We start from the raw sequence: 42,097 nt of genomic DNA, 5'->3' as shown, positions 1-42,097 counted from the left end.
CACGACGTGCACACGCCCCGCAAAACACCGACGACGAAGCAGCGAACGAAGAAGTCAACGACCCCACGACCCCGCCGCACAGGTTAAAGATCAAGCTAGGGCAGGCGGGTGCCGAAACCGCCTTCTCCTGGCACAACCACGCTCGCGCAACCTACCGGTGGCAACGTCTTCCCTCTGCGAAGCAACGGAAGGAATCCGATCCCCTGGCGCACCCCTTCCTGGCCACCGAGCCGATCCTTCGCGACATGGTCCGTACGTTGGTGGACGGCACTGTGGGGCAAGCCTCCGCAGTCGTCGAGTCGGCCAAGGACTTCGGATTCACTCCGGAGTTGGCGGCCAAGGTACAGCAGCAGGGGTTCAATCTAGGCGGCGAATTCCGTCGGCACACCACCAGTCGACTGCTCGTACGCATCGCACGCGACCCCGGCGGATTCGCCCAGGACGGATAGACGGGGAACTGGGGCCGCGTGGGCCGACCGAGCCAGCCGGAAGAACGTACGCAAGCGGTGTCTGTGCAGTGAGGGCTCTTTCGGGAGCAGGCGCAGCAGATAGTCGACCTCTCGTGTGCCGCCATGAGCGGCGGATTTCCGTTTGAGGCCTTTCTGTACGCCCGCTTGGCCCTGGGGGCGTCGGCCGCGCGACGGGCACGCACCAGACCGAGCCCGGCGGCGGGCACAAGCGGAGAGCACGACTTACTGGCGGATCTCCTGCCTCTCCCCGTCGGCCAACTGCCAGCCCGCTACGGCAACCAGGACAGCTTGTCGGCGGTTAGCTTGGCCCGCCTGCCCCGTCGCCCTGCACCAGGTGCTGCGGACGGCTGACTGCGCTGTCAGCGCCGACTTCCAGGCCGTCCGTCGCTTTCGGCCTCATGTGTTCATCCCTGCCAGCTTGGGTCAGCGGACGAAGGAGATCTCGGGGTAGTCTCCGCTGGGCCCGTCCAGCACAGGACGACGCTGGTGAAGCAGCGTCCGGTCGAAGAAAGCGGCAAGGTAGACGCGCTGGATCCTGATCGCACGGGTGGGGTCGATCGTGCCGAACAACTGCTGGAGCGTGGTCTGGGACCAGCCGACCAGGGGCGCGTACTGCGGGGCCAGCACCGCGTTGTCGTAGAAAGTCAGGTGGGTGGCACCGTGGAGCTGGAGGTCGACCCGGTATCCCTTCAGGTGCGACCACAACGTGCGCCACGACCCGTCATTGTTGCGGTTGTGGGTGCCCGAGCTGAACAGCATGAAAGGGCGGCCAAGATCCTTGCTCGGCGCCGAGCCGAAGAACTGGCCGTCCAGGTCGGCGCCAGCGTCGATCCGGTGGTCGAGTTGCATGGCGGTGTCGACCGCGCCGCCGCCCAGCGAGAAGCCGAACATCCCGATGCGGGATGTGTCCACGGCGTGCGACAGCCCGGTGGGAAGCTTGGCGTGGCCGGCGTCCGGGTCGCCTCCCTTGGCGATGGTGCCGAGCTGGTTGATGACGAAGCGGATGTCGGCGGCGCGCACCTTGAGCGTATCCGAGGAGTGCGCGCCCGCCGGCATGGTGTTGACCTCGAGCCGGCCGCCGGGGAACTGCACCTCGTTGGCGTCATGCGTGTGATCGACGGTGACGACGAGGTAACCCCGGCTGGCAAGATCCTGGACGAGAGCAGTGCCCATCGCACGGTCCGAGTGCAGCCCGGTCGAGTACAGCAGCACGGGCAGCTTGCCGTGCCTGGTGTCGACCGGGGCAAGCACATGGCCAGCGGTTCGCGGCACGGTTACCTGCTGCGGCGTCAGGCCAAGCGATGTGCTGAGGAAGTGGGCCCCCGCCACCGACGACATCCACGGCGCCTGATAGTGCCCGGACGGGGAGGAGGTCGGGTACCACAACGACACCATCAACTCGCGTACACGATTGCCTGGAACGTACGGGTCCGTACGAGACTTGTCGACGAGGTGCAGGCCGACCATGCCCACCGCGGAACGCCCGGTCGGCGCGGGAAGATTGAGCTGCAGGGGCGAAGGATCAGCCTTGCTGCGCGGAACGGCCTGGGGGACGGCCTTGCGGTGGACACGGACATCATCGTTCTCAGGCGCCCAGGGCGCGTACCCGTTGGACTCGGCTGTTGTCGCGGTTACGGAAGGCTTCTCGGCGGCTGTTGCCGGCGCCACCCCTGCGCCCAACACGATGGCCAGCGCGCCCGCCGCACCGATCGCTCTGGCTATCGCTCTATGGCGGTCGCGGGGTCGACGTTGCTGCATGGGATCCCCCTGAGAAGGTCAGCGTTCGTGGAACCGTAGATCATTTTTCGGCACACCGTACACGGCTTCTGCCTTGCTCGACCCTCCAGAGGCACCGCAAGCACCGAAGTGCATTCAGGCGATCACCACACCACGCCATCGGTGAACTGCTGATGCAAACGACTTCGTCACCAAGAGCGTGTCCTGCGTGGTGAGGAGGACAGGTAGTTGCGGGGATCACGGTCGTGGCGGTGGGGTGGCCGGCGGCAACCGACGAGCCACCAGGTTGGGGACGTCGTAGGCCTTGTGTGCGTGGAGCCGCGTGGGCCTGGAGAGGGGGTGTACGCGTGCGGTGTTTGATGTGGATGTGGGCCGGCATCGGCTTCAGTGCGAGGCTGTCGTGGATGTTGGCGGCCGAGAGGGCGACACCGAGGGGCAGCCCGGCTGCATCGGACAAGATGTGCTTGTTGGAGCCTGGCTTACCTCGGTCCACGATGCTCGGACTTGCAAGTTCGCGAGGGTCAGGCCGGTGCTGGAGGCGCTTGAGTCGGGTGTGTATGGGGGCTTCGAGTCGGTCGAGGGTGACCACGGCGAGGTCGGCCAGACCGTGTTTACCGGATAGATCACGAAGTCGCACTGGAGTACTGGCAGGTCCGACGGCGGGTGGGTCGCTCTTGGTTGCGACGGGCTGCAGCAGGGCGGTCATGACGGCCGCGTTGCCCTGTGCGCCGGAGTGAGGCTCGAGCTTGCGCGCTGGTCAGGTGCATGGGTCACCAGAAGTGGCAGCCAGATCCGGTGGTTGTCCCGCTGGGTGCCCAGCGTGGCCCTGACGTCGGAGAACGCGCCGTGGTTCCGGTTCCCCCTGGCGGGGGACTGCGACCACGGCGTCCATGCTCTCGTCTGGCCGCACGGGCGGCCGGTTCGGTCCCGGACCCTGAGGTCAGGCCGTGGCCTCGACCAGTCGCTTCATGCCGGGCTGGTCGGTCACGCAGCCCACCAGGCCGAGCGCCCGGGCCAGCGCCAGGTCTCGCTCGTCGTTGACGGTCCAGGCCATGACGTCGATGCCGGCGGCGCCGCACTTGTCCACGATGGCCTGGTTCAGCTGGCACAGCTCCACGCTGACCAGGGTGGAACCGACCTTCTGAGCGCGGCCGACGAAGGTGTCGCGGTGCGCGCTGGGGCCTGCCACCAGCACGGTGCGGGCCTGCGGCAGCAGTCGGTGGATCTCGATCAGGGCCACGTCGTGGAACGACAGCACCGAGACCCGGTCCAGCAGGTCGCGGTCGGCGAGCACCTTGGCCAGCAACCGGGCGGCGGCCACGTCCTTGATCTCCGCCTGGATCGGCAGCGTCGGCCCGACAGCGTCCAGTACCTCCCCGAACGTGGGGATCCGCTCGCCGAGGCCGGCGTCGAGCTTCTTGAGCTCCCGCAACTCCTGGTCGGCGATCGGACCGGAGCCGTCCGTCGTGCGGTCCAGGGTCTCGTCGTGCATGACGACCAGCTCCCCGTCCTTGCTCAGGTGCAGGTCCAGTTCGATGCCGTCCAGCCCCTCGCGTTCGGCCCGCAGGAAGGAGCGCAGGGTGTTCTCGGGCTCGGCGGCCATGACACCGCGGTGGCCGATGGTGAAGAAAGACACTTGGTTGCCGTCCTAAGGTGGTGTGCTGGTCCGGGGCAGCCACACGAGCACCGTACCCCCGCCAGCCGGCCGGCGGGCGACCGACCGTCGGAGCACCCGAGCCCAATGGGTCCATCCGGCCGCGCACTCGGCCCACCTGGACCGCGCCGAAGCGCGCCCCAAGGGGGACGGGTGCATTGGGCCTCGCTCGAAAGGAGCAGTGGCCATACGCAGACGGTGCAGTTGTGACTGAGCACCGTTGATGGTTCTGACCGGTCTTCTGTGATGAGTACGCCCGGCAGGGGACCCGATCGATGCCGATGTGGAGCGGCATATCGTGTGCAGGAAAGGGGCATCTCAATCACGGGGACGGACATGACAACAGGTGACCAAGAGGCGGAGATGCGGGTTGCGGCCGATCCCGATCCGGCGTCGCCTGCGGATCTGGTGCGGCGCATCGAGCACATCGCACTGGCTCAAGGTTTCGACTTGGGCGAGGTGCGGACTCGCTCGGGATGGGACGCCGGCGCCGAGGTGAGCACCGATCGGGGAACGGTCGTTGTGTCCCCTTGCGCGGAGGATTCCTTCTGCATACGGATCCTCCGCCACCGTGGCTTCGCGTCCTCGGAGGGGTGGACGAACGACCTTGTCGCTGCGGTGGGGGCCGCGAATCTGTGGCACCAGGGTGGCAGTCTGCGGGAGCTGCGCGACCGCTTTCCGTTCATGAGCTGGAGCGAGCTGGCGCAAGCGTTCGAGGATGGTGACCCTGCTCCGGCGAAGTGGCGTGAGCTGCTTTCCAGCGAGTGGCACCTGCGTGATCGACCGTTCCTTGTGGCGGCCCACGCACACTCTCAACTGCGGAGGTTCTGGCCAGACATCAGCCACAGGAGTCTGATGCTGTGCCGGACGCCATTCGACTTGGAATCGGGCCTTGTGAAGATCTGGCCTCTGGAGGTCGGCCGCTATCGAGTGACCATGTATCCGGGTGAGTTCTGGCGTGAGGTGTCCTCGCTGAGTGAGGCACTTGAGGTCGCCGCTGCCTGTTTCGCTTCCGTTCCGGATTCCTAGCCACCCGACGCGCAGGCGGAGTATGCAGGCCGAAACGTTCGAAGAGTTCTCTTCCCTGGGCTGAAGCTCGCTGTGCGGCAGCTGACGGTGGTTGAAGGAGCCTTGATAGTCGATGCCGCCGCTTGCGCGCCGGCCGGGACGTGTCCGCAGTGCGACCACCCTGGCGTGCGCGTTCACAGCCGTCACTGGCGGCACATAGCCGGGTCGCCCCTCGCCGGCCGGAAGATGGTTGTGCGTCTCCGCGTGCGTCGCTGCTTCTGCGATCAGGGTCGGTGCAGGCGTCGTACATTCGTCGAACAGGCGGCGGGTCTGACCAAGCCACGACTCCGTTCTTCGACCGCGGCGCGGTCAGCCATGAGGACAGTCGCGGTGGAGCTTGGAGGACCGTCCGGGTCAACGCCTCTGCACGAAGTTGCGACTCCATGGCCGACGCACTGCACTGCTGGGCAGCTCAAAGCACCACCTGTGTCAGCCAGGGCACCGCGGATACTCGGCATCGACGAGTTCGCCTTCCGCAAGGGCCGGACCTACGGCAGCGTCCTCGTCGACATTGAGACCTTCAGGCAGGAGCACCCGGCGCCGAAATCGTCTGCCGAGACCGCCTGATGGCATTCACCAAGGCCACTAGGCAGGCCGCCCCGGACGCGCTGGAGCTGGCAGATCGCTGGCCACCTTCTCCAGAACCTCTCGACGGCTGTGGAGAAGACTTGCCGTGCGGAGGTCAACGAACTCGCCGCCACCGGCCTGTCGCTGAACGCCATCGGCCGCCGCCTGCAGTTGGACCGCAAGACGGTCCGACGCTACCGGAACAAGGAACTGGCAGGGCTTCTCGCCTCGGCGCAGGACCGCGGGCACGGTGTCCTCGACCCGTTCACCGAGCACATGCAGCACCGCTTCCGGGCTGGCTGCACCAGCTCGATGCAGCTCTGTCGCGAGTTGCTCGCCCTCGGCTACACCGGCGGATACCACGTAGTGAATCGCTACGTGATGGCCATCCGGAAGGGCATCGCGGTCCCTGCCCGCTCGGTGACTCCGCGTCTTCGCGACATCACCTCATGGATCATGCGCCCCCAGGAGATACTCAACCCCGCCGACGTTGCCCAGCTCGACGCTGTGCGGAATGCCTGCCCGGAGATTGCCCTGGCCTGTGACCTCGCGCGGGAGTTCACCGACATGCTTCGCCATCGCCGCGGCCACCTACTCCGGGGCTGGATTCAGAAGGCCGAGCTGGGCGGCCCGGAGGCCATCGACACCTTCGCCGACTCCATCCGCCAAGACCTCCACGCCGTCACCGCCGGTCTCACCCTCCCCTACAGCTCCGGCATAGTCGAAGGCCACGTCAACAGAATTAGAACGATCAAGCGGCAAATGTACGGTCGAGCCTCATTCGCTCTGCTCAGAGCCCGCGTCCTCCTTCAGCCGTAGGCATCACGGAAGACCGGTCAGACCCCCGTAGATGGCCCGGCTGGCCAACTGAACGCTCAGTTCCGTGTGGGAGGGAACGCCCGTCGCAGCGCCGCCCGTCAGCCTTCCCGGTGCGGCGATGGGAAAGGCGGTGGAGTCGTCCTGGCGCTCACCGTCCAGGGTGACGACGGCCGTGTCCGGGGTCAGGTAGCCGCCGCTCCATTCCACAAGGTCTCTTCCGGGTCGTACACGAAAGCCTCGACGGGAAGAGTGAAGAGCACCTCCGCGCCGGGGTGGCGGTGGAAGGCGACGTCCCCCTGCCCATGGTCGACGGTCATGAACTGTTGGTCCTTCGGCACTTTCGTGAACGATCACGGAGGTGGGTAGCCCTTCACGGTGGGGGATCGTACGCCTGAACCGCTGAAACTCCGGTTTCCGTCTCTGACCGGTGTCGTGATCGAGAAGGTCGCACGGCAGGGCCGTGTGGTGCGGTCTTTGTGACATCGCAGCGGTCTCGGCGCACCTTGCCGAGTCTCACGGCCTCGCACGACCTGGTGTGTAGTACTGGCAGGGCCAGCTATGCCCTTGGTGATCGACTGGGTGACGAGCAGACTTAGGGCATGGGTAAAAACGACTTGGGCGACTTCCTGCGGGCCCGCCGTGCTGGACTCACGCCGGATGAGGTCGGTCTGCCGGTCGAGTTCGGCGCCGGTCGCCGGGTCGCCGGTCTGCGGCGCGGGGAGGTCGCGCAGCTGGCCGGGGTGAGTATCGAGTACTACACCCGTCTGGAACAAGGCCGCGCCCGGCAGCCGTCCGAACAGGTACTGCATGCCCTCTGCGACGCGCTGCGGTTCGATGACATCGAGCGGCGGCACCTGTTCGCCCTCGCGGGCACCACAGCCGGGCACAAGGACCGGGCCGAGCACTCGTCACGGCTACGACCGGCGCTGCGACAGGTGCTGGAGGCGATGGATCTGGCTCTGACTTCTGCTTTTGTCACCGACCGGAACCTCACTGTCGTCGGCGGGAACACGTTGTGGTCGTTGCTGTTTCCCGATGTGGCCGAGCTGCCGCGCCGGGAACGCAGCATGGCGCGCTGGACGCTGCTGGATCCCCGTGCTCGCCTGGTGTGGTGCGACTGGGAACGTGTCGCCCGCGACTACGTGCACGGGTTGCGGCTGGCCGCCGCCGCCCAGCCGCGAAACCAGCGCATCGCCAACCTGATCGGTGAGCTGATGATGCGCTCACCCGAGTTCCCGGCGTGGTGGTCGGAACACCGCGTCCAGGAACGCAGCACCGGCCTCAAACGCCTCCACCACCCTGTCGCCGGTGACCTGGAACTGCAGTACGAGATCTTCACCTCGGTCGCCGACCCGGGCCAATCGCTCGTCGTCTACTGCGCGCCGTCCGGCTCGCCATCTCAGGAGCGCCTGCGACTGCTGGCCAGCTGGGGCAGCGAAGCCGCCACCGCGACTCCCCGGGACACCGCCGCCGAGTCCTGACCACCGCCCGAACCGGGCCGATCCAGCACCAACACCACCCAGACACGACGCCGCCGTCCCCGCGGGGTCGATGCCGCCGTGCCCACGCACGTCCCGCGGCCTGGCACTCATCCACGAAAGGACACCCGTAGTGAGCAAGACATTCCTGATCACCGGCGTCAGCACCGGCCTCGGACTGGCCATCGCCCGGCGAGCCCTGGCGGCCGGGCACCGGGTCGCGGGCACCGTACGCACCGAGCAGCACGCGGCCGCCTTCCAGGCACTGGACCCCGACCGCGCCCGGGCCTTCATCCTCGACCTGTCCGACGCGGACCGGATCGACCCCACGGTGCGGGCCGCTGAAGCGGAACTTGGCCCGATCGAAGTGCTCGTGGCCAACGCCGGCTACGGGCTCGAAGGCACCTTCGAAGAGTCATCGATGGCCGATCTGCGCCGCCAGTTCGAGGTCAACGTATTCGGTACGGTAGCGACCGTGAAAGCGGTCCTGCCCGGCATGCGGGAACGGCGCGGCGGCCACATCTTCGTCATCACCTCGATGGGCGGGCACACCACCTTCCCCGGACTGGCGTTCTACGAAGGCAGCAAACACGCCCTGGAAGGCATCACCGACACCCTCGCCCAAGAGGTCACCCAGTTCGGCGTGCGGGTCACCGCCGTAGCTCCCGGCGCCTTCAAAACCGACTGGGCAGGTAGGTCACTGGTCCGCGCACCACGCAGCATCGCCGACTACGACGCACTGTTCGACCCGATCCGGACCCGCCGCCAGGCCCTCGCGGGTCAGGGCATCGGTGACCCCGATCGCGCGGGCGACGCCATCCTCACCCTCCTGGACGTGGAGAAGCCTCCCGTGCATATCCTGCTCGGCTCGGACGCGCTGCGCCTGGTCGCCGCCGGGCGCCAGCGCGTCCAGGACGACTTCGACGCCTGGGAGGAACTCAGCCGCTCCACCGACTCCACCGAAGGCGGAGTAACAGTCGCCTGACACTGGACAATTCATCAGGACAGCGGCCGGTAACGGCGCTGTGGCTACCGACCCATCCGGAGACAGCGACAGCGCCACATCCGACACATGACGCCATCCGTAGCCATTCGCCAAGTCGATGTCCCTCAGGACGTCGGAGGATTCGGGGATGAGGCAGAAGTCCCCGGCCAGGCGGGTGGGTTCGGCGATGTGCGTGCACCGCTCGCATAGGTGCTTGAGCCGGTCCCGGGCTTACTCGCTGCGGCCGTCCAGGGAAAGCGCACAGCCAGGCCGGTGGCCGTGGCGCACGTCGGAGTGCGACTCGAAGGCAGCACGGGCATCGCCCCGGCCGGTACGTCGCACAACGCCGGCGCGAGCTCGACACCCAGCGCGCCGGCCGGACGGGCACCGGGTGGTCGCCGGCTGAGTGTTCACCAGTAGGCGCGGTCGTCCCAGGACCGGAAGTCCGCGAACTCGACGGGGTCGTCGTCCTCGTCCAGGGTGGCGAACCCATGGCTGACCAGCGTTCCGCGCTGCCAGTCGAGGAGGGTGTCGATCAGGCCGCCCTCCAGCGGCGGCCCCTGGTCCGCGTGGCGGGGCCAGACGATCAGCGGCCAGGTGTCGGGATCCCCGCCCTCGGTGAGCCAGCCGAGGTAGTCGCCGTCGATGGAGTTGGCGAAGGGGAGGAAGCCGCCGGGCTCTGGCCAGACGGCCAGCGGGTACCACTCCGCGTGGCCGTCCTTGAGCTGCCGGTAGGCGTCTACGGTGTCCTCGACGTGCGTGAGGAAACGCCGTTCGCCGGTCCGGAGCGGGGTGTGGAAACGCAGCCAACCGCTCCAGATGCCGGCGCCGTACTCGTCCATCAGCCGCACGTATTCACCGGGCAGCCGTGTGCCCAGCTCGGCGAACAGCCCCTCCCAGGAGCCGTCGCCGAGGTACGGCCGCCCTGGTCGCGGCGACAGCAGCCGCAGCGCGTCCAGCCCGGTGCCCGTCTCCAGCGCGACCCGGCGCTCGGCCTCGGTGAGCCGGGGCGGGACCGGCGCGGGCGGGGTCCACGGCTCGGCGTCGGGAAGGAAGGCGGTCCGTGCGACGGTGCCCGGCAGCGGGCCCAGCAGCGGGCCGGGAGGGGAAGGGAGCTCCCAGGTGTCGCGGACGGTGTGCCGCAGATAGTCGGTGAGCGTCAGGTCGTACCGGTGCCAGCGGAGCAGGCCACTGCCCGGCACCGTCCCCGAGTGCCGCACCACCACGGTCCACTCGTCCGGGTCGTCGGAGGCCGAGGTGTCCCAGAACAGTACGTCGCTGCCCCGTGTGCAGCCCCAGGCCAACAGGCCGCCGGGCTCGGGGTGGAGCACGGGCCGCTCGGCCTCGGGCAGCTCCCGTGCCTCGATCCGCGCCTCCCGGTGCGTCGCGCGCAGCCACTCGCCGTAGTCGAAGCGGTCCCGCTGGACGCACGGCACGTGGATCCACAAGTACTCACCGAAGTCCAGCGGCCCGTACCGGTCGGCGAGCCGCTTGTAGTCGGCCGGCAGCCGCAGTCCGAGCCAGTCCTCGACGGCCGCCCAGCCGATGGGGACGGGGGAGGGCGGGCGCTCCGCGGAGGGGGTGAACGTGGTTATGTCCGATGTCAATTGACGTCCTTCCAGGGTGCGCCATGTACTCGGCTGATTCTTCCGTCTTGTGACTGAGCATTCCACTTGGCGCATGGAGCGCTTGGGTTGGCGCAGTCCTTGGGCATGGTCCGCGCAGCACGTTAGCCTGCGAGGAGTGGAGAGCATTCCCGGAGCGGTTTCATGGACATCACATGGCGTCGGATCGAGGAGCAGGACTTCCCTCTGCTGCGCATGTGGCTCCAGCAACCCCATGTGAGGCGTTGGTGGAATCACGAGACCACAGCGGAAGCGGTGGCACGCGACTTCGGTCCCGCTGCCCGAGGCGAGGAGCCCTCGGAGGACCTCCTCGTCTTCCTCGAAGGTCGACCGGTCGGTCTCGTACAGCGTTCACGCCTGCACGACTACCCCGAGTACCTGGCCGAGCTGGCGGCCATCGTCCCTGTACCTGAAGGCACGGTGACCATCGACTACCTGATCGGCGATCCCCGCCAGACCGGCCAGGGCATCGGGACGGCGATGATCCACTCCGTCATCGCGCGAACCTGGGCCGAACACCCGACCGTCCCGTGCGTTCTCGTCCCGGTGGTGGCAGCCAATCGCCCTTCGTGGCGGGCGCTCGAGCGAGCAGGGCTCAGCCGGGTCGGGACCGGAAACCTGGAGCCGGACAACCCGGTCGATGACCAGACCCACTACCTCTACCGCGTCGACCGGCCGCGGACCGGCGACTGACGGTCTCGCCCGCCTCAACGACCAGAACGCTCAGCCTCGCAAATCGAGCGCCCGGCCGCCAAGTTGAACGCTCAGTCACAACATCTGTGGCTGGGCGCTCCGGCCGGCATCTCTCGCCAAGTACGGTGCTCAGTTCGGCGAATAGACGGGCGGCGTACCTCGTCACCACGGGCGTTGCGGTGATCCGCCCCGTGAACGGTTCGATGCGAGGCAGGAGAAGCGGTCAGCCAGCGCCGAGCCAGGTCACGACAGCCAGAACGAGTGGGGCAGGACACGCAACCGCAGTCAGCAACAGCCGCCGTCCGGCCGGCGTCGTGCGACGCACCCCGGGCACGAAGGCGAGCGCGGCGAGCAGCGCGGCACCGCCGGCCACGCCCGCCGCGTACTCCGCGAGAAAACCACCGACGGCCGCCCCTTCCGCCGCACCCCACAGTGCGATCATGCCTACCAGGAAAGTCAGCCATGCCATCGACAGGACCGTGGCAGCGCCGAGCAGAGCCGTCAGCAACGTGACCCCTGGACGGGCTGTAGCCGACGGAGTCGGCTTCCACGGGCCGTAGAGCCTCGCGTAGGTCTGAGGATTCATGAGCCGATGGTCGTCGCCAGCCCTCGTGCACTTCATGAGGCGCTCTACTCAACCAAGCGCGTAGACGTACTCACTCTCGGCTGCTGAACTTGGGCTGGCGTGCCAGGAGCAGGACGGGCAGGTCGGGGTCGGCGCCGTTCAGGGCTCCGGCGAGGTGGGCGCGGTGGCCTGCCAGGCCGGAGGACTCGGCGGTGACGTCGTCCACGCCGGCGACCAAGAGGGTGTCGCCTGCGCGTTCGAGCAAAAGCCCCGGACTTCCCTGCCCGGGGCTCCTGCGTGCTTCGTGGAGTCTGGCCGTTGCAATGAGCCTTTTTCAGCATGGCCAGTTATCTGGCGAGGGCGGCGGTGCCCGCAAAGGACAAGGGCCCCGTGCCGCTGAGGGAGGTGTTCGAAGCCTCAACTCATCGGCGAAACAGTCCTGTTGACGTCCGGCCCTGCCGGACTCGACCTGCCTCGTTCTCACTGGTCATCGATGCATCTTCCATGATCGGGAATTGCACCGAACCCCCTGGTATCCGTGCTGGCCGGTGATGGGCTCCGGCAGCATGCTGGTGGGCACGGCAGACTGTGCAGCCGACGCTGACCACGCTCCAGTCGATCCGGCCCTGCACGTCGGCATCAGCTTGCACGGCCCACAGGATTTTCTGCCAAGTGCCGTCCGCCGACCAACGTCGGTGGCGGAAGAGGACGCCGCTGGTGACGGTGCGGTGGTTCTTCCAACGCCTGTACCGCCCCACGCTCTTCGGAAGGTCAGGCTCTGGCCGAGCCCGAGCCCGCTCGGTATCCGAATGATCACCCCGCCCCACAACCGCCAAAACGATGAGCGTCCGGCGCTGGTCACGCGACCCATCGGACAGTGCCTAGGAGTCGCAGCTTCCCGGGACGTAGCTGTAGCCGTCGAGGTAGAGGAGGTTGTCGCCGAGAGCTTGCTCGTAGCCCACTGACCACGTCGATTGGAAGGGACGGGTCCCCTTCACGTAGAAGGTCATGATGTCCCCTTCGGTAACGACATGACCGGAGAAGCCGGTCCTCTCGTTCCGCGCCGCGAACTCGCCTTCGTCGCTGAAGGCATACGTCCAGTGACCGTCCGGTGCGTCGTTCGCGCCACCGCACCAGACGCCCACCACGTCGTCGGGGACGGACCACTGCACCTCGGGCTCGGGCTCGGGCGGTGTGGGGTCGGGTTCCGGTGTGGTCTCTGTCGGCGTGGAGATCACCGGGTCCGGATGCTGGCCCGGGGAATTCGTATCGTTCGATGAGCAGCCACTCATGGTCACAAGGGTCAAGCCCAGCATCAGGGTGCAGAAGAACCGAGAGGCTGGGGCCGGCGCGCAAGGCCGCATGGTCCCCCCTACAGATCGGAAACGCTTGGCGACGAGGCCTTCCGCCGCACGTGGGTGCGGCTCCGTTGCTGAACAACGGTTGTTCGGCAGCGGTCCTCCGTCGCTCTGTACGCTACGAAGAGACGATCGCGAGCACCCCAGTGATTTCCCTGGGTTCAGCCCTGGGCTACGGGGTCGGTCGGCCCCGTGATGCGAGGCGGTACAGGGGGCCGGCCACCGACGCGCCGGGCGTCAGATCTCCCTGCCCAGCTTGCCGATCAGTCCCATGCGGGTGGTGATGCCGAGTTTCACGTAGGCATTGGCCAGGTGGTACTCGATCGTTCTGACACTGAGGACCAGTTCCTGTGCGATCTCGCGGTTCGACATCCCCTGCATGGCGAGTCGGGCAACGGTCAGCTCCTGTGTGGTGAGCCCGGCAGGACGGATACCGCTCTGGGCCGCCGCCGAGCCGCCACAGGCCGTCAATTCGCCTGTGCACCGCTTGAGATACGGCGTGGCCTGCAATTGAAGGAACGTCTTGTGAGCGGTTTGAAGTTCGGCCACCGCCTTCGTGCGTTGGCGGGCGCGGCGCAGAAAGGTGCCGTAGGAGAGACGGAGCAGGGCTTCCTCCCAGCACGGCTCTCCTCCCTCGCAGTACTGCAACCCTTTCCGGAACGCCTGGTCCGCCGCTTCCCGGTTGCCGTGCGCCTCCTCCACCAGGCCCCGGCATCGCGCGGCTGATGCCTGTTCGAGCCATCGGTGTCGCTCGGCCGCACGGTCCTCGTACGGCATCAGCACGGCGAGGGCTTCGTCCTTGCGGCCCAGGCGTGTCAGGGCCTCGCAGAGCAGGGGGCGCCAGGCGACGATCCCGGCCTCTTCGAGACCGTTGCGGTGGACGATCTCCTCGCTCAGAAACGGCATCAGCTCGGCCACCACGCGCTCGTCGTCACCGCGGGCAGCGTGTGCCAGTGCGAGTGCTGTCGCGGCGAACGCACCGTCGTTGACGTCGCCGAGTACCCGCGCGTGGCGCGCGGCGGTCCTGGCGTGTTCCTCGGCGGCCTCGAAGTAGCCCCGGCCGGCGAGAGGGAACGCGGTGACGGCGTGGACGACGGCCAGAATGGAGATCTGGTCGGTGTCCTCGGCCAGGGACACAGCCAGGGTGCCGTGGGCGATGGCCTCGTCCCACAGTCCCGCCCGGTATTCGGCGTCGGTGAGGAAGCCGAGTGCCACGAGAGCCGCATACGGCAGTCCGCCGCGCCGGTGCGAGTCGGAGGCGTCCTTCAGATCCTGGCGGGCCTCCCGCAGTTGACCGTTCCACAACCGCAGCATGCCCCGCGCCAGCAGACCGTCCAGTTGCTCCGGGGTGTCGCGGGGCCCCGCGGGCCGGAGGTGGGCAAGGGAGCGGATGCCCGCGTCGTAGTCGCCGGAGATCGCCAATCCGATGGCGAGCGAGTCACGCAGGAAGGACGACCGCTTCCCCGGTGGGAGGTCGAGCCCGCGACGTGCCCATGCGACGATGCCGGGCGCGTCGCCCTGGATGAGGCACAGCCAGGCCATCTGCTCGGCGGCACTCCGCAGGGTTTCGCATCCCGTGGCCGCGGTGCAGCGCTCCCAACAGGCGGCGAGCCGTATGCGTGCTTCCTCCAGACGGCCCATGGTGAGGGCAAGGTGCCCTAGTACGTACTGCTGTTCCGAATCCGGCGCCATCTCATGGATCATCGGCTCGAGTTCGGCTGCTTGGCTGACGTCGCCGGCGAGCAGGCGGTATTCGGCGGTCCGCATCAACCACCGCTCCCGAAGGTTTCCTTGAGTGGACAGCCGGGCGGCGGAAGCGGAAGCGGATGCGGCTGCCGCCCAGGCGCCCTTCTCCGCCTGCTGTGTGGCGAAGTCGATGAGTTCGTCCGCGAGACCTCCGTCCGGTGCGATGGCGGCGTGTACTCGATGCTGCAGCGCGACATGCTGATCGTCCGAGTGGGCGGCGACCAGGTGGTGCAGGCGGGAGCGTTCGGCCGGGTCGAGCCCGCGATAGACGGCCGCCCGCAGCAACGGATGCGGAAAGGCGACCCCGGGCATGGCACCGGCGGGATCCTCGTCCAGGAGTTCGTGGGTCAGAGCCTCCGCCAGCGCGTCCAGCGGGTCCCCTACCGCACCTACTTGTACGGCGAGGTGCAGGGGGCTGGACATACCGAGGACACTGGCGGCTTCGACCAGGTGGCGTGCGGCGTCGCTGCACCGTGCGAGCCGCGCGGTGACAAGCTGTTCGTATCGGCGTGGAGCCGGCAGGAGAGTGTTGCCACTGAGGACGTCGGTGGGAAACTGCGTCAGAAGTGCCTTGGTGTGCAGCGGGTTTCCGCGTGTGTGATCCTGCAGCCGGGCAATGGCCCAGCGGGGCATGACCGATGGTCCCACAGCGGCGTTGAGCGCGACGACGTCCGCGAGGCCGAGGCCTTCCAGCGTCAACGCGAGCGTGGTGTCTTCGTGGAAGATGCGGTGCAGCCCATGGGGCAGCCGTGGATCATTGGCGTCCCGTGTCACCAGCACGGCCAGAACCCGGTCCATGCGCAGCCGCCGTAGCGCGAAAGTGAGTGCGTGCAGTGAGGGGGTGTCCGCCCAGTGGACGTCGTCGATCAGCAGCACCACCGGGGCCTGGTTCTGGAGCTGTCCCAGGGCGTCGAGGAACAGGGCGCCGACCGCGATCGGGTCCTGCGTGGCGGCGCTGCCCGGCATGCTGAGGTCCGGCGCCCGCAGTGCTTCCGGTGCGTCGGGCAGCTGCGGTACCAGTTGCGCGATGAGTCCATAGGTGAGCTCCATCTCGAGTTCCTCGCCGCTGGCCTTCACCACGCAGCAGCCCGAGGCGACGCCGGCCAGGAAGCGCCGGGCCAGTGAGGTCTTGCCGATCCCGGCGGGCCCGTCGATGAGGACGACCTGGGGCGCGTTACGGGCCGCTGCGTCCAGCCGGTCCTTCAGGCTGCTCAGTTCCCTTTCCCTGCCCAGGAACAGGGACCCAGGTGTCTGCGGCGACAAATCGGCATCTCCTCGCTGGTTCAGCGTGCTGGTGGGCCCCGGCGTCGGCCACCCTCACCCCATCACGCACGGGTCCCGGCGGGAGGTTCTTCACCGCTGGGTGCCTTCACCCGTCCGAGCGACCTTCTCTTGCCTTCATGGCAGATGAGCTGAGAAATCCCTGCCCGCTGCGGGGCGTGATGGGATCAGGCGGTCGGTGCTGTGTGTGGGATGCAGTGCCGGTGATCTCTCCGGCCCCGGCCCGGATGAGGGGCCGGTCAAAAGAAGCCCCGTCGACTTCCTGTTCCTGAACCGGCGTGCCGAGTGCGGACGGTGCCGGGCTTGTCCGCGTGGACGGCCCTGCCCCCGTGTGGACCGGGCCGCGTCGCCGTCCGCCGCGGGACTGCTGGGCTGCGGGTGGCCTGCGCGGGGTGTCAGGGGCGGCAACTATGCTCCCGTCCATGAGCGATGCGGGCAGCGACAACAGCGGCAGACGGGTTGTCGACGGGCGGTTCGAGCTGGAGAAACGGCTCGGCGGTGGCGGTATGGGCTTGGTCTGGCTGGCACGGGATCTGGTGCTGCAGCGGAGCGTGGCCATCAAAGAGGTCCGGCCGCCCGATCCGGACCTCGCCGAGTATGACCCGGAAGCCGCGCGGATGCTTCGAGAGCGGGTACTGCGGGAGGCTCGCGCCCTGGCTCGGGTCGACCATCCCAACGTGGTGACGATCCACCACATCGTGGACGGCGGCGCGGGGGCTTACCCCTGGATCGTCATGGAACTCGTCACCGGAGGTTCCCTGGCCGACCGTCTCACCCGCGGACCGATGGAACCCCGGGAAGCAGCGCTGATCGGACGCGAGGTGCTGGCCGCCCTGCGAGCGGCGCACGAGGTCGGCATCGAGCACCGCGACGTGAAACCGGCCAACGTTCTCCTGCGTCCCGACGGCCGTCCGGTGCTCACTGACTTCGGTATCGCGGCGATCCGCGAGTCGACCGCCCTCACGGTCACCGGGTCGATCATCGGCACCCCCGACTACATGGCACCGGAACGCGTCTCGGGCCACGACGGCGGGCCTTCTTCGGACCTGTGGTCGCTGGGAATGATGCTCTACACCGCTGTGGAGGGTCATCACCCGCTGCGCCGGAACACGACGCTCGCGACGCTCGCCGCCGTCCTGAGCGAAGAGATCCTGCCACCGGTCCGGGCAGGCGCGCTGAAAGACGTCCTGGCCCGGGTCCTCGTCCGCGACCCTGCGGCACGGCCCGGCGCCGCAGAGCTCGAGCGGATGCTGGACGCCGCGTCCCGTGAGGCCCTGACACCCACCTCGTACCCACTGCACCCCCCGCTCGGCGGACCGGCTCCCGTATGCGAGCCGGAGAGGCCTGTCATGCCGGCTCCCGGCCCCGCGCCGGCGATGCCTGCCGCACCGGCCCCCGGCAAAGCGACGGTGGCAAACGGTTTCGGTCCGGCACCCGTGATGTCCCCGGGGCCTTACGACAGCCGCCCCGGTCACACCATGTCACCGGGCCCCGAGGACGCGCGGCCCGGATCCACGACCACAGCGGTACGCCAGAGCCGCCGGCGCTGGATACGGGTGGGCCTGCCCGTGGCGGGAGTGGCGCTCGCCGGAACTCTCATATGGACCCTGCGGCCGGACGGTGGCACCCATGCCTCCGGCTCGTCCGGCCCCTCGCGGTCCGCCGATTCCACCACTCCGGCAGATCCAACGGGTGGATCGGCCCCCGTCTCGGCCTCGCCGGCGGGGACGGAACGGACCGGCAAGACCGACCTGTTGACACCGGCCGGTATCCGCACCGCCGTTGAGGCGCTCAAGACGGAGACCGGCAGGGACCGCTTCGGAGGCCTCACGGTCTACCAGGACTACGTCAGCGCCGATCTGATGGTGAAGGGCAGCGACACCAAGTACGACACGTACACGTACCGTCCCGGGCAGGCCGTCGAGAAGGGCATCATCAGCTCGACGCTGTTCGACGGCGACAAACCCGTCACCCTCGACGGGTTCGACTGGGACGCGGTGCCGGCACTGCTGCGCGAGGGCGAGAAGAAGCTGAACGTCGATCATGTGACCACGCGCTATCTCGTCCTGGAACTGGCGGACAACGACTTCGGCACGCCCGTCGGAATGGCCGTGTACCTCAGCAATGCCTACAACCAGCTCGGCTACCTCCAGGCGGATTCCAAGGGCAAGGTGGTGAGGGTCATGCCCAATGACAAGTGAGGGGCCTTTGCCGCGCACACCGCGGAGGCGCCTCAACGGGACGCGGACGAATCGGTCTGTCTTCTGGAAAGGGCTCGCTGCGCATGCGCTGGAGCAAGGCGGGATTGTCGACGGTGGTGATGACGCTGACGGTGGTGCGCAGGTGGCGGTCGAGGCGAGGGCAGCCCACCATCCCTTGCTGCCACCCGCTGTCGTGACCGCTTCCTCGCCGGAGACCCGGCCACCTCGGCCGAGTCCGGAGCGCCGGCCCATGCGGCCGTGACCGGCAGTGGGTTTCGCCGAGCGAGCAGGCCGGGTCAGCCGAGTTTGAGGAGGCCGGCTTCGAGCACGGCGCGGCCGAAGGGGCTCGCGAGATCGGCGAGACGCTCACAGCCGGCGTCACCCAGGGCGGCGTAGGCCGGCAGGGCCAGACGGTCGGTGCGGTCCTCGATGTGCCGCCGCAGGAGGGCGCCTTCCGAGCTGAGGGAGTCGCCGTCGAGCAGGCCTCGCTCGTGCAGGCGCTCCCGGGTGCCGGCCCACTCGTCCTCGGACCAAGCGCGGCTCGTCCTGAGGAAGTCGACGGGCATTTCGCCGGTGGCGGCGTGCAGAACCAGGGCCTCCAAACCTCCGACGCCCTCGCTGAGCAGGCACGCGACATGCCCGTCTCCACGGAACTCCCGGAGCAGCGTCTGGGCGTGCCACAGCTGCAGTACCGGCTCCTTCGGCCAGGGGAGTGCGGCGTGCGCGGCGAACAGCGGGCGGCCCTCCGTGTGTTCGCACGCCGCCTCGGCTGCCCGGCGAGCCAGCGTCAGGACCTCCTCCAAGTGGGGCAGCTCGGGGATTCCCGCCCGCCGCAGGGCTTCGTCCGCCGCGGCGTACCGCGCGTCCAGCACCTGCTGCGGCGTCGTTGCGTCCCAGGCCCCGTCGAGTGCCTGGCGTACCAGATCGGGATTGAAGTTGTAGAAGGTCGAGACGACCAGCTCGGCGGATGCCCGGCCGAACGCGGCGCTCCGCGAGGCGAAGTACCCGGCGCGTCCGCTCAGTCCCAGGTCCGCGTACCGTCGCCTTGCCTCGGGGACGAAGTAGATCATGCCGTGCACGGGCTCGAGTCCGCGCCAGGCCGCGCGCGCTGCCTTCATGGGTCACCTCTTCGGAGAGTCGACGAACGGGGTATTCGCTGCTGTTCCGTACTCACCGTGCGTACGCAGGTGTTCGAGCAGCAGGCGGCTCAGCGTCTCGGGCGCCTCCTCGGGGACCCAGTGGCTGACGCCCTGAAGGGTCTCGAACCGGTACGGCCCACTGACCCACTGCCCGGTCTGCTGCGCTGCCGCCGGGCCGAACGCGCTGTCCTGCGTGCTCCAGACGTACAGCGTGGGTACGTCGATGACGCCGATCGCGCCGTCGGGGCGGCCGGCCCGGTACCAGTTCAGCGCCGCGGTGAGAGCGCCCGGCTCGGACAGGTGCCGTATGTAGGCCTCGGCACTGGCGTGGGGGACCGTGCCGGCGTAGAGCGCGCGAAGCTCTCGGGCATCGTCGGCGAGCATGCGTGCTTCGGTCGCGGGCGTTTCGCGCCAGTCGATCATGTAGTGGGAGCGTTCGCGCTGATCCTCATCGGTGCGCAGGGCGGTCGCCAGAGCGCCGGGGTGAGGGGTCGACACCACGGTCAGTGTGCGCACCCGGCCGGGGTGGGCGTGAGCGGTCCACCAGGCCACCGCGCCTCCCCAGTCATGGCCGACCAGGTCGAACGCTGCCCAGCCCAGCTGCTCGGCGATCGCGACCACGTCGTCGACGAGGTGGCCCATGCGGTAGTCCTCGGGCCTCCGGGGGCGGGCGCCCGGGGAATACCCACGCTGGTCGGGCGCCACCACCCGGTGGCCCTCCGCGGCCAGCGCCGCGATCTGCCGTTGCCACACCAGCCCCGTCTGGGGGAAGCCGTGCAGCAGCAGCACCGGGCGGCCGTCGGGCGGACCCGCCATGATCGCGTCGAACACGCCCGCGACGGTGGAGATGCTCAGCGCGGTCACTCTCCCCCTCCTCGTACCAACTGGTCGGTATCCTTCAGGCGGGAGGGTGTGCTGTCAAGGGAGCGAGCGCGTGGCGTGGATCTAATTGAACCTGACGTCGGATTCAACTATAACCGGTCCGGAGGCCGACGCCCCGTCACCCTTCGGTCGTGGCTCACGTCATCGCGTACCGGAGGGGACGGTCGACGAGCCCTCGCCGCGCCGTAGTCGGCGCCCGGCGCCGCCTACCGGCATCCATCCCGGCATGCGGAGCTCGGAATCCCGTACCGATCCCCGCTCCGTCGCTCCCGGGCGAACCGGACCAACAGGAAGCAGTGAGGCGACATGAGGGAAGCAGTCATCGTTTCGACGGCACGGACGCCGATCGGAAAGGCTTACCGCGGCGCGTTCAACGACACCCAGGCGCAGGAACTCGCCGCCCATGCCCTTTCGCACGCGGTGCAGCGCGCCGGGCTCGAAGGAGGCGAGATCGAGGATGTGATCCTCGGCTGCGCCGCGCAGCAGGGGTCTTCCGGTTTCAATGTCGCGCGTCAGGCCGCTCTCCGCGCCGGGCTTCCGGACACCGTCTCGGGGATGTCGATCGACCGGCAGTGCTCGTCGGGCCTGATGGCCATCGCGACGGCCGCCAAGCAGATCGTCGTGGACGGTATGCAGATCGCTGCCGGCGGTGGTGTCGAGTCGATCTCCCTGGTGCAGAACGACCACATGAACACCCACCGCATGGCGGATCCCTGGCTGGTCGAGCGCAAGCCGGGCATCTACATGCCGATGCTGCAGACGGCGGAGATCGTCGCCGAACGCTACGGCGTGAGCCGGGAACGCCAGGACGAGTTCGCGCTGGTGTCGCAGCAGCGCACCGCGGCGGCGCAGGAGGCCGGGCGGTTCGACCGGGAGATCGTCGCGCTCAACAGCGTCAAGAAGGTGCTCGACAAGCAGTCCGGGGAGGTGCGCGACGAGGAGGTCACCCTGACCCGGGACGAGGGCAACCGCCCGTCGACGACGCTCGAAGGCCTGGCCGGGTTGGCGCCGGTGCTGCCGGACGGTCAGGTGAGCGCGCAGTCCAGTGTGACGGCGGGCAACTCCTCGCAGCTGTCGGACGGGGCTTCGGCGTCGGTGCTGATGGAGTCGAGGGAGGCCGAGCGTCGCGGACTGGCACCGCTCGGCGTCTACCGGGGGATGGCAGTCGCCGGTTGCGGCCCGGACGAGATGGGCATCGGTCCGGTGTTCGCCATCCCGAAACTGCTGAAACAGCACAACCTCACCATCGACGACATCGGCCTGTGGGAACTCAACGAGGCGTTCGCTTCCCAGGCGCTGTACTGCCGCGACGAACTGCACATCGACCCCGAGCGGTTCAACGTCGATGGCGGTGCGATCTCGGTCGGTCATCCGTACGGAATGACCGGAGCCCGCCTGGTGGGTCATGCCCTCATCGAGGGCAAGCGCCGAGGGGTCCGGTACGTGGTGATCTCGATGTGCGTCGGCGGCGGAATGGGCGCAGCCGGACTGTTCGAGGTCGTCTGAACTCGGCATCCCTGCCGGATGCAACCCAACTTCGAGAGAGGCGTGGATACGGTGTCGAACATGGCGGAAAAGACCCGAACCGCGGTCCTGGTGGACTTCGGCGGGGTCATCACGTCCTCGGTGTTGCGGGCTTTCACCGACTTCGGCGCCTCGCTCGGCGGCGACCCGCGGCTGCCTCTGGACCTTCTCGGCAGGGATCAGCCATCACGCACCCTCCTGGCCGACCACGAGTGCGGCCGTATCGACACAGAAGCCTTCGAGCGGGGATTCGCCGAACGCCTCCGCGTCCACGGCGCCGACGTACCGGCCGAGGGTCTGACGGCGCGGATGCAGGCGGGATTGTCGATCGACCAGGACATGCTCTCGCTGCTCGATGATCTCCGGGCCGCCGGCCGTCCGGTTGCGCTGGTGTCCAACTCGTTCGGCACCGGAACCTACGACGGCATCGACCTCGCCGCTGTCGCCGATGTGGTCGTCATCTCCGCCGAGGTCGGGATCCGCAAGCCCTCCCGGCGGATCTACGCGATCGCCTGTGAACGCCTCGGTGTCGATCCCGGGGAGGCGGTCATGATCGACGATCTGCAGCAGAACCTCGACGGAGCGGCCCGGATCGGCATCGGGGGCGTGCTGCACACCAATGCCTCCGACACCCGCCGGCAACTTGCCGAACGCTTCGGGATCACCGCCTGAACCCGCCCTTCGGCTCTCTGACCGTGGCGTCGGATTCAAGTAGAGTTCCCGGGATGAACAGCACGTCGCCCGAGGAGATCGACGGCGAGAAGGCACCGCCCATGGCTCCCCTCTCGCACCTTCGTGAGCCGCCCACGACGAAGCGCGGAGCCCGCACACGGGCCACTCTCGTGAAGGCCGCGCGCACGGTGTTCGAACGGGACGGCTACCTCGACACCCGCCTGACCGACATCACCAAAGAGGCTCAGTGCGCGGCGGGATCCTTCTACACCTACTTCGCCAACAAGGAAGAGGTCCTTGCCGCCGTCCTCCTGGAAGCGCAGGAGGACATGATGCACCCCGGCATGGGCCGGGTGCAGTGCACCGACGATCCGTATGCGGTGCTTGAGGCGAGCAATCGCGCCTATCTCGAGGCATACAGACGGAATGCGAAACTGATGGCACTGCTGGAGCAGGTCGCACAAGTGGAGCCGGAGTTCCGTGAGTTCCGAAGCCGGCGTGCCGACGCGTTCATCCGCCGCAACGCCCGTGGCATCGCCGACCTGCAGGCGCGGGGTGTCGCGGACCGCGAGGTCGATCCGATGACGGCCTCCCGTGCGCTGTCGGGCATGGTCAGCGTCATGGCCTACAACGCCTTCGTGCTCGGCGAACAGCAGGAGCAAAGTGCGCGGGTGGACTTCGAGGAACTCGTGTCCACGGTCACCCGGCTCTGGGCGAACGCCCTGCGGTTCCCCGGTCACCGCTGATCCGGCAGCTGAACCCGGGCGAGACCCGCCTGCACCCGGGCCATGCCGGGGCACAGGGTACCGACGAGCCTCTCAGCCGGGCGGTGCCGACAGGCGGGTCAGGATGCCGCAGACCCGTCCACGATCTCCCGGGCCTGCGTCCCGCCCCCGCAGTCGCCCGGCTGGCGCGCCGCCCCTCCGATGACGGTGGTCAGTACGCCCACCCGGACGCGGCCGGTGCGTCGCCGCTCGTCCGCTCCTCCGGGAGCTCCTCCCATGGGCGAGGCAGAGCTCTCGCTCTTCGCCGTGGTGCTGGGAGAGGCCGCCCCACGGGGGATGCCGGAGCGCGCTGCTGTCAGGGTGTTGGTTCCACGAAGTCCTCGATGGTCAGTTGCTGAGGGAAGACGTCGACCGGTTCCGGCGAGTGATCGAAGGTGACGCGGTAGTCGCTGCCAGACGTCCGGCTGATCGGCGGCTTCCCGCCCAGGGCGGCGTGCGGCCACTCGTGGTTGCCGTAGTTCAGGAGTCAGCGAGTGCGGTACGGCGGTCGCGCTCGGAGGTGTAGTCATGCACGTGTAGGCCCACGGGAGAGTGGGCCGTTATAGCGTTCGACCTTTCCAGTCGTCCACGGCGTGTAGGGCCGGGTCCGCTTGGGCTTCGTGCCGGTCGCGGCGAGCGCGTCCCCCCGGATAAGGGAGCGGTGGCAGACGCCGTTGTCTGTGGTCCGCCACCACGTGCCGCAGTGCGGCCTGCTGCGCTTCGGCGGACATGTCCTCCGATGGTGTGCCGGGGCGATCCTCTCGGACGATCTCCGGGGCTGTTGCGTGCGAACAGGCCCCGCGGCGGTCACTAAGCAGGCGAGGCACACGCCACCGGCCAGTGCCGGACCGCGCGGGACCGGGGCAGCCCGGACTTCCGTGAACGAACCAGGTGGAAGGCAGTCCCCATGACGTCACAGCGTGAAACCCGCAGAGTCAGCGACGCAGTGTTCCAGGTCGTCTACGACTCGCCCGCCGCGCTGCCCGGCCGCCACCGCTGGGTCACCAAGGACGAGGACGTACGTAAGGTGGAGGAGCTTCTCGGCATGGAGGCCGGGACCATCGGTGCACCCCTCTGGGTGAGCGGCGACTCCCGCGCCTGCGGATCGTGCGGCCGGGAACCCAGTTGGCTGGACATCGTCTCGTCGGCGCTTTCCCGTACGCATGAGCGACGCATGATCGCGGAAGTGATCCTGGGCGTGCACAAGTACGTGAATTCCGAGGCACCCGAGGCCATCGCCGGACTGCGGTGCCACGGTTGCGGAGAGGCGATCACGGATCTGCGCAGCTTCAAGTGCCACAACTGGGCCTACGCCTTCGAAGACCTCCAGGCCGTGCTCGACCGGATCGGCTGACCTCCCAGCGACTGCCGGGTTGCTGCTGGTGAAGCGGAGCCGGCACCTTGCCGCATCCGTCGGGCGAGCGTCGTGGCGAGGTCGGCGAGTCCGTGCAGCCGGGGGCGGGCTTGGTCGGTGTCGGCGGCGAGGGGGTGGTCAGGGCAGAGGTGATCGTGGTCGCCGTCGTTGCGACCCGAGACGTAGAGTACCCCTAGGGGTATTTTGCGAGGAGTGGTCGTGGAATTGGATCTTGAGGGCGCGTCTCTGAGGGCTGTGCTGAACCGGCTGCGACGTGCGCAGGGACAGATCTCCGGAGTGATCCGGATGATCGAGGAGGGGCGGGACTGCGAGGACGTGATCACGCAGCTGGCCGCCGCCTCGCGGGCCCTCGACCGAGCCGGTTTCGCGATCATCGCCTCCGGCCTGCAGCAGTGTGTGGCGGACATCGAGTCCGGCCGCGGGAGCGGTGCGGACTCGGAGGCGATGCGTGCGCGACTGGAGAAGCTGTTCCTGTCTTTGGCGTGAGGAATTCCGGCCGGGCGGATCAAGGGAAGCCCCGGGCTTGCCGCTCCGTTTCCACGGGAGTCGCCGCGAAAGCGGTCGCGGGTGTGTGTCAGGCCGTCCCGGTATCCGACCTCGGACTGGCACTGCGTGAACGCCTCCTCCACCATCATGTCCCTCAAGCGGTGATGCGGCTGCCTCCTTGGTGTGGACGCGATCAGTCCTCCATGGTCCGGTGACGGACCCCCCGCCCCCCCTCCTGCCTCTTGTACCGGTCTTTGCCCACTGGCGCAGATCGCCCGGCGACGGGGCAGGGTCGACCCGTACCGGCGACGATCGGTCCCCCACAGGCCGGTGAACAGCTCCGACGGCGAGCGGCCCCGCCCGGCCGAGGTCATGGCCGACGACATGTCGACCACTTCCGTGCAGCAGGTTTTGCCCGACAGGCAAATACCCGCTGGGGTATTTGACCCACCTCCTCGGGTCGCCGTAGCTTCGTCGTGCGTACACCCCCGGGGGTATTTGAGGAGGCAACCACTGGCGCGCAAAGGGACTCGCCCCGAAGGTGCGGCCCCTGCGAGAAGTACCTGGCGCGCGGCGGCATGGCTCTCCAATACGCCCTTGCCGAGGCTGCTTTGCGCCGGCACCGCGGGCGCCTGCGGTGCCGGCCCAACCATCCTCCTCACGGCCCCAGGACCAGACGGAAGGATTACCACCATGGTCGCCAGTCCCTCGCCCGGCGGCGAGACGATCGCCGGACGGCACCGCGTCGCCATCATCGGTGGCGGCAGCGCCGGAATCAGCGTCGCCGCCCGCCTGCGCCGCGCCGGCGTCACCGACATCACCCTTGTCGAACCGTCCGACAGCCACTGGTACCAGCCCCTGTGGACCCTGGTCGGTGGCGGTCAGGCACCCCTGCGCATCACCCGGCGTTCCGAGGCCTCCGTCATCCCGGACGGAGTGCGCTGGTTACGCCGGCAGGCACTCGCCGTCGACCCCGACGCGCGGACCGTCACGCTCTCCGGTGGCTCCCGGCTCGCCTACGAGTACCTCGTCATGGCTCCCGGACTGCAACTCGACTGGGATGCCGTGCCCGGTCTCGCCGAGGCGGTGGGACACGACCGGGTGTGCAGCAACTACGCGCCGGAATATGCTCCGCGTACCTGGGAGCTGATCAAGGGCATGCGTTCCGGCACGGCCGTCTTCACGCATCCGGCGACTCCGATCAAGTGCGGCGGAGCACCACAGAAGATCGCGTACCTGGCCGCCGACCACTGGCGCAGGCAGATGGTCCTGGACCGCATCCGGGTCATCCTCGTCATTCCCGATCCCGTCCTGTTCAAGGTGCCCGAATGGGCCCGCACTCTGGAGCAGGTGGCCGGCAGGTACGGCATCGAAGTGCGGCTTCGGTCCGAGATGACCGCCGTGAACGGCGACCGCCGGGAAGTCGTCCTCACCGACCACGCGCGGGGCACCGCGGAGACCGTCCCCTACGACTTCCTGCACGCCGTGCCTCCGCAGAGCGCGCCCGACTGGGTGAAGGGCAGCCCGCTCGCCGACCCCGCGAGTGCTCTGGGGTTCGTCGCCGCGGAAAAGCACACACTGCAACACCCGCGGTACGCGAACGTGTTCGCGCTCGGTGACGTGGCCAACCTGCCGACCTCGAAGACCGGTGCGGCCGTACGCAAACAGGCTCCGGTCGTGGCGGCCAACCTGCTCGACGTGATGAACGGCAACAGCCCGGCGCGCCGGTACGACGGCTATACGTCATGCCCGCTGGTGACTGCCCGCGATCGCATGCTCCTCGCCGAGTTCGACTACGACCTGAAGCCCTCACCCACCTTCCCGCTGATCGACACCTTCAAGGAACGGCGCGATATGTGGGCCTTCAAGCGGTACGTCCTGCCGCAGGTGTACTGGCGCGGCATGCTGACCGGCCGCCTCTGAACCGACCGGCCCGGGCTTCCTCCGACCGGGCCCGTCTTCCCCTGCCCGGCAGACGCGGCGCGTCGCACATGGCGAACACCGGACGACGCGCCCGCCCGGGAAGGTACACATGTCCAAAAATACCCCGGGGGGTATTCGTGCCCGGGCTGGTACGCATACCCCCGGGAGTAATCCCGCTGGGAAGGGAAAGATCGCCGTGTTCTTCATCGACACCCTTGACCTCGAGGGCCTCGGCAACCGCAGCTACCTCGCCGGCGGCCAGCTCTCGGCCGTAGCCATCGACCCGCCGCGCGACTTCGACCAGGTGCTGGCAGTGGCCGCGCGTCGCGGCGTACGGATCTCCCACGTGGTGGAGACCCACATCCACAACGACTACGTCACAGGCGGTCTGGAGCTGGCCCGGGTGACCGGCGCCGCCTACCTGGTTCCCGCCGGGGCCCGCGTGTCGTTCGCACGAATACCTGTTGCCGACGGCGACACCGCCACCATCGACAGCGGGCTGGAGCTGCGTGCCGTTGCCACACCCGGCCACACCCCGCACCACACCTCGTACGTCCTGCGGGAGGAGGGACAGCCGGTGGCGGCGTTCACCGGCGGATCGCTGCTGATCGGCACGGTGGGCCGGCCGGACCTGGTCGAGCCGAGACTGACCGAGCAGCTCGCCCGCGCCCAGCACGCCTCCGCACACCGCCTGGCGGCCGAGTTGCCGGACGAGACGTCCGTGCTGCCCACGCACGGCTTCGGCAGCTTCTGCTCCTCGACGCAGGCCGAGGGGGACACCACCACCATCGGCAAGGAGAAGTCCGCCAACGCGGCGCTCACCACCGACGTCGACTCCTTCGTCGCGCGGCTGCTCGCCGAGCTCGACGACATCCCCGCGTACTACACCCACATGGGTCCGGCCAACGCCGCCGGTCCCGCCCCCCTGGACCTGACCCCACCGGCCATCGCGGACGCCGACGAGATCGCCGCCCGTCTCGTGGCCGGGGAGTGGGTCGTGGACCTGCGCAATCGGGTCGCGTTCGCCGAGGGCCACGTCGCGGGGTCCTTCAACTTCGAGGCCGACGGCAAGCTCGCCACGTACCTCGCCTGGATGATCCCGTGGGGCAAGCCCGTGACCTTGCTCGCCGAGTCCCCCCAGCAACTGGCCGCCGCCCAGCGCGAACTCGTCCGGGTCGGCATCGACCGGCCCGCCGCCGCTGCGACCGGCACACCGCAGGAATGGGTGCCAGCGGGGGAGAGCCTCGCATCCTTCCCCCGCTCCACGTTCGCCGGCCTGGCCGGGCACGCCATGGACGGCATCGTCGTCCTGGACGTACGGCGCGACTCCGAGCGAGCGGCCGGCTACATCGAGGGCTCGGTCCACATCCCGATCCATCAGCTGCACGAGCGGCTCGGTGAGGTGCCGGCAGGAACCGTCTGGGTGCACTGCGCCGCAGGGATGCGGGCCGGTATCGCCGCGTCGCTGCTGGACGCCGCGGGCCGTGACGTCGTGGCCGTCGACGACGGCTTCAGTGCCGCCGCGGGCGCCGGGCTGACCGTCGTCACCGGCTGACGATCCGTTCGGTCGGCTGCAGAACTCTCGAGAGGTTGTGCGATGCCCCTCTTCCGTCGTGGCGCGGACCGCGTCACCGTCGACGAGGCCCACCGGCGCACCCAGGGCCCCGACCCGGCGGCCGTCCTGTTGGACGTACGCGAGCAGCTCGAGTGGAGGACCGGCCATGCGCCCGGCGCCGTCCACGCGCCACTGTCCCGTCCGGCCGCCGGTGAGGCACTGCCCGGCGTGGCTCAGGCACGGCCGCCGGCGGTGATCTGCCGCAGTGGGCACCGCTCGCAGCAGGCCGCCGATCTGCCGGCCGCACGCGGCGCCGACACCGTCGACGTGAAGGGCGGCATGCAGGCGGGGGCCGTCGCCGGTCACCCGGTCGTCGATGAACGCCGGAACAACGGCTCTATAGCATGACCGCCCTGATCCTCGCGCTCGTTGCCGGTGCCGTCATCGGCCTGGCCCTGGGCGGCCTCGGCGGAGGCGGCAGCGTCCTCGCCGTCCCCGCGCTGATCTACCTGCTCCACTTCACCCCGGCGGCAGCGACGACGGCCAGCCTGGTCATCGTCACCCTTACCTCGGTCACGGCACTGACCGCCCACGCCCGGGACGGCAACGTGGCCTGGCGCACGGGGCTGCTCTTCGCCGCCGCGGGCATCGTGCCCGCGATGGTTGCCGGAGCTGTCTCCGGGCATCTGCCCGCGACCATGCTGACCAGCGCCTTCGCCGCCATAGCCGCACTCGCCGCGCTGCGTATGCTGCGGCCCGCGGGTGCCGAGCCGTCCGGCAAGGTGCAGCCCGGCAAGGCCGGAGCGGTCGGCGCCGGACTCGGCACGGTCACCGGATTCCTCGGCGTGGGCGGCGGCTTCCTCGCAGTACCCGCGCTGGTGAGCGTCCTCGGACTGACCATGCGCCGGGCGGTCGGCACCAGCCTGCTGGTCATCACGACCAACTCCCTGGCCGCCCTCGCCGCCCGGGCCGGCACCGGCAGGCAGCTGGACTGGTCGGTCGTCGCACCGTTCACCGCGGCGGCGATCCTGGGCGCCTGGGACGGCAAACGCCTCTCCCGCAGGATCAGGGGGACGACACTTCAGCGGATCTTCGCCTACGTCCTCCTCGCGGTCGCCGCCTTCATGCTCGTCGATGTGCTCCTCTGACCATGTCGGCGACATGCGGCCAACGGAAACGACACGGCGTCAGGGACGCGGCGGCCAGTTGGGCGACGTCGTCAGACGTCCGGCTCAGGACCACGCGTCACACGCTTCAGCCGGTCTGCTCAAGAAATGCGCGGACCTCGGGCATGGTGTCATGGCTCTGGAACAGGCGGCGGAGACGGCGGGTGTGGGCGGACGGCATGCCGCGGAGGCCGTCCACGGCACACAGGGTGGTGTGGGCGGCGTCGACGATCTCACCCAGGTCGAAGTGTGCCTGAGCGGTGTGGAAGAGGTAGCGGGCGACGACGCTGGGCAGCAGGCCGCACGGGGGGTCGTCACCCGCTCAGGGCGGTGAACCGCTCCAGCCCCTGCCGGGGCCTGCCGAGGTCGAGCAGCTCTGCGGCACGTGGAAAGGCTCCTGCTCCTGGCGGACGGACACCACCGTCTTGAGGTCGCGCTGCGCCTGCACCGCAGCAACCACGGTGCCTTCGGACCCACCGACCGGATCCTCGCCTTCGTGACGCCTCGCGCCGTCTCCTCGGGGCTCTCGCCCTCGGCCGCCAGACCGACGATCTCCGACTCCCGCGGGGTCAGTGGGTTCGGCGTCCGGGCGCTGCCCATGACGGCGACGTCGGTGCCGACGATGCGCTGGCCGCAGCTCAGGTGCCTGATCGCCTCGACAAGTTCGTCGGCAGAGGCGTCGTCGGAGATCACTCCCGCCACGTCGGCCTCCAGGGCACGCTGTGTGCCGCCCGCGGAGAGCGCTCCCATGACCAGCAGGATCGCGCTAGCGCGGAAGGTCTCCCGCGCTCTGCGGCGCTTCTCGAACGCGGCTCTGCTGCCGTCGGCCCTCCGCATCCTCCCCCAGAGTCGGGGAGGGAGGGAGCCGCCGGGGTCGAGGTGGTCCTGGAGTCGGCGTCCTTCTCCTATCCGGGGGGCGCGAATGACGTCCTCAGCGGCATCGACCTGCGCGTGGCGCCCGGCGAGCACATCGCGGTCGTGGGCCCCAGCGGTATCGGCAAGTCGACACTGGCCTCCCTGCTGGCCGGCACCCGCAGACCCACCCGCGGCCGGGTCCTCCTCGACGGCGTCGACCTCTCCTCGCTCGCGCCCGGTCGACAGGCCGCACTGCGGGCCTATCTGCCACAGGAGGCGTACGTCTTCACCGGGACGCTCCGGGAGAACCTCGGCTAGCTGGCAGCCGATCCAGTGGACGACCGTCGGATCGACCGCGCGGTCACGGAATTCGGCCTGACGGATCTGGTGTCTACGACCGGTGGCTACGACGGTCTCGTGGACCCCGACGCCCTCTCCGCCGGCCAACGCCAGCTGATCGCCCTGGCCCGCGCCTACCTGTCGCCCGCCCGGCTGATCGTGCTCGACGAGGCGACGTGAATGTCGGCGCCGCCGTCGGCCCGCTCATCGCCGCGACCACCCTCAGCACCGCGCTCGGGAACCTCGGGCCACTGTGGGCAAGCGGCCTACTCGTCGCTGTCGCGCTGCTCATCGTGTTCCCCCTCCGCACTGTGATCGCAGTCCGCCGAAGCGACGAGGTGCTCCAGTGACGCATACGAACGCCCCTTGAACATCGGGGGACGCGAAGGCTCGTGGAGCGCTACCGCGCCCCCCGATCGCCCATGTGGCCGCCGAGGCCGGCATCTCCCGCGCCTGCCAGTTCAAGTGGAAGAAGCGGTACGACGCGTACTTGGGTATCGACCACCGCCGGTTCCTCGATACACATGGGTCCGTCAACCGGCGCCCGCCGAAACGGATCGTGGCCCCCTACCCGGACCATACGGTTCACCTGGACCTGAGGGACTGCCGTCTCAAGGGGCACGGCGTTCACAAGCCATGCTCGGGCATCGCCCGACTCCATGCCGGGGAACGGCTCGTCATTCACCCACCGAACCACTTCACAGCGCAGCTCAGGCACGCAGGCTCCCGTCCCAGATCCGGACCGCGGCGGCAACGAGCGCCAGCACGCCTGAGACGCCGGACTTCGTTGCGGGACAGCCTTTAGCGGACGACGTGGACGGTCACTGGCGTGGAGGTGCGGTCCGTCTTCGCGTGCTGGTGGTGGCTATCGGTCGAGTACAGCACTGAACGGAACTGGAGCTCGCCCGTGTGCGTGACCTTGATGTTTGCGCGCGCATCGGCGTCGAAGCTCCGCGCGACGGCGCGCCAGTGGCCCCAGTGGCCGGGTTTGCCGGACCGCTCCTGTATGACGAGCATGGTGTACCGCTCGGCGTCGTCGCCACCCTGGCCGTGCACCTTCACCACGTGGCCGGCATGCACGGTGTGGGGGGTGGCCTGAATCGAGATGTCGCTCTTCGCGAACGCCGGGGATACAGCCAGTACTGCTGAGGTCACGCCCAGCGCGCCGACTGCCGCAAGCCGCTTCATACCAAGCTTCATGCTCGGGTCTCCTTGCATTTCTTCGTTGCCTTTGCGTCAACTAGGGTTAGCTACTGCCCAGTTGCCGCGCTTTCACCGAAGAAGAGCAGTTGGCGCGCTAAGAAGTTGGCCCCCGATTGTCACTACCTCGTAACTGGTGTCGGATGACCACCGTGCTGCCTCACGGCGCACATACCGAGATGTCCTGTTTGACAGCCAACCCAGTCATCCCAGGTGAGAGGCACTGCCTCCGACCCACGTCTGCCGCACCTGGCGCGACAAGCCTCTCCTTCTGCGCGGCGCATGTCCGAGCTACGGCGACGAGGGCACGATTCCCGGCCTGCGCCCCGGCGACGGCACACGGATTACCGTCGCCCCAAGGCCTTCTGCATGATCCCGTTCCGTCTACTCGTCCGGTTCGGCGGTCTCGTGCTCGCGCATGCGCCGCTGGGTGTACTCGCGCATACTCTCGCCGTCGGATGGTTCATCCGTGCGCGGCTGTCGCGACCCCGACGCCCCCGCCTTCATCCTCTCGATCTGCTGACGCAACCGGGCCGCGCGAGCCCTTCTCTCCTTTTCGTCTGCTTCGCCCATGGCAGTCCTCCCGTTCCCAGGGATGGCGTACTACTCATTCTCCTCCTCGCCCCCCTCCCAGGAAGCCTCGACGATCTTGCCCGCCTTCAGGGCGTCGATCTGGTCCCGCCAGCCCTGCGCCCGCGAGGCAGTGGTCTTCTTGATCTGCGCGGTCAGTGTGCGGGCGTCGGCGAACTTGAGGGACTGCGATCCAGCCTGGGCGATGCGGCGAGCCGTCTCCGTCTTCGCGTCGACCGCGGACCGGATACTGCCGATGCGGTTCGTCATGCGCCCCAGCTTGCGGAATACCGGCTTGGATGTGCCGAACCAGACCTGCTGCCACCAGAGATTGGTCGTGCGGTCGAGCCAGGTGATGTACCCGCCCTCGCGGATCGAACGGGGCTCCTTGATGTTGCCCCCGAAGCTGTAGCGGACACCGTCGGCCGTCACCGGATCGTAGAAGTGCGGCGTGATGAAATCCGAGACGAGGAATCCGTTCACGGTGTACCCGAACTGCGGGTCCTCCGGGGGATCGGCCACCTCGACCAGGAATTCGACCACACCCTGGTCGGGCTTGGGGGAGTGGCCTGCCATGAGCCTGTTGCCGCCCGGGTCGGCCAGCATTTCCAGAACCTCGTGACTCGCCGTGAGCGACCAACTGTCGCTGTACTGGACGAGGGCGAACGGTTGTCCGTGCTCATCGAGGTGGATTCCGTCGACACCGGCTGGCTCATTGATGTCGTCGGCCACGATGACCGGCCAGTACCCGACGGGGACGTCCTCCAATCGGTCGAACGCGTCCACGGTCGCGGAGACGTTCCAGAGCGGGCCGAAGTCCCGGGTGACCTGCTTCTGCAGCGCGGCCGTCACACGGCTGAGCTGCGCGGCGGTGATCTGGTTGGTTTCGGATACAAGAGCGACCTGGGCCAGCAACATCGAACTCGCCTCTTTCCGTTCCGTTCCGTGCCAGCGCGATGGTCCGCTCGTATGGGACAGCGGTCCGCAAGCGGGCGGCCGACCGGCAATTCCAGCTCGCCGAAGACGCCGAGCAAGTAAGAGCGTATGTTCGATCTTTGGCATATGCCTGCTGATTCGTCTCTATGGGTGATATGTTCAGCACTCAACGGGGCTTGGTCACAGAGCGGACCGGCCTGTCCCTGTGCATCGGGATCTCCGGCGCGAACCTGCACCACGCGTTCGATGCCCTCCAGGTCGACGGCCAGGAGCTGTTCCATGAGCCCTGCGCTCATCGGCGCGCAAGGCTGGGGGAACTGTTCGCCGAGCACGCGCCAGCTGCGCTGTGGACGTTGTGCCCCAAGACAAGCGACGTCCGGACCGCTCAGGACTGGCTGACCTCCGGGACCGATGTCCCCGGCGTGGAAGGGCTCGTGATCAAAGGTCGGCAGCAAAGGTGTCTGCCGGGCGTCCGAGGCTGGTACCAGAGCCGTCGTCGGCGCACCACCGTGGGCATCGTCAGCGCCGTAACCGGCAGCCCGCGCCGGCCCCAGACCGTTCCCCCGGGCCGCTGTGACGAAGGTCGGGTGCTACGGCTCGTCGCCCGCGGGACCCAACTGCACCCGGACCAGGCCCGGCGCCTCGCCGGCCAGCTGACCGCAGCCAGACCAGAGCATCTCGGGGAGGGCGTGCGGTTCACGAGATCCTGGGGGTCACGTACGCCGCTGGACGCCATCCTTGTCGAGCCGGAACCGGTCGCGGAGATCAACGTGGACACAGCGCAGGATCACGGAGCCCCCCGAGCGATGCAGCAGGGGACCGGGCGGCCGCTCGGCACGTTACTGCTGGACACCTTGCGAACACGACGCCGAGCCCTAGAGGCTCGGCGCAATCCCGCGTCACCCGTACTGCGGGCGCCATTCGAAGAGCAGGATGGTCGCATCGTCCCGCAGTTGGTTGCGCTGGTACTCGAGGATGGCGTGGATCAGGAGCCTCAGGACCTCCGCCGGGCGCTGGCCGGCGGCGTTGGAACGGATGATGAAGTCGGTGAACCGGTCGAGGCCGAACTCCGCACCGTCCGCATCCCGCGCCTCCACGACACCGTCGGTGTAGAGCAGGACGCAGTCGCCCGGCTCCAGAGTCGTCTCGTGAGCATCCCGGGCTGCCGGGGCAAGTAGGCCGGCCAGGCCGATCGGCGGCTGCGGGGGGCTGTCCAGCGCCCCGGCGAGGACCCGCTCGCCTCGGATCAGCAGCGGTGGGGGGTGACCGCAATTGACCCAGCGCAGCACCCCGGTCTCGGCATCGAGCCGGCACAGCACACCGGTGCAGAAGTGGTCGGGCAGCCACTGGGCGAGCGCCTGGTCGACGGCGCCGACGACATCGGCCAGCCCGCCACCGCCGCGGCGGGCGTTCCGTGCCGCTGCCATGGCGACCGACGTGGTCAGGCCGGCGGTCAGATCGTGACCCATGGCGTCGAGGATCATGGTGTGCAGGATGTTCTTGACCACTGAGTGGTCGAAGGCGTCGCCGGCGATGTCGTACGCCGGTTCCAGGACCGCGGTCGAGACGCATCTGGTGCTGCCGATGGTGCGGGGTGGCAGGAAGGCTCGCAGCATCTCGGCGGGCAGCCGCATGGTCGCGGTGCGGGTGCGGGCGGCGAGCCAGTCGCTGTAGGCGCGTTTGGAGGTGATCAGCATGGCGAACAGGTGGGCCAGCATTCGTGTGCGGCGCATCCGCACCTCGTCGACGGAGGCGGTAGACACCGCCAGCACACCCAGCCGTTCCACACCGTCGACCAGAGGCATCCAGATGATCGAGCCGTCGTCGGTGTCAGCCACCCGCGGGGAGAGTGTGCGGTAGGCCCAGCCGGCCGACGAGCCCTCCACCGGCAGCGGCTCCATGGCCTCGTCGAGTGGGATGAGCAGTTGTTGTTGCAGATCGGCTAGGTAGATCAGCGCGGTGTCGAGGTCGAGGGACAAGGCGCACCGGTGCGCCAGGGCGGGCAGGTCGACTGGCAGGGCCGTCTGCGCCTCGATGATCAGCTCTTCCAGCCGATGCTCGTTGACGGCGGTGTCGGGACCGCCGGACGCGCGCGGTGGGTCCGACACGACGATCACCCCTTCCCGCGCCCAGTCTCACACTGATCCCGTCCAGCGGCTTGTCTGCGTGCACAGCCGCGTTCCAGTCGAAGACCACGTGTACCGGGTGGGTGCCGAAGTGCCGCAGGTATTCGCCGCTCCAGCCGTAGGCAGGCTTCCCCAGGAAGACGCAGAGCCGGCGAACGGCGCCGTGGTAGTTACGCAGGGTGGAGCGGACGCAACCGTGCACGGCTCGCAGATCCCATCCGGCCGGTGGCCCCCGGCGCCGCCGCGGTGGTGTCACGGCCCCGACCGCCAACCGCTTCGGCCAGACCAGTCCCACAACGACGAACCACGTCCGGGCGGCGCTTGGTGATGCCGTCGGCTTCATGCTGGACGGCGGCCCCTGCGAGGCGGCGTCGAGTCGACCATCGTCCGACGCCACAGGCGAGAGCGTGAGCATCCTGCAGCCCGGCGGGGTGACGCGCGGCGGACCTCCGCCTGTAACGGCCAGGGCGCATGCCATGATCGTCATCATGGGGATACACATCGCACCGGCCGCGGTGGCCGACTTCCACCAGGTCCTGTCTGATCACTCCCGTTACTGGGGCGAACGCGACCTTCGGTCGCTGCACCTTCTGGCCCTGGTACAGGAGTTCGGTTCCACTTGCCTGGTTGCCCGGGCCGAGGACGGAATCCGTGGGTACATCTTCGGGTTCGTCACCCCAGACGGCACCGGGTACGTGCATCTAAGAAGTGCGGGTCCGGCGGAGGCCGGCCATCGAAGTTCGACCCAGGGGACTACAAGGCCCGGCACGCGGTCGAGTGCGGCATCAATCGCCTCAAGAGACATCGAGCCGTGGCCACCAGGTACGACCGACTCGCGGTCCGCTACGAGGCTACCGTCCTCGTTGCCGCCATCAACGAGTGGTTGTGACGTACTGGTCCGACGACAACTCGAACACTCGTACTCGCCGGCCGCCGGTGGGATTGACGGTCTCACGGACCGGACGCATCCCCAGTTTGGTCATGATCCGTTCGGAGGCGTCGTTGCCCACCTGAGTGATGCTGACGATCCGCTCCAGCCCTCGCTCTTCGAACCCGAACCGCACAGCGGCCGCAGCGGCCTCGGTGGCCAAGCCCTGCCCCCAGTGGGAACGTCCAAGCCGCCAGCCGACCTCAACCGCCGGCAGTACCTCCGGCAGGAAGTCGGGCACCGAAAGGCCGGTGAACCCGGCCAGCTCGCCAGTGGACCGGATCTCCACGGCGAACAGGCCGAAGCCCTGTGACTCCCACTCGCGCTCCCATGCCTGGATCCCGCCGCGAGTCTGCTGTTCGTCGCGGACGCTGCCGTCACGGATCCACCGCATGACCTCGGGGTCGGCATTGATAGCAGCCATGGGTGCAACGTCTTCCTCGCGCCAACGACGCAGGATCAAACGGGGAGTCTCAAGCGTGACCATCCAATCATTCTGGATCACAAATGGGCTCTCTGCCATCCTCACCAGGCACGTTCGGTACACGCGCCTGACGCACCGACGCCAGGCCCGCGACCACATCGCCGTCGAAACTGCGCTGGCCGCTCCTGCTGCCGAAGTCAGCAGACCTTGTTGGCGCCGTAGTCGTCGAGGTTGTCGGCAAATATCCAGCCCTCGATGTTGGTACCTGCGATGCGAAGGTGAGTCCAGCCCGTGTCCAGACGGCAGTGGTAGTAGAGCTTCCAGCTGGAGTTGAGTTCCATGATCGCGCCACAGCCGGAGAGCGGGCCGCTGCGCAGCGGTGCCGTCGTCCCCTTCCGGACATGCCCCGAGCCCGAGTCGAGGTTGGGATGGGCGGGGTTGTAGGCGCAGGAGGCAGCGACTGGCGTCACTGCTTGAGCTGCAGGGGCGCTCATGGTTATGGCGGCCAGCACAAGGACGGGCGTCAGGGCCCCCAGCAAAGGGCGGGTGAGGTTCTTCATGAATACTCCGTAACTGATTGATACGTGGCCCAAACCAGGCTCGACTGACTGTCGGGAGAGCTGTGACACGCGATGCCACCGGGCGTGCGCAGCCTTCCTCTCATCGGCCTTCCTCAAAGGCACGTGCCAGGGCCAGGCTGTCCTCGAAAGTGATGTACCGGCAGATCTGCTCGCCGACAACGGTGAAGCGAAATGCGCCGCGAGAATCGAAGAGTTTCCAGTTGTTTTGACGGTCTGGCGCATGTGGGCAAAGACGACAGCATCCTCTCCGTCCACCAAGACCCGTCCGCTGGAGAAATCCTCCATCCCACCCACGGCACACGCTCCGAGCCGTAGATTTCCCAATCGATATGAGAGGCGAACAGCTCGTGGAGTGTGGACAACTCTCCTTTTCCGAAACGTCGGTAGAACTCATCCACGACCGCGCGTGTACCGGCCAAGCCGATCTCCTCCGTTGTGGACGGCTCGCCCTGGCACCCGCGAGCACCTACGAGGATGTCGAAGCGTGTTCGTGCGGCGGTGTGCGGGCTGTCGTCGGGCAAGCACCCCCTAGTGTGTCTCTGACCGGGGGAGTTGGCGTTAGCACACGGACCACGCCTGGCTTCGCAGCGCGTCTACTGCGCGTTGCCCGTCGTCCGGGTAGTTCCCCGCGTGCGCAGTATCGTTCTTGCTGGCGTTCGTGGGACGCATGACTCGGGGAGAGCAAGTGCTGAACGAAACGGTTATTCGAAGCGACGACGTGCCGACGGGGGATCGGCTGGCCTACTGGGCGGAGTCCGTGGGACAGACGCACGCTCCGGTACGCATGCGAAGCGAGCATGCACGTGACTTCCATGCGCAGATGCGCATACTGGAGTTGGGCACGGTGTCGGTGTGGCCGCAGACGTTCCAGCAACTGATCATTCAGCGCACCCCGAAGCTGATCCGCCGCTCCGACCCGGAGCTCTATCACGTCTCGCTCATCCTGAAGGGGACGGGCGTGGGCACCTGGGACGATCACGAGAGCGTCTATGAGCCCTCTGACCTGCATTTCAACGATTCCTCGCTGCCTTGGGAGATACGCACGGGCGAACACCCTGTTTCCACCGTGGGCCTGGAACTCCCCAAGTCGATCATCCCGTTGCCGCAGAGGGTGACCAGCCGGATGCTGCCACGGCGGATGCCGACCCAGGGAGGTATCAGCGCGCTGCTGTCCCAGTTCCTGCTTCAGGTGGTCAAGGACGCCGACACCTACGAGCCCGGCGACGGTGCACGGCTGGGAAGGGTCGCCGCGGAGCTGGTCGCTGCCTTGTTCGCGCACGCCATCGAAGATGAAACCCTGGTACCTCCCGATACCCGCAAGCGCACCCTCGTACTGCGCATCAAGCACTACATCCAAAGTCATCTGCACGACCCGCACCTGACTCCCCCCACTGTCGCGGCAGCGCACCATGTGTCGGTCAGCTACCTGCATCGTTTGTTCGAGGGTGAGGAAGCCACCGTCGCAGCCTGGATTCGTCTGCGGCGCCTGGAGGCCGCCCGCCGGGACCTGACCGACCCCGCGTTGCGTGCGCTGCCCATCCACCGCATCGCCGCCCGGTGGGGCTTCCTCCGCGCGGCGGACTTCACCAGAGCCTTCCGCAGTGCCTTTGGCCTCGCACCGAACGACTACCGGCAGCAGGCAGGAGCGTCCAGCGAGTCGACGGGCAGCTAACGAAGCTGTGGACGCGGTGCCATCGCCGACACCCCGTACGGGAACAACACTGACTGGGCGCGTACGCAAGAGTGTTGCCCAGGGCAGCCGGCTGCCAGAAAGAGGAAGAGGCGGCCGGCGCCGAGGCGTCACGGGGACCGGTGGCAGTGAGGAGAGCGTGCCGACATGGCACTCAAACATTTCGGATTCATCTACACAGCGGCTGGATGCGTGGAAGGAGGAAACTTCAGCGTAGTCGACACGGGAAAGTGCCGGTGCGTCTTCGTGGGTGTAGAGACGCCCGAAGAAGGTGTCGAGGTCGCGCGCCGGCTGGTGAACGAGGGCGCCCAACTGATCGAACTGTGCGGAGGGTTCGGTCCTGTGTGGGCCGGGCACATTATCCAGGCCATCGACGGTGCGGTTCCTGTGGGCACTGTTGGTTATGGTGCCGAGGCAGTCGACCAGGTGGCCGCGATCTTCAACACCTAAAAACCTTGCTGCTGCTGCCCGTTGCGCACGGTGGACGCTGTGCCCCTCAGGTACGTGCGGTGCCTGTCAGTCTCGGCACGGCTCGTTGCGAGCAACACAGCCGAGTCGGCGAGTGCCGTCGGGATTTCTCCCTGAGGTTGAAGGAACAGTACGTCGGCTCGTCGTCCGTGTCGGCGACGTCCTTGCGCCGGCGGTACTCGCCACTGCCGTCATCGATCCGGACCCCTTCTGGCGTTGCCGAAACTCACCGACACACCCACGCAGTCCCGCGGCAGGTGCGGCCTGGCCGGCGGCACTTGACGACCGCGCGCCGATCGCTGTGCCGGCCGCCTCGAACCGGTCCAAGGCCGACCAGGACCCCAGTACGTGGCTTCGCCGACAGGTTACTGCTGCACGTACATCACTGACTGGGCGGCGGACAGGACCCGCCAAGGCCTGAGCGCTGATGCCGCGGAGCAGGCGGCGCTCGCGGCTGTGCGAGCGATTGCCCGGACGTTCCCATGAGAGGTGCTGCGTGTGGTGCGCGACCGGGAAGAGGAGACCGAGCGGGGCTGGACAGTCTCCGGCGACCTGCGGCCGAATCATCAGCAGGCGGTGGAGTGCGTCGCCGCACAAGGGCCGGCGGAACTGGCCGACCGGCAGATGCGCGCCCAGCCAGTGTCGGTCGACGGCAGTGCCGCCGCGAGCGTGGCCGGTGCACTGAAGAAGACACCGGCCACGGCGACAGCCACCGCTGAGACGGCAAGACGGGCGCGCAAGGAACCCCCCTCTGAGTTCGAGCAAGCCCCATACGGGTTTCCACCGCTTACGTGCCGTTTGGATCGCCGGAGGCGGCGGCGGGTCGCAGAGCCTGTGCGACGCCGACCGAGGCGTCCCTGCGTCGTTCGCAACCGGTCAGTTTTCGAGAAGCGCCGGTCACCCGGACGGCCCTACCGTCGAAGGCATGAACCCCATCGATGCCGTCATCCTGGAGGTGGCCGACCTCGCGGCTGCCACCCGCTTCTACTCCACCCTTCTCGGGCCAAACTCGCCGCACCTGCGCCTGCGGGCATCCGGCGACCCTACGACAGGCTTCCGCGGATTCACGCTGTCGCTGGTGGTTTCCCAGCCGGGCAACGCCGATGCCCTCATCGAGGGGGCCATCGACGCCGGTGCCACCTGTCTCAAGACCGCCTCGAAGTCGCTGTGGGGCTACGGCGGTGTTGTCCAGGCCCCGGACGGCACGGTGGTGAAAATCGCGACGTCGGCGAAGAAGGACACCGGCCCGGTCACCCGGGACTTCGACGAGTTCGTGGTCCTGCTGGGCGTCGAGGACGTGAAGGCCACCAAGCAGTTCTACGCCGATCGGGGCCTGAGCGTGGGGAAGAGTTACGGCGGCAAGTACGTCGAATTCGCTACGGACCCCGGCCACGTCAAGCTCGCGCTGTACAAGCGCCGCGCTCTTGCCAAGGACGTGGGCGTCTCCGCAGAGGGCACCGGCTCCCACCGGCTCGTGCTCTCCGGCGCTGCCGGCCCCTGCAGAGATCTGGACGGCTTCGTCTGGGAAGCCACTGTCAGTGCCCCGCTGACCGCTACGACCTGAGCGGAGCCACTACGTCCTGTCTGAGGGACAGGGCCGCGATCAGCATCACCCACGTCCAACAGCCCACCGAGCCCCGGGTCTGAGCAGCGAGCCGGGGCTGACCTGCCACACCCGCCGACGTGCGGCATCCCATCCGATCTCGCCTCCCCACACCCCGCCCCTGGCCGGCAGAGACGGAGAAGACCCTCCAGCAAGGCACCGAGGAGGCAGGGCCCACCCACGCCCCACAGTCCGGCTACGACAACCACAGTGAGCGCTCGGTGGCCAGCGGACCGGTGGAGATGCTCAGCCCCACATCACCACCCGACGGCCCAGTAGAAATGCAACCCGGTGAACGCGGCCGCCCACCAGCAGACGCTGACCGACTGCCCATGCGCCCATCCAGCGTGTACCCGCTGGGCCACGCGAAACGCCAGGCCGGGGGCCCGAGTGGCCGCTCAGGGGATGGCGGTGATCTCCTCGGCGGCTTGGTCAGCGGCGCGGCGGACGCGTCCGTGTCGGGCTGAGGACCAGCGACCGGCGCCGCAGTCGGGTCAGGTGCCCGGTCAGGGCTTGGGTGCCGGTCGTGGTGGTGGGGGTCAGTCACTATTACCGGTAGTTCGTTAAATCCGGAGGTAGAGGTCAATGCCGTGTCCGTTGGTGACCGCGTCGATCAGGGCCTGGAGCTCGGAAGGTGGGTCTGT

At 68.3% G+C, this 42,097-nt stretch carries 34 protein-coding genes and 9 pseudogenes; 27 read left to right on the top strand and 16 right to left on the bottom strand.

What is annotated here, in order from left to right:
- A partial coding sequence (locus ACZ7GZ_RS36620; protein WP_471031152.1) for a hypothetical protein occupies nt 1-449 on the top strand: 449 nt, incomplete at its 5' end.
- Nucleotides 450-893: 444 nt separating this feature from the next.
- On the opposite strand, the gene ACZ7GZ_RS36615 is transcribed toward ACZ7GZ_RS36620, so the two are convergent.
- Together ACZ7GZ_RS36615 and ACZ7GZ_RS36610 are read right to left on the bottom strand one after the other, a co-directional pair.
- A complete protein-coding gene (locus ACZ7GZ_RS36615) occupies nt 894-2,228 on the bottom strand; it encodes an alpha/beta hydrolase family protein (protein ID WP_471031151.1) in 1,335 nt (444 codons plus the stop codon).
- A gap of 919 nt (nt 2,229-3,147) precedes the next feature.
- Nucleotides 3,148-3,843 carry a glycerophosphodiester phosphodiesterase gene (locus ACZ7GZ_RS36610; protein WP_471031148.1) on the bottom strand — a complete coding sequence of 232 codons (696 nt, stop codon included), beginning with the start codon at nt 3,841-3,843 and terminating at the stop codon, nt 3,148-3,150.
- A 354-nt stretch (nt 3,844-4,197) separates the two neighbouring features.
- On the opposite strand from ACZ7GZ_RS36610, the gene ACZ7GZ_RS36605 reads away from it, so the two are divergent.
- The 4 genes and pseudogenes from ACZ7GZ_RS36605 (at nt 4,198) to ACZ7GZ_RS36590 (ending at nt 6,315) form a co-directional block, all read left to right on the top strand.
- The gene (locus tag ACZ7GZ_RS36605; protein WP_471031145.1) at nt 4,198-4,890 is read left to right on the top strand and encodes a DUF6193 family natural product biosynthesis protein; all 693 of its coding nucleotides are present in this window, start codon (nt 4,198-4,200) and stop codon (nt 4,888-4,890) included.
- A 72-nt stretch (nt 4,891-4,962) separates the two neighbouring features.
- A pseudogene (locus ACZ7GZ_RS36600) lies at nt 4,963-5,145 on the top strand (transposase family protein); the annotation flags it as partial.
- A 210-nt stretch (nt 5,146-5,355) separates the two neighbouring features.
- Nucleotides 5,356-5,496, top strand: a complete 141-nt coding sequence (locus ACZ7GZ_RS36595; protein WP_471031157.1) for a hypothetical protein — start codon at nt 5,356-5,358, stop codon at nt 5,494-5,496.
- Nucleotides 5,497-5,586: 90 nt separating this feature from the next.
- The gene (locus ACZ7GZ_RS36590; RefSeq protein ID WP_471031144.1) at nt 5,587-6,315 is read left to right on the top strand and encodes an ISL3 family transposase; all 729 of its coding nucleotides are present in this window, start codon (nt 5,587-5,589) and stop codon (nt 6,313-6,315) included.
- Nucleotides 6,316-6,452: 137 nt separating this feature from the next.
- On the opposite strand, the pseudogene ACZ7GZ_RS36585 reads toward ACZ7GZ_RS36590, so the two are convergent.
- Nucleotides 6,453-6,650, bottom strand: a pseudogene (locus ACZ7GZ_RS36585) (hypothetical protein); the annotation flags it as partial.
- Between the two features lie 264 nt (nt 6,651-6,914).
- Between ACZ7GZ_RS36585 and ACZ7GZ_RS36580 the strand changes: the two are divergent.
- A complete protein-coding gene (locus tag ACZ7GZ_RS36580) occupies nt 6,915-7,796 on the top strand; it encodes a helix-turn-helix transcriptional regulator (RefSeq protein ID WP_471031142.1) in 882 nt (293 codons plus the stop codon).
- A gap of 130 nt (nt 7,797-7,926) precedes the next feature.
- A complete protein-coding gene (locus tag ACZ7GZ_RS36575) occupies nt 7,927-8,778 on the top strand; it encodes an oxidoreductase (RefSeq protein WP_471031140.1) in 852 nt (283 codons plus the stop codon).
- A 410-nt stretch (nt 8,779-9,188) separates the two neighbouring features.
- On the opposite strand, the gene ACZ7GZ_RS36570 is transcribed toward ACZ7GZ_RS36575, so the two are convergent.
- A complete protein-coding gene (locus tag ACZ7GZ_RS36570) occupies nt 9,189-10,385 on the bottom strand; it encodes an SMI1/KNR4 family protein (protein ID WP_471031138.1) in 1,197 nt (398 codons plus the stop codon).
- Nucleotides 10,386-10,547: 162 nt separating this feature from the next.
- Here ACZ7GZ_RS36570 and ACZ7GZ_RS36565 point away from each other — a divergent pair, with 162 nt between their 5' ends.
- On the top strand, nt 10,548-11,096 hold the full coding sequence (locus tag ACZ7GZ_RS36565) for a GNAT family N-acetyltransferase (protein ID WP_471031136.1): 549 nt from the start codon (nt 10,548-10,550) through the stop codon (nt 11,094-11,096).
- Between the two features lie 223 nt (nt 11,097-11,319).
- Here ACZ7GZ_RS36565 and ACZ7GZ_RS36560 read toward each other — a convergent pair whose 3' ends face one another.
- The 5 genes and pseudogenes from ACZ7GZ_RS36560 to ACZ7GZ_RS36540 form a co-directional block, all read right to left on the bottom strand.
- Nucleotides 11,320-11,604 (bottom strand): hypothetical protein, encoded by a 285-nt coding sequence (locus tag ACZ7GZ_RS36560; protein ID WP_471031134.1) that lies wholly within the window; start codon nt 11,602-11,604, stop codon nt 11,320-11,322.
- 154 nt (nt 11,605-11,758) lie between these two features.
- Nucleotides 11,759-11,929: pseudogene (locus ACZ7GZ_RS36555) on the bottom strand (metallophosphoesterase); the annotation flags it as partial.
- A 175-nt stretch (nt 11,930-12,104) separates the two neighbouring features.
- A pseudogene (locus ACZ7GZ_RS36550) lies at nt 12,105-12,488 on the bottom strand (IS5/IS1182 family transposase); the annotation flags it as partial.
- Between the two features lie 54 nt (nt 12,489-12,542).
- Nucleotides 12,543-12,899, bottom strand: a complete 357-nt coding sequence (locus ACZ7GZ_RS36545; protein ID WP_471031133.1) for a hypothetical protein — start codon at nt 12,897-12,899, stop codon at nt 12,543-12,545.
- Nucleotides 12,900-13,256: 357 nt separating this feature from the next.
- Nucleotides 13,257-16,028 carry a helix-turn-helix transcriptional regulator gene (locus ACZ7GZ_RS36540; RefSeq protein ID WP_471031132.1) on the bottom strand — a complete coding sequence of 924 codons (2,772 nt, stop codon included), beginning with the start codon at nt 16,026-16,028 and terminating at the stop codon, nt 13,257-13,259.
- A gap of 440 nt (nt 16,029-16,468) precedes the next feature.
- Between ACZ7GZ_RS36540 and ACZ7GZ_RS36535 the strand changes: the two genes are divergently transcribed.
- On the top strand, nt 16,469-18,247 hold the full coding sequence (locus ACZ7GZ_RS36535) for a serine/threonine-protein kinase (protein ID WP_471031130.1): 1,779 nt from the start codon (nt 16,469-16,471) through the stop codon (nt 18,245-18,247).
- Between the two features lie 296 nt (nt 18,248-18,543).
- Here the strand turns inward: ACZ7GZ_RS36535 and ACZ7GZ_RS36530 are convergent, their stop codons facing one another.
- Nucleotides 18,544-19,365, bottom strand: a complete 822-nt coding sequence (locus tag ACZ7GZ_RS36530) for an SCO6745 family protein (protein ID WP_471031129.1) — start codon at nt 19,363-19,365, stop codon at nt 18,544-18,546.
- A gap of 3 nt (nt 19,366-19,368) precedes the next feature.
- Entirely contained in the window at nt 19,369-20,241 is an 873-nt protein-coding gene (locus ACZ7GZ_RS36525) for an alpha/beta fold hydrolase (protein WP_471031155.1), read from the bottom strand.
- A gap of 333 nt (nt 20,242-20,574) precedes the next feature.
- On the opposite strand from ACZ7GZ_RS36525, the gene ACZ7GZ_RS36520 reads away from it, so the two are divergent.
- The 12 genes and pseudogenes from ACZ7GZ_RS36520 to ACZ7GZ_RS36465 all read left to right on the top strand — a co-directional run.
- Complete coding sequence (locus ACZ7GZ_RS36520; RefSeq protein WP_471031127.1) at nt 20,575-21,774, top strand: acetyl-CoA C-acyltransferase; 1,200 nt, start codon at nt 20,575-20,577, stop codon at nt 21,772-21,774.
- Nucleotides 21,775-21,834: 60 nt separating this feature from the next.
- Complete coding sequence (locus tag ACZ7GZ_RS36515) at nt 21,835-22,464, top strand: HAD family hydrolase (RefSeq protein ID WP_471031126.1); 630 nt, start codon at nt 21,835-21,837, stop codon at nt 22,462-22,464.
- 53 nt (nt 22,465-22,517) lie between these two features.
- Nucleotides 22,518-23,210, top strand: a complete 693-nt coding sequence (locus tag ACZ7GZ_RS36510) for a TetR/AcrR family transcriptional regulator (RefSeq protein WP_471031123.1) — start codon at nt 22,518-22,520, stop codon at nt 23,208-23,210.
- Between the two features lie 925 nt (nt 23,211-24,135).
- Complete coding sequence (locus ACZ7GZ_RS36505) at nt 24,136-24,582, top strand: hypothetical protein (RefSeq protein ID WP_471031122.1); 447 nt, start codon at nt 24,136-24,138, stop codon at nt 24,580-24,582.
- Between the two features lie 219 nt (nt 24,583-24,801).
- Nucleotides 24,802-25,089 (top strand): metal-sensitive transcriptional regulator, encoded by a 288-nt coding sequence (locus ACZ7GZ_RS36500; RefSeq protein WP_471031121.1) that lies wholly within the window; start codon nt 24,802-24,804, stop codon nt 25,087-25,089.
- A 693-nt stretch (nt 25,090-25,782) separates the two neighbouring features.
- Nucleotides 25,783-27,012, top strand: coding sequence for an NAD(P)/FAD-dependent oxidoreductase (locus ACZ7GZ_RS36495; protein WP_471031118.1), 1,230 nt, complete (start codon nt 25,783-25,785; stop codon nt 27,010-27,012).
- A gap of 196 nt (nt 27,013-27,208) precedes the next feature.
- Nucleotides 27,209-28,567 (top strand): MBL fold metallo-hydrolase, encoded by a 1,359-nt coding sequence (locus ACZ7GZ_RS36490; RefSeq protein ID WP_471031116.1) that lies wholly within the window; start codon nt 27,209-27,211, stop codon nt 28,565-28,567.
- Nucleotides 28,568-28,609: 42 nt separating this feature from the next.
- The gene (locus ACZ7GZ_RS36485; RefSeq protein WP_471031114.1) at nt 28,610-28,975 is read left to right on the top strand and encodes a rhodanese-like domain-containing protein; all 366 of its coding nucleotides are present in this window, start codon (nt 28,610-28,612) and stop codon (nt 28,973-28,975) included.
- On the top strand, nt 28,972-29,715 hold the full coding sequence (locus ACZ7GZ_RS36480) for a sulfite exporter TauE/SafE family protein (RefSeq protein WP_471031112.1): 744 nt from the start codon (nt 28,972-28,974) through the stop codon (nt 29,713-29,715). The genes ACZ7GZ_RS36485 and ACZ7GZ_RS36480 overlap by 4 nt, the downstream gene beginning before the upstream one ends.
- A gap of 151 nt (nt 29,716-29,866) precedes the next feature.
- On the top strand, nt 29,867-30,067 hold the full coding sequence (locus tag ACZ7GZ_RS36475; RefSeq protein ID WP_471031110.1) for a hypothetical protein: 201 nt from the start codon (nt 29,867-29,869) through the stop codon (nt 30,065-30,067).
- A 308-nt stretch (nt 30,068-30,375) separates the two neighbouring features.
- Nucleotides 30,376-31,107: pseudogene (locus tag ACZ7GZ_RS36470) on the top strand (ATP-binding cassette domain-containing protein).
- A pseudogene (locus ACZ7GZ_RS36465) lies at nt 31,104-31,277 on the top strand (Cmx/CmrA family chloramphenicol efflux MFS transporter); the annotation flags it as partial. The pseudogenes ACZ7GZ_RS36470 and ACZ7GZ_RS36465, both read left to right, overlap by 4 nt.
- A 451-nt stretch (nt 31,278-31,728) precedes the next feature.
- Here ACZ7GZ_RS36465 and ACZ7GZ_RS36460 read toward each other — a convergent pair.
- Both ACZ7GZ_RS36460 and ACZ7GZ_RS36455 read right to left on the bottom strand, forming a co-directional pair.
- Nucleotides 31,729-32,127, bottom strand: coding sequence for a hypothetical protein (locus ACZ7GZ_RS36460; RefSeq protein WP_471031108.1), 399 nt, complete (start codon nt 32,125-32,127; stop codon nt 31,729-31,731).
- Between the two features lie 603 nt (nt 32,128-32,730).
- Nucleotides 32,731-33,615 (bottom strand): hypothetical protein, encoded by an 885-nt coding sequence (locus ACZ7GZ_RS36455; RefSeq protein WP_471031107.1) that lies wholly within the window; start codon nt 33,613-33,615, stop codon nt 32,731-32,733.
- A gap of 164 nt (nt 33,616-33,779) precedes the next feature.
- Here ACZ7GZ_RS36455 and ACZ7GZ_RS36450 point away from each other — a divergent pair.
- Nucleotides 33,780-34,106 (top strand): annotated as a pseudogene (locus ACZ7GZ_RS36450) (ATP-dependent DNA ligase); the annotation flags it as partial.
- Nucleotides 34,107-34,532: 426 nt separating this feature from the next.
- On the opposite strand, the gene ACZ7GZ_RS36445 reads toward ACZ7GZ_RS36450, so the two are convergent.
- A complete protein-coding gene (locus tag ACZ7GZ_RS36445) occupies nt 34,533-35,750 on the bottom strand; it encodes a PP2C family protein-serine/threonine phosphatase (RefSeq protein WP_471031104.1) in 1,218 nt (405 codons plus the stop codon).
- A gap of 485 nt (nt 35,751-36,235) precedes the next feature.
- Here ACZ7GZ_RS36445 and ACZ7GZ_RS36440 point away from each other — a divergent pair.
- Nucleotides 36,236-36,463: pseudogene (locus tag ACZ7GZ_RS36440) on the top strand (GNAT family N-acetyltransferase); the annotation flags it as partial.
- Nucleotides 36,463-36,648: pseudogene (locus ACZ7GZ_RS36435) on the top strand (IS5 family transposase); the annotation flags it as partial. The pseudogenes ACZ7GZ_RS36440 and ACZ7GZ_RS36435, both read left to right, overlap by 1 nt.
- Here the strand turns inward: ACZ7GZ_RS36435 and ACZ7GZ_RS36430 are convergent.
- Nucleotides 36,632-37,174, bottom strand: a complete 543-nt coding sequence (locus ACZ7GZ_RS36430) for a GNAT family N-acetyltransferase (protein ID WP_471031101.1) — start codon at nt 37,172-37,174, stop codon at nt 36,632-36,634. The pseudogene ACZ7GZ_RS36435 and the gene ACZ7GZ_RS36430 overlap by 17 nt on opposite strands.
- Before the next feature lie 134 nt (nt 37,175-37,308).
- Nucleotides 37,309-37,671: an SH3 domain-containing protein gene (locus ACZ7GZ_RS36425; protein ID WP_471031099.1), complete on the bottom strand. Its 363-nt coding sequence runs from the start codon at nt 37,669-37,671 to the stop codon at nt 37,309-37,311.
- A 706-nt stretch (nt 37,672-38,377) separates the two neighbouring features.
- Between ACZ7GZ_RS36425 and ACZ7GZ_RS36420 the strand changes: the two genes are divergently transcribed.
- The 3 genes from ACZ7GZ_RS36420 to ACZ7GZ_RS36410 all read left to right on the top strand — a co-directional run bounded on the left by ACZ7GZ_RS36420 (nt 38,378) and on the right by ACZ7GZ_RS36410 (nt 41,414).
- Nucleotides 38,378-39,364: an AraC-like ligand-binding domain-containing protein gene (locus ACZ7GZ_RS36420; RefSeq protein WP_471031096.1), complete on the top strand. Its 987-nt coding sequence runs from the start codon at nt 38,378-38,380 to the stop codon at nt 39,362-39,364.
- A 165-nt stretch (nt 39,365-39,529) separates the two neighbouring features.
- On the top strand, nt 39,530-39,832 hold the full coding sequence (locus ACZ7GZ_RS36415) for a DUF6506 family protein (protein WP_471031094.1): 303 nt from the start codon (nt 39,530-39,532) through the stop codon (nt 39,830-39,832).
- 943 nt (nt 39,833-40,775) lie between these two features.
- Nucleotides 40,776-41,414 carry a glyoxalase gene (locus tag ACZ7GZ_RS36410; protein WP_471031091.1) on the top strand — a complete coding sequence of 213 codons (639 nt, stop codon included), beginning with the start codon at nt 40,776-40,778 and terminating at the stop codon, nt 41,412-41,414.
- The last annotated feature ends 683 nt before the right edge of the window (nt 41,415-42,097 follow it).

This window comes from Streptomyces sp. NPDC037288 (assembly GCF_055603265.1).
The sequence above is the reverse complement of the archived record's forward strand: the minus strand, read 5'-3'. Positions and strand labels throughout refer to the sequence as shown.

Bases quoted from the DNA above. Each gene is read 5' to 3' on its own strand.
- ACZ7GZ_RS36515 (WP_471031126.1), top strand. From the start codon at position 21,835: ATGGCGGAAAAGACCCGAACCGCGGTCCTGGTGGACTTCGGCGGGGTC.
- ACZ7GZ_RS36415 (WP_471031094.1), top strand. From the start codon at position 39,530: ATGGCACTCAAACATTTCGGATTCATCTACACAGCGGCTGGATGCGTG.
- ACZ7GZ_RS36480 (WP_471031112.1), top strand. From the start codon at position 28,972: ATGACCGCCCTGATCCTCGCGCTCGTTGCCGGTGCCGTCATCGGCCTG.
- ACZ7GZ_RS36505 (WP_471031122.1), top strand. From the start codon at position 24,136: ATGACGTCACAGCGTGAAACCCGCAGAGTCAGCGACGCAGTGTTCCAG.
- ACZ7GZ_RS36475 (WP_471031110.1), top strand. From the start codon at position 29,867: ATGGCTCTGGAACAGGCGGCGGAGACGGCGGGTGTGGGCGGACGGCAT.
- ACZ7GZ_RS36580 (WP_471031142.1), top strand. From the start codon at position 6,915: ATGGGTAAAAACGACTTGGGCGACTTCCTGCGGGCCCGCCGTGCTGGA.
- ACZ7GZ_RS36615 (WP_471031151.1), bottom strand. From the start codon at position 2,228: ATGCAGCAACGTCGACCCCGCGACCGCCATAGAGCGATAGCCAGAGCG.
- ACZ7GZ_RS36520 (WP_471031127.1), top strand. From the start codon at position 20,575: ATGAGGGAAGCAGTCATCGTTTCGACGGCACGGACGCCGATCGGAAAG.
- ACZ7GZ_RS36535 (WP_471031130.1), top strand. From the start codon at position 16,469: ATGAGCGATGCGGGCAGCGACAACAGCGGCAGACGGGTTGTCGACGGG.
- ACZ7GZ_RS36495 (WP_471031118.1), top strand. From the start codon at position 25,783: ATGGTCGCCAGTCCCTCGCCCGGCGGCGAGACGATCGCCGGACGGCAC.
- ACZ7GZ_RS36510 (WP_471031123.1), top strand. From the start codon at position 22,518: ATGAACAGCACGTCGCCCGAGGAGATCGACGGCGAGAAGGCACCGCCC.
- ACZ7GZ_RS36455 (WP_471031107.1), bottom strand. From the start codon at position 33,615: ATGTTGCTGGCCCAGGTCGCTCTTGTATCCGAAACCAACCAGATCACC.
- ACZ7GZ_RS36410 (WP_471031091.1), top strand. From the start codon at position 40,776: ATGAACCCCATCGATGCCGTCATCCTGGAGGTGGCCGACCTCGCGGCT.
- ACZ7GZ_RS36485 (WP_471031114.1), top strand. From the start codon at position 28,610: ATGCCCCTCTTCCGTCGTGGCGCGGACCGCGTCACCGTCGACGAGGCC.
- ACZ7GZ_RS36605 (WP_471031145.1), top strand. From the start codon at position 4,198: ATGACAACAGGTGACCAAGAGGCGGAGATGCGGGTTGCGGCCGATCCC.
- ACZ7GZ_RS36430 (WP_471031101.1), bottom strand. From the start codon at position 37,174: ATGGTCACGCTTGAGACTCCCCGTTTGATCCTGCGTCGTTGGCGCGAG.
- ACZ7GZ_RS36425 (WP_471031099.1), bottom strand. From the start codon at position 37,671: ATGAAGAACCTCACCCGCCCTTTGCTGGGGGCCCTGACGCCCGTCCTT.
- ACZ7GZ_RS36460 (WP_471031108.1), bottom strand. From the start codon at position 32,127: ATGAAGCTTGGTATGAAGCGGCTTGCGGCAGTCGGCGCGCTGGGCGTG.
- ACZ7GZ_RS36530 (WP_471031129.1), bottom strand. From the start codon at position 19,365: ATGAAGGCAGCGCGCGCGGCCTGGCGCGGACTCGAGCCCGTGCACGGC.
- ACZ7GZ_RS36565 (WP_471031136.1), top strand. From the start codon at position 10,548: ATGGACATCACATGGCGTCGGATCGAGGAGCAGGACTTCCCTCTGCTG.